This window comes from Rhodococcus sp. AD45-ID (assembly GCF_003023755.1).
Lineage (GTDB): Bacteria > Actinomycetota > Actinomycetes > Mycobacteriales > Mycobacteriaceae > Rhodococcus_F > Rhodococcus_F globerula.
The window spans coordinates 1-57671 of the sequence record NZ_PYHL01000002.1 but is presented as its reverse complement, the minus strand read 5'-3'; the positions used below and the strand labels follow the sequence as shown (position 1 = coordinate 57671).

General features: G+C 60.6%; 39 protein-coding genes, 1 rRNA gene and 1 riboswitch (1 of these 41 running past the window's edge). Of the genes, 7 read left to right on the top strand and 33 right to left on the bottom strand.

Annotation, left to right across the window (positions count from 1 at the left end; translation table 11 throughout):
* The 7 genes from C7T36_RS16385 to C7T36_RS16355 form a co-directional block, all read right to left on the bottom strand.
* A protein-coding gene (locus tag C7T36_RS16385; protein ID WP_045071456.1) for a TerD family protein crosses the window boundary here: on the bottom strand, window positions 1-469 show its beginning. It extends 1382 nt beyond the left edge of the window; 469 of the gene's 1851 nt are visible here — the first part of the coding sequence; the start codon lies at window positions 467-469; its stop codon lies off the left edge, out of view.
* Between the two features lie 62 nt (window positions 470-531).
* Window positions 532-1023, bottom strand: coding sequence for a hypothetical protein (locus C7T36_RS16380; protein WP_045071457.1), 492 nt, complete (start codon window positions 1021-1023; stop codon window positions 532-534).
* A complete protein-coding gene (locus C7T36_RS16375) occupies window positions 1020-1874 on the bottom strand; it encodes a ParA family protein (protein WP_045071458.1) in 855 nt (284 codons plus the stop codon). The genes C7T36_RS16380 and C7T36_RS16375 overlap by 4 nt, the downstream gene beginning before the upstream one ends.
* A gap of 33 nt (window positions 1875-1907) precedes the next feature.
* On the bottom strand, window positions 1908-4832 hold the full coding sequence (locus tag C7T36_RS16370; protein WP_045071459.1) for a Z1 domain-containing protein: 2925 nt from the start codon (window positions 4830-4832) through the stop codon (window positions 1908-1910).
* Entirely contained in the window at window positions 4829-6340 is a 1512-nt protein-coding gene (locus C7T36_RS16365; protein WP_045071461.1) for an ATP-binding protein, read from the bottom strand. The genes C7T36_RS16370 and C7T36_RS16365 overlap by 4 nt, the downstream gene beginning before the upstream one ends.
* Window positions 6333-8426: a hypothetical protein gene (locus tag C7T36_RS16360; protein WP_239654825.1), complete on the bottom strand. Its 2094-nt coding sequence runs from the start codon at window positions 8424-8426 to the stop codon at window positions 6333-6335. The genes C7T36_RS16365 and C7T36_RS16360 overlap by 8 nt, the downstream gene beginning before the upstream one ends.
* 98 nt (window positions 8427-8524) lie before the next feature.
* A complete protein-coding gene (locus C7T36_RS16355) occupies window positions 8525-9625 on the bottom strand; it encodes an LLM class flavin-dependent oxidoreductase (protein ID WP_033236008.1) in 1101 nt (366 codons plus the stop codon).
* 300 nt (window positions 9626-9925) lie between these two features.
* On the opposite strand from C7T36_RS16355, the gene C7T36_RS16350 reads away from it, so the two are divergent.
* Complete coding sequence (locus C7T36_RS16350) at window positions 9926-10927, top strand: MBL fold metallo-hydrolase (protein WP_033236007.1); 1002 nt, start codon at window positions 9926-9928, stop codon at window positions 10925-10927.
* 88 nt (window positions 10928-11015) lie between these two features.
* Entirely contained in the window at window positions 11016-11870 is an 855-nt protein-coding gene (locus C7T36_RS16345) for a hypothetical protein (RefSeq protein ID WP_045071464.1), read from the top strand.
* 51 nt (window positions 11871-11921) lie between these two features.
* Here C7T36_RS16345 and C7T36_RS16340 read toward each other — a convergent pair whose 3' ends face one another.
* From C7T36_RS16340 to C7T36_RS16320, 5 genes are read right to left on the bottom strand one after another with little or no spacing between them, the layout of a single operon-like run.
* A complete protein-coding gene (locus C7T36_RS16340) occupies window positions 11922-12896 on the bottom strand; it encodes a TauD/TfdA family dioxygenase (RefSeq protein ID WP_045071467.1) in 975 nt (324 codons plus the stop codon).
* A 54-nt stretch (window positions 12897-12950) separates the two neighbouring features.
* Window positions 12951-14651, bottom strand: a complete 1701-nt coding sequence (locus C7T36_RS16335; protein ID WP_045071468.1) for an ABC transporter ATP-binding protein — start codon at window positions 14649-14651, stop codon at window positions 12951-12953.
* A gap of 33 nt (window positions 14652-14684) precedes the next feature.
* On the bottom strand, window positions 14685-15539 hold the full coding sequence (locus C7T36_RS16330) for an ABC transporter permease (RefSeq protein WP_045071471.1): 855 nt from the start codon (window positions 15537-15539) through the stop codon (window positions 14685-14687).
* On the bottom strand, window positions 15539-16495 hold the full coding sequence (locus C7T36_RS16325) for an ABC transporter permease (protein ID WP_045071473.1): 957 nt from the start codon (window positions 16493-16495) through the stop codon (window positions 15539-15541). The genes C7T36_RS16330 and C7T36_RS16325 overlap by 1 nt, the downstream gene beginning before the upstream one ends.
* Before the next feature lie 8 nt (window positions 16496-16503).
* Window positions 16504-18108: an ABC transporter substrate-binding protein gene (locus C7T36_RS16320; RefSeq protein ID WP_045071475.1), complete on the bottom strand. Its 1605-nt coding sequence runs from the start codon at window positions 18106-18108 to the stop codon at window positions 16504-16506.
* Between the two features lie 378 nt (window positions 18109-18486).
* Between C7T36_RS16320 and C7T36_RS16315 the strand changes: the two genes are divergently transcribed.
* Window positions 18487-18912 (top strand): nuclear transport factor 2 family protein, encoded by a 426-nt coding sequence (locus C7T36_RS16315; protein WP_045071477.1) that lies wholly within the window; start codon window positions 18487-18489, stop codon window positions 18910-18912.
* 3 nt (window positions 18913-18915) lie between these two features.
* Here C7T36_RS16315 and C7T36_RS16310 read toward each other — a convergent pair whose 3' ends face one another.
* From C7T36_RS16310 to C7T36_RS16235, 16 genes are all read right to left on the bottom strand, one after another.
* Complete coding sequence (locus tag C7T36_RS16310) at window positions 18916-19161, bottom strand: hypothetical protein (RefSeq protein WP_045071479.1); 246 nt, start codon at window positions 19159-19161, stop codon at window positions 18916-18918.
* Between the two features lie 80 nt (window positions 19162-19241).
* Window positions 19242-20609, bottom strand: a complete 1368-nt coding sequence (locus tag C7T36_RS16305) for an NtaA/DmoA family FMN-dependent monooxygenase (protein WP_045071480.1) — start codon at window positions 20607-20609, stop codon at window positions 19242-19244.
* Window positions 20610-20628: 19 nt separating this feature from the next.
* Window positions 20629-21855, bottom strand: a complete 1227-nt coding sequence (locus C7T36_RS16300; RefSeq protein ID WP_045071481.1) for an LLM class flavin-dependent oxidoreductase — start codon at window positions 21853-21855, stop codon at window positions 20629-20631.
* An 89-nt stretch (window positions 21856-21944) separates the two neighbouring features.
* A riboswitch (SAM riboswitch) is annotated at window positions 21945-22058 on the bottom strand.
* A gap of 164 nt (window positions 22059-22222) precedes the next feature.
* Window positions 22223-23776, bottom strand: a complete 1554-nt coding sequence (locus tag C7T36_RS16295; RefSeq protein ID WP_033235996.1) for a hypothetical protein — start codon at window positions 23774-23776, stop codon at window positions 22223-22225.
* A gap of 27 nt (window positions 23777-23803) precedes the next feature.
* On the bottom strand, window positions 23804-24388 hold the full coding sequence (locus C7T36_RS16290; protein WP_033235995.1) for a hypothetical protein: 585 nt from the start codon (window positions 24386-24388) through the stop codon (window positions 23804-23806).
* Window positions 24385-26007 (bottom strand): DUF4407 domain-containing protein, encoded by a 1623-nt coding sequence (locus tag C7T36_RS16285; RefSeq protein ID WP_045071485.1) that lies wholly within the window; start codon window positions 26005-26007, stop codon window positions 24385-24387. Before C7T36_RS16285 ends, C7T36_RS16290 begins: the two co-directional genes overlap by 4 nt.
* Before the next feature lie 37 nt (window positions 26008-26044).
* Window positions 26045-26659: a hypothetical protein gene (locus C7T36_RS16280; protein ID WP_033235993.1), complete on the bottom strand. Its 615-nt coding sequence runs from the start codon at window positions 26657-26659 to the stop codon at window positions 26045-26047.
* The gene (locus C7T36_RS16275) at window positions 26656-28014 is read right to left on the bottom strand and encodes a TerD family protein (protein ID WP_080711817.1); all 1359 of its coding nucleotides are present in this window, start codon (window positions 28012-28014) and stop codon (window positions 26656-26658) included. The genes C7T36_RS16280 and C7T36_RS16275 overlap by 4 nt, the downstream gene beginning before the upstream one ends.
* Window positions 28015-28018: 4 nt before the next feature.
* Window positions 28019-29188 carry a hypothetical protein gene (locus C7T36_RS16270; protein ID WP_033235991.1) on the bottom strand — a complete coding sequence of 390 codons (1170 nt, stop codon included), beginning with the start codon at window positions 29186-29188 and terminating at the stop codon, window positions 28019-28021.
* Window positions 29185-30189: a hypothetical protein gene (locus C7T36_RS16265; RefSeq protein WP_045071489.1), complete on the bottom strand. Its 1005-nt coding sequence runs from the start codon at window positions 30187-30189 to the stop codon at window positions 29185-29187. Before C7T36_RS16265 ends, C7T36_RS16270 begins: the two co-directional genes overlap by 4 nt.
* The gene (locus C7T36_RS16260) at window positions 30189-33095 is read right to left on the bottom strand and encodes a hypothetical protein (protein WP_051730664.1); all 2907 of its coding nucleotides are present in this window, start codon (window positions 33093-33095) and stop codon (window positions 30189-30191) included. The genes C7T36_RS16265 and C7T36_RS16260 overlap by 1 nt, the downstream gene beginning before the upstream one ends.
* Window positions 33092-35077, bottom strand: coding sequence for a hypothetical protein (locus C7T36_RS16255; protein ID WP_033235989.1), 1986 nt, complete (start codon window positions 35075-35077; stop codon window positions 33092-33094). The genes C7T36_RS16260 and C7T36_RS16255 overlap by 4 nt, the downstream gene beginning before the upstream one ends.
* Before the next feature lie 15 nt (window positions 35078-35092).
* Window positions 35093-37828: a hypothetical protein gene (locus tag C7T36_RS16250; RefSeq protein ID WP_033235988.1), complete on the bottom strand. Its 2736-nt coding sequence runs from the start codon at window positions 37826-37828 to the stop codon at window positions 35093-35095.
* A gap of 1 nt (window position 37829) precedes the next feature.
* A complete protein-coding gene (locus tag C7T36_RS16245) occupies window positions 37830-41402 on the bottom strand; it encodes a tubulin-like doman-containing protein (protein WP_033235987.1) in 3573 nt (1190 codons plus the stop codon).
* Window positions 41403-41439: 37 nt separating this feature from the next.
* Window positions 41440-44178: a vWA domain-containing protein gene (locus tag C7T36_RS16240; protein WP_230590318.1), complete on the bottom strand. Its 2739-nt coding sequence runs from the start codon at window positions 44176-44178 to the stop codon at window positions 41440-41442.
* A 5-nt stretch (window positions 44179-44183) separates the two neighbouring features.
* The gene (locus C7T36_RS16235) at window positions 44184-44543 is read right to left on the bottom strand and encodes a hypothetical protein (RefSeq protein WP_051730663.1); all 360 of its coding nucleotides are present in this window, start codon (window positions 44541-44543) and stop codon (window positions 44184-44186) included.
* Window positions 44544-45234: 691 nt separating this feature from the next.
* On the opposite strand from C7T36_RS16235, the gene C7T36_RS16230 reads away from it, so the two are divergent.
* On the top strand, window positions 45235-46650 hold the full coding sequence (locus tag C7T36_RS16230; RefSeq protein WP_045071533.1) for a stealth family protein: 1416 nt from the start codon (window positions 45235-45237) through the stop codon (window positions 46648-46650).
* 6 nt (window positions 46651-46656) lie between these two features.
* Here the strand turns inward: C7T36_RS16230 and C7T36_RS16225 are convergent, their stop codons facing one another.
* Window positions 46657-47574, bottom strand: coding sequence for a phosphodiesterase (locus C7T36_RS16225; protein WP_033235986.1), 918 nt, complete (start codon window positions 47572-47574; stop codon window positions 46657-46659).
* 319 nt (window positions 47575-47893) lie between these two features.
* Here C7T36_RS16225 and C7T36_RS16220 point away from each other — a divergent pair, with 319 nt between their 5' ends.
* Window positions 47894-49264: a dicarboxylate/amino acid:cation symporter gene (locus C7T36_RS16220; RefSeq protein WP_033236112.1), complete on the top strand. Its 1371-nt coding sequence runs from the start codon at window positions 47894-47896 to the stop codon at window positions 49262-49264.
* 58 nt (window positions 49265-49322) lie between these two features.
* On the opposite strand, the gene C7T36_RS16215 is transcribed toward C7T36_RS16220, so the two are convergent.
* Together C7T36_RS16215 and C7T36_RS16210 are read right to left on the bottom strand one after the other, a co-directional pair.
* On the bottom strand, window positions 49323-50417 hold the full coding sequence (locus C7T36_RS16215; RefSeq protein ID WP_052683660.1) for an alpha/beta hydrolase family protein: 1095 nt from the start codon (window positions 50415-50417) through the stop codon (window positions 49323-49325).
* 120 nt (window positions 50418-50537) lie between these two features.
* The gene (locus C7T36_RS16210) at window positions 50538-51632 is read right to left on the bottom strand and encodes an alpha/beta hydrolase family protein (protein WP_045071494.1); all 1095 of its coding nucleotides are present in this window, start codon (window positions 51630-51632) and stop codon (window positions 50538-50540) included.
* Window positions 51633-51742: 110 nt separating this feature from the next.
* Between C7T36_RS16210 and C7T36_RS16205 the strand changes: the two genes are divergently transcribed.
* Window positions 51743-54970, top strand: coding sequence for a DEAD/DEAH box helicase (locus C7T36_RS16205; protein WP_045071496.1), 3228 nt, complete (start codon window positions 51743-51745; stop codon window positions 54968-54970).
* 112 nt (window positions 54971-55082) lie between these two features.
* Entirely contained in the window at window positions 55083-55658 is a 576-nt protein-coding gene (locus tag C7T36_RS16200; protein ID WP_033235982.1) for a TerD family protein, read from the top strand.
* Window positions 55659-55727: 69 nt separating this feature from the next.
* On the opposite strand, the gene C7T36_RS16195 is transcribed toward C7T36_RS16200, so the two are convergent.
* Together C7T36_RS16195 and rrf are read right to left on the bottom strand one after the other, a co-directional pair.
* Entirely contained in the window at window positions 55728-57062 is a 1335-nt protein-coding gene (locus C7T36_RS16195) for a plasmid pRiA4b ORF-3 family protein (RefSeq protein ID WP_239654826.1), read from the bottom strand.
* A 304-nt stretch (window positions 57063-57366) separates the two neighbouring features.
* Window positions 57367-57483: ribosomal RNA gene (gene rrf / locus C7T36_RS16190) — 5S ribosomal RNA — on the bottom strand.
* Window positions 57484-57671: the final 188 nt, after the last annotated feature.

Genomic DNA, 57671 nt, shown 5'->3' with positions numbered 1-57671 from the left:
GTTCGATCTTCCAGTACTCTGCCAAGGTTTCGAGGCGATGGTTCGGTACATCCAGCTCCAATCGACGCGCCAGAGCAAGCGTGCACAGACGCTGATCGACCGGGGCTCCGGAGCCGACACGCTGGAACTCTGCGTCGAGGAAGCCATAATCGAACGACGCATTGTGCGCCACCATGGTTCGACCGGACAACAACTCAGCGAACTCGTCGGCGATGTCCTCAAATCGTGGGGCGCCAGCCAAACGATCAGGCGTCAGGTTGTGGATGTGGACGGGTCCCGGATCGCACCCCGGATTGAGCAGCGTCGAGAACTGCTGTTCAACAGTGCCATCTTCTCGAAGAACCAATGCAGCGATGCTGAGCACGCGATGCGACGCTGCCCGCAGGCCTGACGTCTCGACATCGACAACCACCCAGCGGTGATCACCCGGCAGCCGGTAGCTCTCTGCTTGGCGAAGCGTGCTGGTCATTGAAATACCTCCATCAGACAACAGTGAAAACAGACGAGCCAGTTGCACATCAGGTCCCTGACCTACCGGAACGCACTGCCCTTCGAGGTCAGTGCCTTCACTCGCTCGACGGTCCAGACTGCAAGCACATCCACTTTGCGCTTGCGGCCCGTCTCCTTGTGGGTATCCATTTCCTGTTCCGCGATGATGTCCTTGATCCCGTCGGCATCGAGGGACGAAAGACGCTCCAAGAGAGCCTCTTCCCCATCGAGCTTGAAGACCTCGAACGGGTCGAAAGCCCCCGGCTCCCGTTTCACCTTCGGGGCAGCAGCACGACGACGCGGCGCCGGCGCAGCAGCAGGCAACGCAACCGTCGCTCCATCCGATGGAACCGCAAAAGCCTCTTCGATTGCCTTCGCAAAACGCGGAGTGCGGGCGGCTTCCTCCGCCACGACCTGAACGAGCTTGGCCAGTAACACCGATGCTGAGGCGTTGGTTGCTCCCAGTTTCAGGAGCGCTGCACCGGTTTCCTGCACCTGCACCCGACGACGCGCTTCATCGATACCCGCACTCATAGCTTCGCCTGCGCTTCCGTGAGAATGTTCTGCGTAATTGCACGCATCTGATCGAACTGACCTGCGTTGCCGTACTTCACTTTCAAGGTGCCGTACGGGTGAAACTCAGCTGACGCGGCAATCTGATTCGACTCCGCGAGATACTCCGGCAGGACGTGTGGGACGTTGGGGTCGCGTCGGAGATTCCTGACGGTGGTCCGGTGCACGGCGGAATTGGACTTGTACTTGGTGATCACCAACCCCAACTCGAAGAGCTCACGGCCGATCTCCTTGCCGAACTTGGCGATGTGCGTCTGGATCTGCGGAATGCCGTAAGTGGAAAGCACATCCGGGATCGTGGGAATGACATAGCCGTCGGCCATCGCCAACCCGTTGAGCGTGATCGGGCCCAGATTGGGTGGGCAGTCGATCAAGACGTAGTCGTAGTAATCCATCACGGGAGCCACGGCATCGCGTAACAACTCAACCGGCTTGGTGGAACTGCGGTCAGCCACCCGAAGGGCACTGATCTCCTCCTGCAGCTCGATCAAGTCCAGCGACGAGGGCAGCAGATCTACGCCAGTCACGTGTTTGACCGGCGAGACCGACTTCTGAATTGTCCCCTGCAGATCGAAGTTCGACGTACCTTCAACCGCGTCACGGAAGATGGTCGCGCTGGTGAGCCCCTTCTTGTTCAGCTCGAGCCAGTGATCCTCACTGATCATCATGGTGGTGAGATTGATCTGGGCATCCAGGTCGATCAGCAACACACGCTGGCCGAATTCGAGCGACATGAACTCCGCCAACCCCGCCGTGATCGTCGTCTTACCGACGCCACCCTTGAGATTGATTGTCGCAATGGTCTTTGCCATCAGAATCCGTCCCTGTCCTTCACCGCTACACACCTAGCTTGCATCGACTATCGCACCTGTCCCTGATTGTTTGACCCGAAAACCGATCCGCCCCAACGGTTCCGCAGCTTGCGGCAGGGCGTACGAAAACAGCGTCGCGAAGTCACGCGAATCCACCGGACCAGCCTGTGCCCGCTTCAACTGACGTGGACCCGGATCATTGGCAAAAACCAGAATCAACGCGCCGCGAGTCTTACGGTGCAGTGCCCCGGCCAGGGGCCCACCGTTCTTCTTCGGGCTGCCGGCAATGTGCTCGATGGCATCACGCTCGCGAACGGCGGTACCGGTGAAACCTGTTCGATACTCACGCTCTTGACGCTTGCGATTGACGATCGGAAGTTTCTCGTGCCAGCCCTTGATCTCGATGGGCTCGCGTGTCTTCGGTTGTGGCAGAAGAACGGCAAAATCCTCGAGCAACCCGGATTCGATTGCCGCCGAGAGTGCTTCACGGTGCGGCCCGAAGTTCCAGCCCGTCGCCCACTCGAATTGATCGACTGCATCCAGAACAACGGGAGCGGGGACGATTCCGTACCGTGCGGTGAAGGACCGCACAACATCGTCCTTGTCCACAAAGTTGAAGGTCCCGGAATCGCCGAGCGACTTCAACACCGGACCGACGGCAGCAAAATGTCGGGCATTGATCGAGCCGTCACCGCGCGGCGGCTGCATCGTGAAACTGAAACTCTCGCCGCCCATACCGCGATAAGCCAGCTCGGCGTTGAACATCTTGTTCCGCGCAGTGGGCTTGAGCCACGGAAGCTGCTGGAACACCATTGGCGGCACATCGCGCGGGGTGACCCACGGTTCGCCATTCTCGTTCACACCGCTGAACCTGGTGAGCTCACGCCGGAACTCTTCCTCGTCCCGCACGATGGCCTCGAACGCCTTGTACATGTCGTACTCGGCACCGGCTGGCCCGCCGACCGTACGACCGATGAACAGCCGCACCAGGTCTCGGTAGCCTGGACGAAAACCGAACCATCGACCCATCTGCATCAGCGTGTCGGCTTGGCCGGTTCTGCGGGTGTAGTACGTGATGGTGAGTCCCTCGACCGTGAAGCCTCGACTCAGCTTCGTACCGCCGACGAGAATCTTCCAGACGCTGCGTTCCTGGAAGTCGAGGGAATCCTGCTTGTAGTCCTTCTCGGCCGCACCATTGACCACGATAACGGGGCTGGTTCCCTCGGAAATCTTGTCGTAGGCAGCGCCGATGAATTCCTCCAACTCGGCAAACGAACCAGGATTTTCCAGTTCACTGCCCCGAGCCGCACTCACCACTGCGAAGTCTTCGGCCCAGAGCTTGTCCAGCCGGGAAAGACTTTTGGCCTGGCTGTATCCGGCCGATTGCCACAGGGCCTTGAAGTCGTCGGCTACGGCGTCATGCTCGGCCTGCTTCACCGATTCGTGCACCAGCATCGTGTGATGCCGATACGACTTGGCGCCCTTTGATTCCCGGAATAGTTTGATTGCCCCGGTCAGGACAAACGAGTCGAGCGCTCGCAACTGCTCGGCTGAGCGATCCTCGTCGCACTCGGCTCGAAGATCCCGTACGTATGCCTTCTCGTTCGAATTGGCCGGCGTCTTGTCATCGTCATCCACATCGTCGAGATCGTGAAAGTCCGCACCACCCATGTACGGGCCGGGCCGCTCGAGGCTGACGATGAAGTCCGAAGGGAAGACGTTGACACTGTCTTCCGGATCGACAAACACATTGGCGAAGGGTGTTGCGGTGTAACCGATGTATTGAGCCCGCTTGAGAAGACCGAGGATCTCGGCAATCTGACCGTTGATCGCAGTCCGCTCGATCTGCTCGGTTTCCATTTTCTTCGGATCGATCGTGTTCACCGACGCCTGATCGGCCTCGTCGTCGATGATCAGAGCCGGGATCTGCTCGAGTTCGGTGGGGACTTTCTTCAGATCCGCGACCAGCTTCTTGAGACTGGAGACGTTCTTCTTGACAACAGCGATCCGAATATTGCTGGGGTACAGATTCTTCGGATCATTGAGCGGAAGTGAGTGATCGACGGTCTCGAAGTGCAACGCGCTCAAGCCCGCAAGCAGGCTCTTGTAATCGAACGTCGACGTGGTGAGTCGACGGATTGCCGGAATCTCGTTTGTCTTGTTGGGATCGATTTCGTGCTCGAGAAAGTTCCCCGCGCGCCAATCTTCGTCATTGGTGTAGTCGTCGTCGACGCCGGCGCTGATGTTCTGACGGCCGACCAGTTCCATGTCGAGACGTCGCTGAGTCTGGCTCCGCAGAATCTCGATCGTGCCGGTCAAGACGATGACCAATCGGTAGCCGGCGTCGATCGCCTTGGCCACTACTCCACTGAAATTCGCCGTTTTTCCACTCTGGACGTACCCGACCACCAGCCCCTTGGACTGATACGGCTCCGGCCGGGTTGGGTCGGCGAGCCGGTGAACGACCTCAGTGGTGGCTACATCCAGTTTGCCGATCGTCGCGTCGTCCCAATTCTTGTCCGCCAGAACACGCTTGTACGCACGCCAGTAGAAGTCATGCTCGCGTCGTCGCTCGGCGGTGTACCAGGGATCCCACGGCTGCTGAGCCGCAATGACCACTGGTCCACCGTCGCGGGGAAACCTCGCACTGAGGTCGTCGTGCACCTGAGCGGGCAGTCCGAGCAATTCGTAGATCAGAGTTCGACGCTCGTCGCTCTGCGCGGCGGTGGCTCCTACCCACGTTTCGACGCTCTCGGCATCCCACTGACGCAATCGTGACCGCAGAGCGGTACGCACGGCAACAGCGCTGTCGTCCAGGAAGACGTCAACGATGTCGGCGATGGTCAACCCGTCGGGAAAGCTGGCCCGCAACCGCGCATTGACCGGGTACAGAACGTTTTCAGGTGGAAACCCGTCGCCCAGTTCGCGTGCCACGGCACGGAAGACTTCCTCGCTCACTGCGCTACCTGCTCTCGATGTGCCGCCATTGCAGAGATCAGGACTTCCTGCCACGCCTGCATCTTTTCCTTCTGCCGCGCGCTGATCCTGACACCCTCGAACATTTCACCGACCAGCAGATAGATGAGCGACTTCAGCACCGGTGCGTCCGTGTTGTCGAGACTTCGGCGCCCTAGCAGGTCGCGCCGAAAACGCGCATTGATCCACAAGGTGCGGGTTTTGAGATCTACTTCGAAGAATTGATCCCGTGCCAATGCTCGCCATCCAATGGCAACAGGGTCGGCGCCAACAGTGAATTCGAATGCGTCGCTGAAAGAATCGAGCACATCCTCGGGAAGACCGGAAGAAGGTTCTACGACGCTGATGGGCCGGGGCTGATGGCTGCGCGCTGCGCGGACGGAGTTTTCGGCGTCATCGAGATAGGAACGGAAGTTCGCCGTTCCATCGGCGAATACTCCGCCGTCGATGGCAGCCGTTGCAGTGGCGTCAAGAGTGACTCCCGACTTTTCGGGGTTGATCGTGATGTGCTGCAACACATTGTCGTCGAGGTCGATCGAGACGCGGGCCAATCCGTAATCGGGACGACCGCGAACAATCCCGTTCCAGCCACCGATCTGCAAGAGTCGGTCATGTCGATAGAAGTACAAACCTTGCTGATCCCTGCCTGGTGCACCGTGCAGCCGAAACTCCGGCGCATTGCTCCGCGCCGGCCAGATGTGGGCGTGAGCAACTGGAGTCGATCCGTTGATCGACACAGTCAGTTGTCGAGGGTAATTCGGCGAACCAGTGCGCGGATAGGCAAACGGATCAACTGCGCCAACCGAGCGCAACGCCCCTGCCCGCCCAGCCGCGACATCGAAGACATCTACAGTCAACGCAACTCGGCCGGATTCGATCAATCGATGAAACACCACACCGAGGTGGCTGCGCACATCGTTGATGGTTTGCTCGAGCCAACTGGTCTGCTCGTCCGCGTTCGCAGACATCAGAAAGGTTGTGATCCCGCGCCATTCGACGATAGTGCCGGCCTCGAACGGAAAACGAGGTGTGACGGCGTCGAAGAAAGCAACTGCCTCCCCCTCGTCGATTACCGAAACCGCCTGGCGTCCCTGCCCAGAGTCGATCTCACGGCCCTGGGTGGAGTTACCCGAGCGCCTCGACCACACCCGCAGCACTCTCGCCTGACTCAACGATGCGGCCTTCATACCAACGCCGAAATGACCCAAATCTGCTGCGCCGTAATCGCGTCGGCGCCCGTATGTCATCGCTGCATCGATGGTGACGGCATCCATTCCACAGCCGTCGTCGATCAGCAGCATCGAGACGATTCGAGTCCCGTCCTGCACAAAGCGAATCAACACGTGCGCAGCACCGGCGTCGAGGCTGTTGTCCACCAGGTCGGCGAGGGCCGTGGTGATGGTGTGGTGCAATCCCACTGCACCGGCGAGGGATTCGTCAGCCGTCAGCGCCTGGGTTCCGACGATCGAGACTTCGGAGATGTCAGGCATCGCCGATCTCCGAATCCGCCGATACGTCGGAGTGGACCCAGGCCGCTTCCAACAAATCGAGGATTGTGTCCTCACCTCGATCTTCATAGGCTCGCAGCAGCTTTCGCGGCCGATCTTCCCCGGGAAGACTCACCGCCTCGGCAAGAATACGCACGACGTGCCGATCAGCGGTGCGCAACGGTTCGCGGTTTCCGATTTCGGCAAGTGCCTGCCGCAACGGATCGACATCGGCATGCACAACAACCGGACGCACCACCCGGAACGTCCCGTCCTGCCACAATTCGAGCAAGATGTCCTCGCCCACAACAGCAGACAACTCACGCAGGAACCGGCGGATCGTGCCGAAGGTCGGCTGAGCACCACTCCACCGAACAGCCTGCACACCAAGATGACTCTCGAGCTCCACGCTCTCGCCGCGCGCACAACCAGCTGCGACCGCCAGGCCGGCGGGCACCGCAAAGCTCGAACCTCGCAAGTGCTCGGCCGTGACCGCCGTACGGTATCGCCAGACATTGCCGGAGCGGTACAGGCGACGCGTCTGCTCCGGCGGTTTAGCGGTATCCCGTGTGCGCTTACGTCGCACAATGCCGTCGCCGTCGACGTTGAACTCGCTCTGCTCCGGAACAGGCTCTTCCACAATGGAATCCGCACTACCCCACGCCTGAAGGTGCCATAAACCGGCGTCGAGGACGGCGCGATCATCCGATTCGAGGGCCCGCTCGATCGACCGTTCGGTGCGATCCGTCTTCAGCAGCGCAGCCAACTCGGGAACGGTCTTCGGCGTCCCTAGTGCCTCCAGCGCACCAACTGCCAGGTCGGAGATTCGACGCGCCCTCGTCAACGCGGACCCGGAAACAACGGTGATTCCGCACCAGGTGAGCCATTTCTCGAGTTCGCCGGCAGACATCGACACCGTATCGGCAACGTCGCCGAGAGCAACTACGCCGTTGGGTGATTCGAAGTCCTCGAGCAATGTCTGCGTACGCTTCTTTGCTGCCGCAACGCCGGGCGCGGCGGCCCAACCATCGGTGACCTCGAAGTAGTCGTCGATTCGATCGAGAACCAACCACAGTGGAACGCCATACCCGGGCACTTCGGCAGCAATGCTCGGATGCAGCTCCAGAAGGCGCTCGAGCAACGCGACCGGCTGAATCTCGACCCGCAAGCTGGCAAGCAGATTTCCGACGGCAGTTCCGAACCCGCAGGCGTCGTTGATCTTGGCTTTCACCTCAGCCTCGATCTGCCCTACCCGTCCCGAACCCACACCAAGCTTCGCGCCAACCGCTCCGCGTCGCTGCGGCACCGGCGCCACAATGCGCTCCCGCAACACTATCGACTCGCGTTCGTCGAGTTGCGAGAAAAGGTTGTCGATCTCGTCCATCGCGTCGGTACGATCCGTGGCAGGTAGATCGTTGGGTGTCAACGCAGAAATCCGGGCAGCCAGCTCCTGGATGGGTTCCGGCGACTCGTCATCGATCTCGACAGTGACGAGCGGGCGCGCATCCTGTCCGCGGACCCGTCGCCACATCGCCAGCTGCTCGAGATCGTCGAGCAAGGCCGTGATCGCGGGCGGGGCGGCTCCGTCGTCCGGCGTCTCGATGCGCGAGCGCGGATCTGTCATCACCGCACACACCAGCAAGCTCAGAACCACATCGTGAACTGTCTGCTCGCTGGTGCCGCGAACACCAAAAATCTCAGCGGTGGCGTGAGTCAGCAGGTCACCGACGTTCCCTTGTGAGGCCAAACGGGCCAGCGACGTCACAGCCCGTGTATCGAGCGCGAGGGCACTGATCGGCACAGTCGGATCGAGGAGCGGGAAACTCTCCTTCAGAACCGCCGACGAGTGGTGGGAAATGTACAGCGACGCCAACTCGGACAGCAGTTTTTCGAGATCGACCTCGAGAACGGTGAACGACGGCGACTCACTGAACCACCAGTCCGGGGACGGTGCCAACGGTTCGAGCAAGGCGGCACGGTCAGACACGTAGTCGTCCAGCCACGGGAGAATATCGACCCAGAGCGTGTCCGACAGTTCTGTCGCGGGTAGCGAGTTCACACCCAACGTCAACGCACTACTCCCACTCACAGAACTTTCATTGCAGTGTAAAACCGACCACGATGTCGGTAATAAGCTACTGCAGGCTGTGACTCGTCGCAGCGTCGGACCTGACTACGCTCACCTGCTCAGTCGACTGCGGTGAAACCCTTCGCCCGATCCTCGTCGCCGACGCTCCACAGGTTGGTCGACACTTCCGCTTTCACGAGGGGAATCACTTCTTCGGCAAAACGGCGCAACGTATCCTTCTGCTGCTCGAAGTCGAGGACGTGATTGACGGATACGGATTGGAAGTCGTGACCGTAACTCTCGTAGTAGTCCAGGATCTTCTCGGCGACGCGCTCCGAGGAGCCCACCAAAGCGGGGCCACGGTCGACGGCTTCCTCGATGGTCCGGAAGCTCGTGGACTTACCGACCGCTTTGGGGTCGTGCTTACGCTTGTCAGCCTGCGCGACAGCACCCTCGTAGATGGGACGGAATTCCTCGACGGCTTGTTCGGTCGTGTCAGCGAGGAACAGCCCACCCGAGCCGGAGCCGACGTACGCACGGGAGGGATCGTGGCCGTGAGCGAGATACTGCTCTCGATAGTGGTCGATGAGCACCTTGTAGTTCTCGCGGGGCTGGAGCGCATTGGCCGTAACGATGGGATCTCCCCACTTCGCTGCAAGTTCCACTGCCTCGAAGGAGGTCGCGGACCCGTGCCAGATGCGGAAAGGCCCGTCGTACGGACGCGGTAGCGTCGTTGCGTCCTCGAGGGAGGGCCGGTGGGTACCCACCCACTTGACGTTTTCCTCGCTGATCAGCAGTTTGAGGAGTTCGTAGTTCTCGGTCAGGTATTCGTACTGCTTGGAGATATCGAGTCCGAGCAGCGGGTACTGCAGCACCTCGTTTCCCTTGCCGATCACGATTTCGAGGCGCCCGCGGCTGAGCTGGTCGATGGTTCCGAAGTCCTCGGCCACCCGAATCGGGTCCAGCAAAGACAGGACGGTGACGCCTGTCGAGAGCAGAATTCGATCTGTGGCCTGCGCAATTGCACCCAAGATAACCGTCGGCGCAGAGGACAGCACCGGGCCGGCGTGACGCTCCCCCACCGAGAAGGAGTCGATGCCCAGCTCTTCGGCGAGAACGGCGAGTTCGACCACGCGATTGAGTCGGTCAGAGGGTGCTACTTCCTCTCCGGTCACTGGATGGGGTGGGTTGAAGATGATGTCCAGAACCTGAAAACGCATGACCCGTCTTTCTCGAGACCGCCGCACGGCGCCTGTCCCTCGACACGCTAGTTCGCTTGCCTCCAGCGAACCGCCGTGGCAGCGCAACCCTCAAGCCGGAAGAACAACGAAACATGCACTGCTTCAACAGTTCTCCACAAACGCCGACAAGTAGGAAGGTTAAACTCTCGCCGATCCGAAATGCACTCCGACGGTCACACATTCCCGCCAGGTAGGACCTGCGTCACGGGCTAATCGAGCGCACGGTAAACATGAAGGACATAGAAACAGATTCCTTAATCGGTAAACGAGGTACTACAGATGAACGGTGCAGCTGCCATCGGCGATGGCATATTCCAGATTCCGGTGCCCATCACCGACAACCCACTCGGTGCAACGCTGGTGTACGCGATGGAGTCCCCGAACGGCCTGATCCTGGTTGATGCGGGTTGGGACGACGACAACGGCTGGCAGGGCCTCAATGCCGGGTTGGCGGAGATCGGTCATTCGGTCACCGATATCGAAGGCGTTGTTGTGACCCATTTCCATCCGGATCACACCGGGTTGTGTGGTCGCGTGCGTGAGGCGTCGGGTGCCTGGATCGCGATGCATGAGGACGATCACGACCTGTTCAACAAGATGGCCAGCAGCAAGGGCGAAGAGTGGATGGCCTACCAGCTGTCCAATATGGCCAAGGCCGGAGCCCCTGAGGCCGATCGCGAAGCATTCCGGCAGGCAGCCGACGGAAACCCACCGACGAGCGCGGACTCCGCTCCCGACAGGATCCTCTCGGACAACGAGATCATCAGCCTCACCGGCCGCGGACTCCGCGTTGTCTACACACCAGGCCATACCCCCGGGCATGTCTGCTTCTATCTCGACGACGCAAACGTCATGTTCACCGGCGACCACGTCCTGCAGAAGACAACGCCGCACGTCGGCAACTTCACGTACCCCCTCGAGGAACGCGACGCCCTGGCCGATTTCTTCGCGTCTCTACGACGCGTCCAGACCATGGACATCACGCGTGGACTCGGCGCACACGGCATCCCCATCGACAGCGTGGGTGGCCGCGCGGGTGAGCTGATCGAGCACCACGAGGAGCGCCTGGATCACCTACTCGAGGCATTCGGCGATCAGAAGCTGACGGTGTGGGATGTTGCGGCACATATGAAGTGGTACAAGCCGTGGTCGGATATCTCTCCGCTGGGCAAGACCATGGCACTGTCCGAGGGTGCCGCACATTTACGTCATCTGGTTGCGCGCGAGCAGGTTACGCAGGTTTCCGATACGGAACCGGCGTTGTTCGCCCGTACGTACTGAAATGACCGGTCAGGGCCGACAGCACAGCCGGCCCTGACCAGTGTCTCGATAGCCGAGCCCTGTCGGCACCCCCTGCAATACTTCGCAGATGATTACGCGCAGCGCAGGTCAGCACGTATTTATCGCTCTCGGTACACCCTGGCTCGACGCCGTGGTGGCATTTCTCGAACCCAAGGCCAAAGTCGATCCGTGGAGCTTTCACGGCGATATGGCGGCCGGCGACGTCCTGATCACCGTCTTGGACGCCGATCCCCGAACTGTCCTTTGCGCGGAAACCCTGACAGCGCCGTTCGCCGACGGCATGGCTCGCCTGGAAGTGAGCGAAAACTACGACACTTTCTCTCGACTTCCGCTGGTTCCGGACATCGAAAAGGCAATGTCAATCCAATTCCCCAGCGAGACAGGTCAAATCGACGACGCACTCGGTGACCGCATCCTGTGGGCGCTCCACTCCGCCGTCGGTCTCGATTCCTTCGAAATCGACACCACGGACCCAACGTCAACCGCTGCGCACGCCCGCACCCTACTCGGCAGCTACGGCTCATGCACCGCTTGTGATGCGCCGCTACGTTTGAATAAGTTCACAGCCGGGGATTCGATGCATTTTCACTCGGCGCCGCGCAGCTTCAGACAATTCGAGCCCGGAGACGACTGTCCGGCCGTTCTGTGCCGAAAATGCGCGGGCAGAATTGCGTCATCCGCTTACACGAACCTTGTCGAATACATGGTCTCGACACACCCGCCATGCCCGCAGTGCCGGGCTCGCTGGACCTCGCGCTGTTCCCCGGGAATGCCGGCCTACCTCCACAACGAAAGACCCTGGATCTCGGTCACCGGTTGCGTCGTAGGCCCGAACACTCCCCAATGGAGTTGCCTTAAGTGCCACCACTCGTGGGGAAAGATGTTCGAGCTGCCCCCTGAACTCGACGAGCGCGTTTGGTGACCGCACAATCGGCCACCAAACGCGCTTCGTTGTCAGACGCTCTACATCAGATCAGTTCGCGGCAAACCCGGGGAGCCGCTCGATGTCCGCGACGATCGAGAACTCGGACGCGTCGCCCTTGATGATGCGGCTGGATTCACCGTGGACGTCCACCGGGACGTCGCCGGCCAACGTCACCCGGTGCACGCTGCGCGCCTGGGTTCCGTAATCGGAGACGCCGTAGTGCTGGGTGGCCTGGTTGTCCCAGATCGCCAGATCTCCCGCCTCCCAGGCCCAACGAACTGTGTTTTCCAACTTGATAACTCGTGCCTGCAGCAGCTGGAACAGCGCAACCGACTCAGACGGCTTGAGTCCGACGAACTCCTTCACGAAGTGGCCCAGAAGCAGGGTCTTCTCCCCCGTCGCCGGGTGGATACGAACCACCGGATGTTCCGTTTCGTAAATCTCGCGAGTGAACTCTCCGTAGTTGGTGACCCGCTGCGAACTACCTTGCTTCACTTTGTCGACTACCTCGGCGTAGTCGTACGCATTGGTGTGCACCGCACGCAGATTCTCGACCAGAACCTTCAGCGAATGCGGCAACTGGTTGTACGCGGCCGTCGTGGAAGCCCAGGTCGTTGCTCCGCCGTACTCGGGAATTGTGGTGGGGCGCAGGATCGATGCCTTCGGGATACGGTCGATGAATGTGACGTCGGTGTGCCAGCTGCTGGCCGCACCGTCGAGAACCAGCAGCTTGTTGTCAGCAGACTTCAGCGTCGGGTGGGTGGTGGTCTGCGTGCCAAGTGTGCCGGCAAATTCATACTGCGACACGTCATCGAGATGCTGCTGACCGCGGAAGAATACAACCTTGTGGGCGGCGAGTGCGTAGTTGATTGCGTACGCGGTCTCCGCGGACAGGTCACCCGAAAGGTGAACGCCGTCGATGCGTGCGCCAATCAGCTCACCCACCTTGTGGACGGTGATTCCGCCTGCGGCGTAGATCTCTTCAGGGGTGAGTGCGACGCGTTCGAGTTCGGTGATAGACATGAAATTCTCCTGTGAAGTGAGAGTGAAAGGTTGTGTGTCGTGCGAGCGGATCGGTCAGACAGCAACAGTCAGGCTTGGCTCCACTCGAGTAGTTCCCCGTCCTTCGCGCTGGCGCAGCGGGTCCGGAAGCGGCACCGCTGCAACCAATCTCCTGGTGTAGTCCTGGCGCGGTGAGCTGAATACCTCCGCGGCGGGGCCCTCTTCGACCAATTCCCCGCTGCGCAGCACCGCTACCCGGTCGGCCACCTGATGGACGACGGCCAAGTCGTGGCTGATGAACAGGCATGCGAACTTGTATTCCTCTCGTAGGTCGGCAAATAGTGAAAGAACGTCGGCTTGGACTGAAACGTCGAGCGCACTGGTCGGCTCGTCGGCAACCAACAGTCGTGGTCCGAGTGCGAGTGCTCGCGCCAGCGCCACCCGCTGGCGCTGACCACCGGACAGCTCTCCCGGTGCCCGGTGAGCAAATGACTTGGGGAGACGAACGGCTTCGAGCAACTCCTCGACCTTGTTCCGAAGCAGGGCCCCGGTAGCAAAGCGGTGGACTTCGAGGGGTTCACCGATGCTCTGCCCGACGGTCCGCCGGGGATCGAGTGACGCCGCCGGATCCTGATGGACAAGTGCCATACCCTTACGCAGACCTCGAAGATTCGCTGCGGATATCGTGCCCAGGTCGGTTCCGTCGAAACTCACGGTGCCACTGCTAGCCCGAATGACACCCAGCGCGCTGCGCCCGAGAGTTGTTTTCCCCGAGCCCGACTCACCGACCAGACCCACTACTTCACCAGGCCGCACACTCAGGCTCACCTGATCAACAGCCCGAAACGCCTTGTTACCCAGACGGGCCGGGTACACGATCGAGACGTCGTCGAACCGGAGAATGGGCTCGGTGAGCGCGCGCTCGACATCATCGACCAGCGCAACTGCTGGTTTGGCGTGCTCGGCTTCCGGCAGCCGAGGCACCGCTGCCAGCAGAGCCTGCGTGTAGCTCGCCCGCGGTGACGCAAACAGATCGAAAACCGACTGCTGTTCCACCACCTGACCGGATTTCATCACCAGCACGCGATCGGCGATATCCGCAACGACTCCCATGTTGTGTGTGATCAGCAGAATCGCCGTCCCCGACCGATCGCGCAGATCCCGCAGCAACTGCAGAATCTCGGCCTGCACCGTCACATCGAGTGCAGTCGTCGGCTCATCTGCGATCAGCAGATCCGGCGAGCCCGACAGAGCCAGCGCAATAACTACTCGCTGCTTCTGACCGCCCGACAGCTGATGTGGATACCAATCGACCCGACGCTCCGGTTCCGGAATCTCCACCATCCGCAGCAGTTCGACGGCACGGGCCCGAGCGTCGGCCCGGGATATCTTGCCGTGCGCCCGCAGAACCTGAGCAATCTGCCACCCCACCTTCTGGACCGGGTTGAGTGCGGTCTGGGGTTCTTGAAACACCATTGCGGCGCGGGTGCCGCGCACCTTGTTCAAGGTTGCCTCGTCAGCTCCGAGAACCTGCTGACCACCGAGTTCGATCGAGCCGCTTGCCTGAGCCCCTTCCGGCAGCAAGCCGAGGACTGCGCGTGCTGTGAGCGACTTACCCGATCCGGATTCTCCGACCAGTGCCAGAATTTCACCCTGTGCCACTTCGAGATTCACCTGATCGACAACGGTGGTTGATTCACGTCGGGTATCCGCGGTACCGAACCGGATCACCAGATCCTCGATGGCGAGGACCGCCTGCTGCTTTACTGCGTTCATGCTTGTGTCCTTGAAGTGGTCGTTTAGGCGGCGTCAGATGCGACGGGCTTTGCCGAGCGCCTGGGCGATCAGGAGGAAACTCAAGACCAAGGCGGAGACGATGATCAGCGGTCCGACGGCGTAAGCGGGATTGACGTCGAGATTGGGGATGGCTCCGGAGATGATGGACCCCAGTGACGGATCCGGCGGTCGCACGCCGATACCCAGGAAGCTCATCGCACTTTCGGCAAATACGGCCACCGACATCGACAGGGCGATCTGCACGCTCAATGGTTCGACCACGTTGGGCAGCACATGTTTACGCAGTACCCACCAACGGCCGGCCCCGATCACTTCGGCCGATTCCACGAACGGTAGCTCGCGAACTTTGAGCACACTGGTACGTACAAGGCGCCCGAACATAGGGATCTCGGCGGCCACGATCACCGCGACCACCGGAAAAATACCGGGTCCGGTAATCGCTACCAGCGTGATCGCGAGAATGAGCAGCGGAAAAGCAAGGATCACATCGAAGATTCGTTGAGCGATGACATCGGCAACCGGATTGATGCTAGAGATCAAGCCTGCAAGCGAGCCGATGATCGCACCCAACGGCACCGCGACAAGCACAATGACCAGGTTGATGCGGATGCCGTACAGCGAGCGAGTGAAGACGTCGCGGTTCACCTGATCAGTGCCGAACCAGTGTTGTGCGCTGGCGCCCAACAGGTTTGCGCCCTCGATCTGTTCGTTGGGTCCGTAGTTCGTCAACAGCGGTGCCGCGATGCCCGCCGCTGCGATGACCAGCACGATCAGGACACCCGCAAGTCCCTGGCCGTGAGTCAGCGCGTCACGAACCGGGTGCGAACGTCGAGTCTGCGTGTCCTGGCGTTGATCAACGACAGTCATTACTGTCCTCCAATGCGGATACGCGGATCGAGGTAGGCGTGCACGATGTCTGTCAGCAACTGAATCAGCACGAAGATCGTGACCGAGAGCAGCAGAAGCACCTGCACCACGGGGTAGTCGCGCCGACCGATTCCCTGCTGAATCAGTTGACCGATTCCCGGCCAGGCAAAGATGGCCTCGACCAGCACGGCTCCACCAAGGAGATGCCCGGTCTGAATTCCGAGGACAGTCAACATGGTCGGCAGCGCGTTGCGTAAAGCGCTGCGGGTCACCAGGTTCCAGCGCGTGACTCCCGCAGCCTGAGCGGTGATCACATACTGCTGCGCCATCTCGGTGCGCAGGGCCTCCGAGAGAAATCTGGTCAGAGCGGCTGTGACCGGCAAGGCCAAGCACAGTGCCGGAAGCACCAAATACTGCAGCGTGATGTCGGGGCGAGCCAGGTACCCGCCCGGAGGAACACCACCGGAAGGCAGCACCGGGATCAGCACCGCAAACACCAGGACCAGTAGAACACCCGTTACAAAATTGGGCAGCGCGACAGAGAGCGTGTTGAGCACGTTCACCACACTGGTCAGCCACTTCTTCGGCCAGACCACCACGGCCACACTGAGAATCAGGCTCAACGTTACCGCTAACAGCAATGCGCTGCCGGCAAGCACCGCCGTATTGCCCAACCCGGCCAGCACTAGATCCGAGATCTGACCACCGAGGACAAACGACCGACCCAGATCCAACGTCAGAACATCGCCGATCCACGACAGGTACTGAGCGGGGACCGACTTGTCGAGACCCAGCGAATGACGAATCGCCTCAATCGCTTCCGGCGTGGCATCGGGACCGGCCAGCGCCAAGGCCGGATCACCGGGAACCAGTCGCATAACCGAGAAAATCAACAACGATGCAAGAAAGAGAACCACTACCGCCGACGGTAGTCGGCCGACAACATAGCGAATCATGTTCTCCCCTAGGCCAGGAAGGTGTTGGCGAACTGCGGCTGACGGCTCTTGGTCCACGCAAGATCATGCACGGTGGAAGCAGCCGATACCTGCGGAACCACCACACCGATCTCGATCAGGAACAGCTCTTCCAACAGTTGGGTGCCGAGGTCCGCGTACAGCTTCTTTGCAGCGTCGCTCGAGCCGTCGGGCACCTGCCACGCTGAGTCGGCGGCCGCGGAGTATGCCGGCGAACTGAACTTCGACGCATTGTGCGCGGCATTGAAAGGGTAGGCGCTGACGGTCAGCGTCGACGGAACATACTGCGCAAAGGTGTGACTGGTCAGCCACAGCCCCTTGAACTCTGCGCCGATCAACTGCTTGAAGAAGATAGTCGCCTCGACTGGGTCCAACTCGACGCGAATTCCCGCTTCAGCAAGATTGGCCTGCACGATCTGAGCTGCCGCTTCGAAGTCCGGGCTGGCACCCGTGTACGTCAACGGAATGGTCGGCAGTGTTCCCACCTCACTCACCAGTGACCGAGCCTTGGCAACGTCACGCGTATACGTGGAGTTCTTGGCCGCGTCGTATGCGGGCGACGACTTCGGCCACGGCAGGTTCACGGCGTAGCCTGCGTCGCGGTACACCTCACTCATGATGCGATCCCGATCGATGGCATACGCCACGGCTTTCCGGGTTCGTACATCGGTCAATCCCTCAGCCGTGACGTTGGCGCCCAGATACGTCTGCAGTTCCGCCCCGTCGAGAGCTGAAGTTGCGAAACCACTTGTCTTGCCAACTGTCTGAGAATCACGGAAGGTCAACGATCCCGGGGCGACGAGCGCAACCTGGCCTGATTTGAGAGACGTCAGACGGGCTTGTGAATCGGGGACGATACGAGCCTCGACGCGGTCGAGGAAGGGACGCTCAGCAACCCAGTAGTTCGGATTGCGATCGAAGGAGATCGAGCTGTTCGGGGTGCGCGAGGCGAAGACGAACGGTCCTGTCCCGATGAAGGATTCACCGCTGACCGCCTTGTCGAAGGTCTCCGAGTCGAAGATCGGCGCCAGATCCAGGAGGTCGAAGATGTTTCCGGTTCGGTGCGCGAGCGTCAGCACCAGTTTTTTCGGATCCGAGGAGTCGTAGCCGGTGATGGCGGCTGCTGTGCTGCGCAGCTGCGCGGAGAACTTGGGATCGGCGTACGTACGCAGCGAAAACTCCGCATCCGCAGAGGTGAACGGGCGGCCGGTGTGGAAGGTGACGTCGTCGCGCAGATTCAGTGTCAACGTCAGACCGTCGTCCGAGAGCTTCCAGTCCTTGGCGAGAAGAGGTTGCGGCACTACGGAATCGATCGGGTAGCGGGTCAATGTCTCGAAGACAAGCCCGGAGATGGTAGTGCCGGCAATTGTTGTGCTGGTCAAAAGAGCAGATGGGCTGACATCGTCCGGAATTGCCAGGGTGAGCGTGCCGCCGCGCACTGGTTCCACCGATTCACTTGCATCCGAACGCTGTTCACCAACAGCCGAGGAGCACGCGGCCAGTGAGCCGGTACCAAGAATTGCGAATGCGGCAATAGCGCTGCCACGGAAAAAGGCACGGCGATCAAGCCCGGCCGTCGGAAATGACGAGTTCACGGAGGTGTGGTCCTTCGTATGAGGGTGCGCAGCGACGCGCGCTGAGCGCGGCACGCAAAAGGGAAAGTGGTCGTCCTGGTGGCCTCGAAGAACCCGAACCGTGAAGTTCAGTGGGCAATGAGGGCTACACCAGCCGGTGTGGCGCTGAAGAAGTCAGCGCAGACATCGCAGAGGGACGGACACGGTAAACCTTCCGGTCAGATTCAAGGCACTTGCCTTCGTGAACACACTTAATCATTTCCCCTTATGTTGGGGAAATAGTTGGACTCACGGTGATTCGAACTCACGAATAATAGGCCCGCTCAACGAGACCGGGCCCACTATTCCCAGCTCATCGCGGTAGCGTCCGGAAGGTCCGCCCTAATACCAAGGAGACAGATGCAGCCCGAAAGCCCAGCCGAGCAGATCCGAACCACACTCGCGCGGATCGCCCACCTCGCCGATACGGGAGCAGTCGACGATTACGTCGAACAATTCACTCAGCAGGCCGAGTGGACAATGCCGGCCAACCCCGACCGCGGGTTGCCGCTCCAGGTACGACGCGGCCGCGAGGAAATCGCTGCCGGTGTGCGCGAACGCCGTGCTGCGGGAATTCAGGGACCGGGAACCTTCACCCGCCACGTGACCACCGCAGTCGCCGTCGAGGTCACGTCGGACACCACGGCCCGCGCCGAAGCGGTGTGGACGTTTTACGTCGACACCGCCACGGCGCCTCGCCTCAGTGGCGTCGGAAGTTACGCAGACGAGTTCGAGCTGGAGGACGGCCGCTGGCGACTCTCACGACGCGTCATAGCGCGCGGCTGACGGTCAGTCCTCTTCACCGGTGATCGACTCGCACCAGTCTTCGACCTGGTCGATCCCCTCCTCCGTCCACTCCGGGCTCTGATCCTCCAAGGCGTCGAAGACGCTCTCGCAGGTCAGCGAGTCTGGCAGGCTATCCGAGCCCGGAGCCACTGAGCCTTCCGCGGATGCTTGGGCAGACGTTTGGGCAAGGGGACCGGCAACCAGGGCAACTGCCACTGCGCCGGCTCCGACCAGGCTTTTCACACGCATGGTCTTCCTCCTCCAGGACTGTCGACGTTAGGTGCCGACGTTTTCGGAGTACCCCAATCCCCACGCGCTATTCGCCCATGTCATCGCGGCGCCACAAGAGCACGATCAGCCGGAATTGCCAGACCAAGGTTGTCTCGTAGCGTCGTTCCTTCGTAGTCGGCGCGCAGAACGCCACGATCCTGCAGCAGCGGTACTACGTCGTCGACAAACTCGTCCAATCCTGTTGGTACAAGGTGCGAACCGAGGATGAATCCATCCGAACCGTCGTTCTGCACAAACGAATCGATCTTTTCGGCAATCTGTTGCGCAGTACCGACTATCGGCCCGCGCTCGAACTGATCGATCACGACCTCACGCAGATTCAGCTTCTTGTTCTCGGCCACAGCGCGCAACTTCGCGACGGTCTCGAATCGGTCCTGATGGATGAATGCCCGTCCTTGAATGATCGGGGGCGCTTCGGGATCCGGTGCGATATCAGGTAGCGGTCCTTCCGGGTCGTAACCCGAAAGATCGAGATTCCAGATCTGCTCGAGCAGGATCAACGCAGTCTGGCCTGTTACTTGCTGATCGCGAATGTCACGGTACTTCTCGATAGCATCAGCCTCGGACGTGCCGAGCACAAAGCTCGCCGACGGCAGAATCTTGATGTCACCCGGATCACGCCCGGCTGCAACAGCACGGGCCTTGATGTCCCGATAGAAGTCCGACGCCTCAGGCAGCTGCCCGTACGGCGAGAAGATCGCGTCGGCATTGCCGGCCGCAAAATCCCGCCCCTGCGGCGAGACACCAGCTTGAAGAATGACCGGGCGACCCTGCGGACTGCGCGGAACAGTGAACCGACCGTTCACATCGAATTGTGATCCGTGGAAAGCGAATTCACCAGCCTCTGCTCGCGCGAGGAAACGACCGGAATCCTTGTCTGCGACGATGTCGTCACTTCGCCACGAATCCCAGATTTCACGGACGAGTGCGACGGTTTCCTCGGCGCGCTCGTACCGCTGCGCGCGATCGAGGTAACCGCCGCGACGGAAGTTCTGCCCGGTGAAGGCATCGAACGACGTCACGACGTTCCAGGCCGCGCGGCCACCGGACAGTTGATCAAGTGTCGCGAACTGTCTGGCCAACTCGTACGGTTCGTTGAACGTCGAGTTGATGGTGCCGGCCAATCCGAGGTGTTCGGTTACTGCCGCCAATGAGGCGAGCACCGTGAAGGTATCCGGCCTGCCGATGATGTCCTGATCGAAGATCTGTCCCGCGCGTTCGCGAAGTGCCAGTCCTTCTGCCAGGAAGAAGAAGTCGAATTTTCCGCGCTCGGCGGTTCTAGCGGTGTGTTCGAAGGAGTCGAATTCGATCTGGCTGCCCGCCTGCGGATCCCACCACGCCGTGTGATGGTTGACGCCGCCCAGGTAGGCACCCAAGATGACCTGCTTACGCTGCTGAGAACTCATGAAAGTATTCCTCGTCTGTTCAGGCAGCCGGAGTGCCGGCGGCGTAGCGGTTGGGGACGTCGATCGGCAATCCGAGAAGTCCGCGGAGATTCGTATCTGGATACGCTGTACGGAATACGTTGCGCTTCTGCAGTTCTGGTACCAGGTCATTCACAATCGTGTCAAGATCGTCCACGGCAACACCGGGTCGCAAACGAAAGCCCTCGATCCCCAACTGCTGCCAGCGGAGAAGGTGATCGGCCAATTCAGCCGGCGTGCCGGTGAAGATCAGTGCATCAGAGCGGTACGGGGTACCCGACGCATTGTCCAGGCGGTCGAGTCGTTCTCGACCCGATTCCCCTGCCGCATCGAAGAACACAACAATGTCGCCGTAAACCCGGAGCGGTTCACCCGAGCGCTCAACCCGTTCCTGCGCCGCACGCACTTCGGCGAGAATCGAGGGCACCTGACCATCGTCGAGAGGAGTCACAAAAACCAGATCGGCTGTTCGAGCAGCCAGCTCGTACGGAACGCGCTGATGCGCCAACGCTGCGATGATGGGCTGCCCCTGCGGCGGCCGCGGAGTGACCGACGGTCCACGCACGGATAGGTACTTGCCCTCGAAGTCGATGTAATGCAACTTGTCTCGATCGATGAACCGGCGCCGCTCCACATCACGAATTTCGGCGTCATTCTCCCAACTGTCCCAGAGGCGCCGAACCACATCGACGGCCTCAGCCGACTCTTCGAACAGATCCCGTACGAAATCGGGAAGGTTGCCTGATACCAGCAATGCCCGATCATCTTCGGTCAACGCGGGGATATCGCGCCGCCCGAAATGGGTGGCCTCCGCTTCGGACGCTGAGACTTTCACCTGCCACCCCGCGCGACCTCGCGACGTGTAGTCGAGCGTTGCAACAGCTTTGGAGACATGGAACGGCTCGGTATGCGTCGTGGTGATCGTCGGAACCAATCCGATATTGCGCGTCACCGGTGCCAGCCTGGCCGCCACGAGATGCGCGTCCAGTCGAGCGCGCACACGATCGACCGCGTCACCGACGGGCTCGAATGGGTTGCCCGGCACGGAGAGGCTGTCCTCGATACTCACGAAGTTGAGCAGACCGCGTTCGGCTGTAGTCACGAGATCTGTCCAGTACGACGCGGTGAACAGCTCACTCGGACGCGAATGGGGTTCTCGCCAGGCCGCCGGGTGCCAGCCGGCGCCGTCAAGCGCTACGGCGAGGTGGATGGGAAGGGTGGAGGTCATCGGCTTCTACTCCTGTTCGAGGACTACTCGGGAGCGCACAGTGCCGGCCGCAGAACCGTCAGCCCTCTTTCACTGACGGGTAGTGCCGCAACTGCCGCTTGCGACACACACCACGCGTGTCGCCAGGTGTGATCCCGGGGCACCCCATCGGCATGAAGGGTTGCCGTCCAGCTAGCCGGTCCTTGTCGCTGGAACTCTGCACCTACCGTGACGGTATCGGTTCCGCAGCCCGCCCACGATCGACCCGAATTGCCACCAGAGGGCAGAAACCATGAACCACCTGCCACAACACCCCGCCGAATCTTTTCATTCTCAAAGATTCAAAAACCTAGATCGGGACATACAAGGGACGTCTACCTCGACACAGCTACGACTCGTCGGAGCGGCGCTTCGAGCTACTCCGACGAGTTCGCGATCGACGAAGGCCGCTGGTAACCCGATCGGTGCGCAATCGCACGCGGGAAACTAGCAATCCGGCCCTGTCCACGATGTTCCCGCGGCCGAGCGCTCCCTGACGTACCTCGGCATCGGCCGCCCGCATCGTATCGTTGATAATCGATGTCAGCGCCGTCCAATCAATTTGGTGCAGTGGCACACCCGGGGAATCGAACTGCGGAAGCTCCAGTAGCGGTGGCAACTCCGGCGATGCAATTGCGTCGAAACTGCCATACAGCCAATTGAACTCGGGTCCTTGCACCACTCGGTCGGACAGCACCGTCGAATCAAGACCGGTCATAGCCTGCGCAACCCCGCCCAACTCGGGAACCTCGACGAAACGCACAGCGGGAGGATCGAAGGCATACACGATGTCGCTGGGCCGCTCGGTAGTTCCACTCGGATTAGACGCGATCAAACGGAACTGCCCGGACTGTTTCAACGTCACTCTGTACCTCGACGCACTGATGTCGAGTTCTTGAACCTCGCCCCACGGCGTTTCGAGGTTCAGCCTGCGGTGTCCCTGGACGTTCCAGGTGAATTCGATGGATTGATTTCGAATCCCGTGTTCAGGAACCGCACCGAACATCTCGATCACCGGCGGAGCCGAATGCGCGATGGTCTCCGAGTACAGATACGCGTACCACTCGACGGCCGACGGGCGCGCTCCCGGATCCGACCCCAGCCCCCGCTCGAACATCTCGATTCCACGGTGGTCAACGCGTCCGACCAAACCCGCCAACGACGAAATCTCCGACGCCTTCGCCGGCGCCGCACCGAGTACGTCGCGAAATATCAACGCCAGTTTGAAGAGATCAGTGCCGACGTCTTGAACTCTCGCCTCGTCAACACATTCCGGTGGTGTCATCCCGTGCGAATGCACTCCGGGTCCACGCCACGGAGACTCGGCGGCGTGCATGAACTCGGAACCGATCATCACAACGTCGATGGGTGAATCGCTCGTGACCACGCGCAAGGGCCCGATATCGCCGAACACGACGCCTCGAGAATGGAGGAACGCCGTCGCGCGCGCGATCTGAGCACAGTAAGCCGAGCGCACGATAATGTCATCCGGTTCGACAATCACCGATGCACCCACATCCCTTGCGTGCGCGGGATTGTTCAGCCAGTCCAAAGTTCGAGCTACCGTCACGACCCCCGAATGGGGTGTCTGCACTCGCTCCTCGAATCGCGCCGGAACCACACCGGTCAAATATCCCACGGCGACGCCGTCCGACTCGACAAGTTCGAGCGGCCACAGAAATGACGCGTCGAGCGTCGAGCGATCCTCAGGAGTCAGATGCGCACGAAAATCGATCAGCCAGCGCACATTTGCGGCAACAACGTCGCTCGCGTCCTCGAACGTGCGGAAGAGAGAGCGGAAGCCACGTCCGACGCCCTTCGGAGACTTCACCTCGAAGGCCGGAAGACCTTCTGGTGATTCAACATCGCGGAGAATGCTCAGGGCAGTGACATCAACGCTCATGTCCGCCCCACCAGGAATTGCACACCGTTACGACACCGCATATCCCACACCTCGCATCGCTGCGCTCACGCCTACACTTCCGACTAATTCGCCGCACCATTCCCCCGGGCGTTCGAGTACTCCTCGCACGACCGTCTGACAGGTAGTGAGAAAGAGCTCCGGCGTCAGCGAGCTGTCAGCGACCGTCCTACGACCTCTCGGCCCCATCCGATCGTGCACCTTCAGCAACGCTGACGTCGCATCATCCCCGATCAGCCACACCAACATCGCAGGTGCCGTGGAGATTTCAGTGCTGCCTGGTTGAGCGAGGATGGCCGCAGCCGAACCGACAACCACCGACACCACGGTTCGAGAAGGTCGCTCCAGGAACGGCCGACCCACTTTGCCGTGGGCACAGTCGACCAGGCTGTTGAAGGACACATGTCCACCGACGTGAGTGACGCTGGCAGCAAACATGTCCGAGAGGATCGGGCGCCGTGCACATTCGTCGGCTATCCACTGCGTCAGCTGTTCGAGAAGATCCCGAGCCAGCTCCTTCGCGTCGTCGTCGACCACAACACGAACGTCGATGTGCGAGCGAACAATCCGCTCGATCTCGAGCTCGGTGCTCATTGCTGCATCGACTCCGGTGGCTGCAGGTGTGAAGCCGGCCCGTCGGCCCAGGTCGTCTCGGACATCCAATGCGGCAACGGGCCGGCGGGCGCGCTGCCTGTGGCCGGACTCTGCGGATACCCTCCGCCGATATACGGAGCCGTCACCGGGTTTCGCGGCTTGTCCAATACCACACCAGGCGCTGACGACCTTGACGTCGGTACCGGCTCCGGTCGACGGGTCTCCACGTCCCTCGCCCCGCTGTCGGGACTTACGCGGGCCTCAGCGATCAGACCACGTTCCCATTCACGTAGACGTTCGGTCGACACACGTTTTGCATGCCGACTCCATTGCTCGAGTGCTTCGTCGACTACCTCGGATTGGTGCGCAACCACAGTCTCATTGACCTTGAGTACTGTTTCCTGCTGCTTGCTGATGCGGTCCTGCTCGGCGTCGAACTCGGCATCTCGGCGGAACTCCGACACCCGTTTGCGGGTATCGATTTCCTCCGTCGCATCTCGCTTCTCTTCCTCCTCGAAGGCTTCGACCAGCTCGTCGTACGGCGTGCGGGTGCCCGCGTTGGCCATCACCTTGAAGAGGACCGGAAGGAGTTCCATCAGCATGAACAGAACGGAAACCGCCAGGTGGGCCATGCCCGCTGTCCCGTCGCCCTCCGTGAGGTCGTTGAGCGCCTTGAGTCGCGCGATGATTCCCTTGTTGGCCTGCTCTAGCGCGTACGACCCGTTCTGGGCGCCGTCAACTTGGGCGCGCAATGTCTCGACATTCTGCTCGACGGCAGGCAAATCACGTTCCGCGTCGGCGACGGCTTTCTCACTCTCCTGCAGCAGAACGTCCTTGAGTGTGGCTACGACAGTCGCCTTTTCGGCTTCCTTCGCCCTGATCTGCTCGAGCGTTCCCTGCCATAGTTTCTCTGCCTCGCCTGCAAGCCGCTTCTTCTCGACACACAGCGCAGCACAGCCCGGCACGCCGGTACCGGCCGTGCCTTCCTCTTCCTCGAGCGCCCTGGTCATTGCGGCGTCGTAATCAGCTTTTTGTTTCGCTGCCGTCGCCTCGAGCTTTTCGATCTCGGTCTGGACCAGTCCAACTTCCGGGTTGGCTGCCGGGTCTGCTGTGGGGCCGGCGTTGATCAACGCACGCATCTGAGCCAACTCGGTTTCCGCCTCGGTGAGGTCGGAACTCAACGTCGAGTCCTTGAGGTCGGTCCTCAACTGCTCTTGCGATGCAAGGATATTGCGGTTGAGCTGTGTCTCGATTTCACTCTCGAAAACCTTGAGCATCAACGGCGTCGATATGACGAATCCGATGACAATCGCCAAGAACACTCGCGGCAACGCCATCATTACACTGCGTCGAATACTCTTTTCGCCGGAGAGTCCGATCACCAACAACCTGTCGAGGTTGAGAATCGCGAGACCCCACACCAGACCACCGGCGATGGCGGCCCAGCCTGTTGCAATCCCTGTGATCGACAATGCGTAGGCGGCCGAGGTTGTAGCAAAACCAGCCGTCGTCAGCAGAACCGAACCCATTGCCGTCTGCTTGGCGACCGAGCCTGGAAGTCTCTCCAGAACATCGACGCGTGAGCCCGCCAGGCGCGCAAGATAATACTTCTTCGTCATACCGATCCATTTCAATGCCTTCGAGGGAAGTCGAAGGCTATTTGTTCAACCGACCGAATCTGGCCAGGGTGAGGGGAAAGAGGATGTAAATCATGGTGAGAGAACACAACATCGGTAACGCGGTGGGCATCTGCCACATCCGCAGGTACCCCACTGCCGAGTAACACGAGTTCGCTACGGTGGGTCCGGTCCATCCTTGAACGAACTGGCATGGCGCGTACGACGGCCACGAGGGTGTGGATCCGAAGATCGCTTCCGGCGCCGTCGCCCCTTGCCAACCGTCCGTCATTTCCGCCACCACCGTCGGAGCGGCCATCGCCGCGAGATCACCTCGAAAGAAGACTTGTACGACGGGGATAGACAGCATCGCGGAGAAAAGAACGATCACGAGATAGGTTGTAGCGCGGTATATCCGACTATTCGGCACCCCCGAACTGATGCCTCGCAATCCAGATCCGATCCAGCGGTGCAATCTCTGCACGTAGAAGAGTGAGGCAACCGCGACGACGTACCCGAGCGGACGCCACAGGATCGACCCGAACGCTATCGCCGAAAGGACCGGCATCATCGTCACCACCAACAACGACGCAGCGTAAGGATCGGTCAGGTGACCTCGTACATCGACGATGCGGCGGCTAGCAAGATCGATCACCCTGGGCCGTCCACGACAACGCCGTACGACGTCGCCAACTCCGCGAGGCCGCCGTCGTATCCTTGCCAAACTGATCGCGCTCGCCAACGACCTGCCCGCATGTAGAACTCGCCCACGATCATCGCCTGTTCAGTGGTGCCGTGCGTACAGATCGAATCGGCGATCGGAACTTCATTGTCGGTCAGGACCATTCGCAGAGGATTCAGCTGACTGAACGACCCGGGCCCCGTGATGACGACCCCCAAGGCAACGCGGTGATACCGCGCGGCCAACCCACCGAAATCGATGTCGACGCGCTGCGCCTCAGGTGTCAGCACGGACAGCGCAACCGCGCCTGCGCCTCCCACCGCGGAGTTGTAGAAGACAAAATCCTCGTCGGTGCTGACTGTGCGGTTCTCATCGAGCAGGAAGGCCACAAGATCAACCTCCAACTGATTCGACATCGGCTGCGTCCACGACACAGAGCATCCCAATCGCACAGTGTCGGGGGAAAGATCTGCCGCTTCACCCATCAGCAAGGTTCGAATTTCCGGCTGAGCCACAACAGGATTCGGGGTGGGGGCCTGCGCTGGTTCCGGCAATCGGATCAACGGATCTGGGACGTGTAGGGCAGGCTCAGGGGCAGGACCCGCAGTCAAGCGATCACGCCACTCTACAGCCGCGTCGCGGCCGCAACCGCCCGCGACAGTACCGACGGCAAGGTTGAACAGTTCGCCCTGCTCGACCAGCTCCCAGGGTGAGTGCTCTCGGATAACCTCTGCGGCCGTGCTCATCGATTCGTGCATGTCCGGCCTAGACGCCACTGTCATCGCCAAGGGCCACAACCGATGCAGCGTTCCGGTCGCAAATTTCTTGTCTATCGACTCCTGCAGTTCGAATGCCGCGAGCGCTGTCGCAGAGTCAACGAGTACCGCCTCAGCCAGGAGCGACCAGTGCGTGACAGCGACCGACGTCCCTCGCTCGCTCTGATGCGGGTCGACCGACATCTCCCCCAGACTGCAGTTGTCGTCCTCTCCGATCACCACACCACCGGATCCAGCCCACAAGTACAGATTTGCCATGGACACCGTGATCAGGTGTGCGCCCTCGCGAACCTGTTCGCGGCCTTCCGCGTGCTGGTACCGGATTACTTCCGAGCCGCTGGGTGCGCACAGCATCGACACTGCGCCGAACCATAGCCGCCCCACGCGCTCGTCAGCTACTCCGAGGACAACAACAGGACCGCCATCGATCGCCGCACCTACCCCATCGAGGAGCAGACTGAGCAATCCTGTTCGCCAGGTGCCTGATTCGAGCAGGAAATCGAGGATCTCCGCCCGCGCTTCCATACCCGCCCCCGGAACCGAGTGAGTCATGACGTCACTGCCAGTGCCACACGCTACGGGTTGCGAGCACCCAACGAACCGGATCGAGACATCTGAAGGGCGTGATCCCACTGGCGTGCAGGCGATCCCCTACCGGGGATTCACCCAACGCCGATACCGCGAAGTATCGGTTGGGCAGTGGGCGTCCGGTATGCGGCTGGTCCACCGACATCACCATCGGAGTTGCGTCCAGCTTCTTGAGGAGACTACGGACTTCTTGGTTGAGAAGCTGACCATCACCGTCGTGATAGGGCGCCGATCGCAAGCTGAAATCCCGGGAGAACGCGGCGCCGGGGTTCGACATGATCCGACTCCAATCGCTTCCTTCGACGCTCTGAAGTGACTGCAGTGCATCAAATTTGGACAAGATTATGGCGAGGTTGGGTGTTCCCAACCCGATGATGCCGAGGACCGTGCGCAGCACTGTTCGGGGATCTCCGCCGACCCGTTCCTGCGTCGGCACCAAATCGTGTAGTTGGTTGGTGACCGATTCGACTTTCAACGGATCGAACATGAAGAGCACGCCGTCCGCGTGCGCAAAGAACTGCAACCAGGGAGCCCGCGCGTTTTCCGGGTTCTCCAAGTCCTCACCCGCGACGTCACGGATCACGAGAATCTGCGAGACGTTGTTCCAATGACCAAGGCTGAAGATCAGGGGTTCGCGTTGATAGGGATTACCGGTGTGCGCAGCGGGCGTCGCCTCGAGAATTCCTCGGGCCTCGTACAGCGGGGTCTCGTAATGGTCGCGGTATGTCGCCTCAGTGGTGCTGTCGAAGGGTTCGACAACGGCACCCCAACTCTCACCCAGCAATTGCAACTGCTTGATCAACACCGCGATGTACACGGTCTTACCCGTGGCCCGCGCTCCCGCCATAGCGATGCAGGTGACCTGTGCGTTGCGCCAACCGTCCACAAGGACGTAATGGCAGGTCGGGCACACTTCGCGAACAGGTCCACCCAGCTCGAGTTCTGCGTGTTGCGGCGGCGGTGCCCAGCCAGCGTGTGCATCCACCGGTCGGCGCAACTCGATGATCTTGCGCGAGAGCACCTGACCACCGTGATACGCGCTTGCAACAGGATCGGCCTCGGTTGTCGTACCCGACGCTTGTGTCCAGGCAAAATGATCAGAGGTCAGGCTGACGAAACAGCGCGGGCACTTACTCACGAGAAACCACCGGTGGTCGAGTCGGACACAACAGGAGACAGTAACTGCGAAACGATCCGAGACAGTTCACTCGAGTCGGCCTCGAGATTCGCCACCGAGCGCGGAGAGATGACAGCGCAGTACGTACCCGCCGGAATTGATGCCGGTGCCACATCCGACAGCACTACCAACTGGCGAATAGTCGACGAATTCGATACCCCCGCAACAAAATCAGCCGGTACCGCGTCAGTGATCGTGTAATTGATGTGCCTCGACGTGGCGGCCGCGGGCATGGACGGCACAGACTGAAAGCCCACACCCATCGAGGCTGAGTCCAGAACGCCCTGAACCACACGCTTCAGATCCCGCAGCGCGCACTCAGGTACCGGAGTCGATCGGGCGCCGAGCACCGACACAGTCGGTGCAGCGTCGCCGAGCACCGTGGACACCCCCGCCAACAGATCCACGACTGTTGCAACGCTCGAGTCATCGAATCGATGCACCATCGACATGGAACTGTCGATATCGATGCCGACCGAGTAGCAATCTGCGTCGCGAAGCCGATCGGTGCGCAGAATTCCGCGGGCACTCGACCGAGCAACTGATGCCAGCTCGCCGAGCGCGACGTCAACTTCTGTTCTGCGCGCAGCGATCTCGAGCGACTGGGCACCAGGGGTGATCGTCGCCAAATCGGCACGGTGCAGTCCCGACACGTCCATCGGGCGAAGCTCCGCTCGATCCGGGTCGAGATCGTTCTGACTGTCGACCCCGATCGTGACTCGCAGGACCGTTCCCTGAGGAAACGCGATCTGCCCATTGGCAGGCCTTGCCGACACAGTGGTCACGTCCGCGATCCGAGGAAGAATCATCAGACCCGGACGTGGATGCACAGCGCCCGTCGACTCACCGTGCTGCGCAGTCGCGGACAGCTCGACGCCCACTCCACCGGCGTCGGCGCTGACGGCCAACGGTCGGCGCGGAAGATCTACTCTCCCAGCTCCATCGAGCACATAAGCGGGCATCAGCGCTTCCTCTTTCCCAAATTGAACAACTTTTGATATTCCTTCGATGCACGTGTTGCCACCGCGAGATGATCGAACCAACTCCAGGCGTGCGGCCGATACTGATCGATCACGGCCTGTGAATCCACGATGCGCCGACGCCGCACTTCGTCGCGGAACATGTCGGCGATCGGAGACGGACCCTCTCGGTCGAAGCCCCGGAGATCCGACAGCGATTCCCGTGCCAGTGATTCGAGAAGACCGTTCCCGTTGTCGGCACCGAGACCTACGCGGGTCAGCACATCAGCTTTGAGCCGCTTACTTCGCGGCGCGCCGCTCGTCATGAGCATGACTGTCGCCAGGAGCCATTCACGATCGATGATCCGCGAGGTGATCAGTTCAGTGATATTGACACCGACATAGTCGCTCGATCCGAGGACCGACCGTCTCAAAGCATCCGCCTGAGCGGCACCTACAAACGGAACAAATGGCGCAGCGTATCTGTCCCGAGCCCATCGGGAAGCGAAGAGCAACAACATCATTCGATCGACCATGTCGCCGGTCAGCGCAGCGATCTCCGCAGCGCTCATTCGGCAAAAGTCGACGAGAGCGGGTCGCATCCGAGTTACCTCGAACTGCAACTCTGCACCGAACTCTGCCCACCGGCCGCTAGAGCGCAACCGTGCCCACGCCACGGCACAGTCATCCTTGCGCTGATTGGGAGGCGTCACAATCACGCTGCCGTCGCGGCGCGTATCGGCTTGGGTCGTCAGCAAATGAGCCGCAGACCGAGCAAGATCGACCGAACCTTGATCACCAGTGTGTGACAGAACTATTCGTTGAAGAAATCTCGGCGGGATGATGCCGGGAAAGCGCCAAGCCAATTCTTCGAGATCTTCTTCCGGTATGTGCGTCGAGGTGAGAAGCTTGCTGGCATCACCGACCACAAATCCGCCGTTGTGCGCCTCCCACAGAACCCGCCACAACGCCTGCGGCACAAACTGTCCCCACCCGTTCAGCTCATGCTCATCAGAATTGTCGAGCATCCGAATCACCAGATCAGAAGCCAGTGCCACACTGGACTCTGCCACTACCTCTGCGTTCTCCCGGATACTCCCGTCGGTGGGAAGGTCGTCGACTGGCAGCATCCATTCAATGACCGCCTTGGGCACACGACTACCCAGCGGGCGACTGACTAAGTACGCCGCACCCGTGCCATCGGTAAGGCAGCTCCGGAGCAGCGCCCTCAGCGGAGCCTCGACCGACAAAACATCGCGCACGAACCGCGGTGCCACGGAATCGTCCAAGAGAAGCGGCACTACCGCCAGGTCGACAAGTTTCTGGACGACGTTGACGATCGCGTCATCCACGCGGCCGGAGTGCATGATCAGATCTGCAAACCGAAGTATTTCGACCTCGACGAGGAATGGTGTATCCGAATCGGCCGGTGAATCCTTGCCCTCGAGGCGGTCGAAGAAATCTTCCGCTGTCTTCTGAACATTCGCCAAAAGCCGCCGTGAGGGGTGCGATTCGAAGTTGCCGAACAACTTGAGTTGGGTGCCGGATCCCATCGACCAGCCCGGATTGTTACGGACGAAGTGCAGGAACGCAGTCCACCGCGCGTCGATCTCGGCAGGAGTGGAGATCGGCATCGCAAGAATATTGTGCAGATTCGGTTCTCCCGACTCCGTCGCTCCAGGTACATGCCCGGGTGCGCGAGCAACGGATACTGCTAGCGCCGCCGCCGGTTCCGGCAGCTGAATCCGTCGCAGCGGCTTGGGGGCACCGTCGAGCACTCTTCGCGCTTCGACGTGTGCATCACTGAAACTGTTGTTCTCGGACACGAGCGCAGCAAGAGGCCAAGCGATTTCGGCGCCGCGAACGGGATCGGTTTTCGCAATCTCGTCGAGCTGCCCCAACGCACCGAGTGCGGTCTCAGCATCGAGGAGAACCGTCTGAGCCAGAACCGACCATTCCGATACCTGAACCTCGGCGTTGCGCTCGGTTCGATGCGATTCGTGATTCGATCCGTCGGCGGCGCCCAGTTCGCCGAGGGACGGAGTTTCGACTTCGCTGAGTACAACCGTGTTCTCCGGCAGTTCCAAGTCGGCCAGATCCTCGATCGGCACACACACCACATGCGCATTCAGGGCGTCGATATCCTCCGCGCTGGGTCTGCGTTCGTAGGTAGAGAAGTAGAAGTGGGATGCCGCCGACGATGACATCAGCGCACTCACCGCGCCGATCCACTGTGCGCCGCGGTCAGGACCTTCAACCCCGAGAATCACCGTGCCGCCGTGGTGCATTGCGTGATTGACCGCATCGAGCAGAACACACAACACACCGATCCTCCAGACCTCGGGATCGAGGACGAAGTTCACGATCTGCGACAGCGCCACCGATTTGCCCTCGGGGAAATCCGCAGTAGCGCCCAATGTCGAACCGGCAACCACATCGGCCCCGTACGGCGTCAGCCACCCGGTCGAGTGCCACAGGGAAATCGGTCGACGCAGTGGCGGAAGATCCGGCGTTCGATCTACGAGTGCGTGGACGAACACATTGCCGGGGCGACCCGAAGCATCGGAACCGGCCGGTGCGGAATGCCAATACGCAACGGCACCTGCCGGCAAAGGTCCGTAGTGCAACCGGCGCGGCCGTGAATCGATCTGTTCTTGCGTTGGAAACTGTGGGGGCGCAACAACTGGCTCGAGTCGAGTGTTGACGCCCGCGCGCACGGCCTCCTGCTCGTTTTCGTCCAGATCGCCTGCGAGATCTTTCACCTGCCAGCCGCCGAGCACCTGCCCGCGGCCGACGCTTGGCCGGTCGAACGACGTGTACGTCAACTGGCCATACCGAGGTGCGGCAATGTCCGCGCGTGCGATGACTACCGTCGGAAAATCGCTCCCGGAGAAGAAGTCACTACTCATCCCGCCTGCCCGGCGGACGGATCTCTGTTGTCGACCCAGAGCTTCTCGACAGACGGATCGATCAGGGCGAAGGTGCTTCGATGGCTCGGACGGAGGTCGGCGAACAGGCGGATGTATCCACAGAGCCCCCGTACATCAGCACTCCACGTCGCTGCTCGATCTGCTCGACTGAGTTGGTGAGGCTGAAACTGCTTCGAACGCCCGTTGGCTTCGGATCCAGCCGACCATACATCCACCGCAATTCCGTCCGTCGAGCTCAGAGGCAGACGATGTGCGTTGTACACCAACACAAACGGCGGGGAACCGTTCGTATCACGTTCCGGCGCAAGAGTTATGTCGACGGTGGAACCAGCATCACGCAGCGCCACGTCGTACTGAACGCGCAACAATCCCGGATAATCCACGACACTCGGAGCACCGAGCACCTTGGCTCCTGCGGTGTACGACACGGGGACCACATGCACCGAGCAACCGATAGCCGGCAACTGCGCCGGGAAATGCAGCCCACCGTCCCGCTCGTACTTGCTCCTCGAAATCTCGTGCCCCGCAGGCTGAGCCAATGCACTCGCCGAATCCATGTCGCGGGTGCTGACATATACCTCGATGGCAGCTGCGCCGTCGGGCCAGGCGAACGTGAGAAGTTGTTCTGCGCATCGCTCTACAACACGCAGATGCCGAACCGCACCCAACGGACGGGTAGCCGATACCGTCTTCCCGACCTGAACCGTATTGTCGAGCGTCGTCACCGGCGTGAAGTAGGCGCGTGTCCACCCTCGTGGCCACGACACCCCGGCCATCAGGCAGTTCCCGGTCTGAGCGCCCTTGATCGGATGAATCAGGCGGGCATCATTCGGCAGTCCGCCGGACGCTTCCAACGCGCCTTCTGCCAGAACCGACTCCTCGATACCGGGTTTCGGTCCGCTTTCTGTCCGGTAGATGACAACCTTACCGACCGGTGGACTAGTCCACCGCAGGTCGAATCGTGGCTCATCGGCGTCACCGTAGGTATCAACCGACAGATCGTGCACAGGAGACAATACGACTGAGACTTGCACTACTTCTTCGACGGGTGGCGAGAGTTCGGTTCCATTGCCTACTGGCACCTCGCAGATCGCGCGATAGAGATAGCGCTGACCACGCTCCGCGCTCGAATCCACGAAACCGCCGAGATTGTCATCGTCGGGATGGATTCGAACCTGACCACCGGCACCTGGACCACCCGCAATCGCCAACCGCATCACGCGGACGACCTTGACTCCTGGCCAGGTGTCCCAACGGCCGATGACGGTGCCCTCGTCCTCCGAGATAGCCAAATCGACTACAGGACTAATGATCTGAGCGGTACCGAGGAGAATTGGCTGTTCAGAAGCCGCATCGTCGATTGTTCGCCCGACGTGGCACCACACCTGAACGAATCGCACCGCCGAACTCGGCCCACGGAGATCAGTCAACGACGTATCCGTCGTGACGCCGAGTAGCTCACCCACCTCCGGCTTGTATGCCGGATGTTCCTCGCTTGAGACGACGCGATAGAGGACAACAGCGCCGGAGCCGGCAGCGTGTGCTTCCCACTCGATGCGGTGTCCACCCTGCGACTTCTTCGCCGTCAGCTTGGTGTCGCTGTTTCCGTCCGTCGAATAGTCGAACTCGCAGAAATCGTCGGTGCTCAGATCTACCAAATTTGCCGCAACCGGTGACTGTGAGACCGCAACGTCCTCGACAATCGCCGCGTCGGCCGGAGTTGTTCTCGGCGCGGCCGGATCCGAAGCCTTCTCACCCAGTCCGGCAATGACATTCGCAATGTGCCCGGCCATCGGCCTGGCTGTGCGCGGCAGCATCGATTCGATTTCTGCGCTCGTTCTACGATTTGATCGCGCAATCTGCGTGAGATGCGCATCCTTGATCACGCCGATCTGCAGTTGGTCGGCGGCAATCGCGCCCGATCGCCATTGCTGAAGTGCCTCGAGTACCTGTGCGCTCATCGCTCAACGTCTCTTTCAGAAGTTCATGCCGTCGATGGACGGCGCACGGAATGGATCGGAAACGGGTGCCACCGAGGACTGTTTTCCGAAACCACCGAGGGCGCCGGCGTCCGGCGATACCGGAATTTCGAACGAATGCTCGTCCACGATCGCCGACGTTTCACCGCCGAACTGAAGTTCCTCGCGGGCAAGGCCTTCGCTGAACTGGGTGGTCACCGACAGCAACCCCAGTCCGAGGCGGACCTGATCCGCTCGGCCTCCACACACAGCCGCACGTCCACTGGTCACTGCGAGATCGGTCAACAGAGTCCTGTCGAAGTGCCCGCTCTGCGCAATCTCACCCGCAGCACCGACGCCTGCCATGAATCCGTCGAGAGTCAGCACACGCGACTGTCCCAGATCCCGAACCTCGACCGAAGACACCAATTCCGTGAGCAACGAAACCTTGGATCCTCCTAGCTCCGCGAGAGCCCTCTCCCAGACAACGTCGGCGCCGTCGAGAGCGATTTCTCCGTCAGCCAGCTTGTCCGACCACACGTCGAGCGCCGAGCCAGATCCCCACCCTTGCTTGGTGTAGAGCAACTCTGGACTCTGCCGCACGTCCAGTCCCAAAGCCCCTAGATGATCGCCTGCGGCACGCGTCAATTCGTCCCAAGGTGACGACATCCAGCCCACCGTGAACAATTCGCTGCGCAGCCGTTCCGCAACCTCGAGAATCCGGCCCGGCTCCGGACGTGCCGATCCGATGGCAGCCGAACGCGGAAGCCCCCATTCGACCTGGCGAGTGGAACCCGAGCGCTGAGGTGCCTTTCCGAGCGGCTCCGCCAAGAACGTCCCCAACGCCGCACTCCACGAGACATGCTGACGGTACGCCGCAGACAACCTATCCAGATCGCGCAGTGCCGTCCTCAGATTCGCCTGATCGGCTTCCAATTCACCGGCGGCTCTTCGCTGCCGGTTGATCAGCTGGAACAACTCTTGCTGACTTCGGGTGAACAGGATGAACAAACTCACGAACCACACCGCGATCGCCACAACGACGATCACGGCGCAATGCCACCACACCATAATGTCGCGGTATGTCAGGTAGCCAGCAGCTCCGATGATCAGCACTGCCAGGAGAGTGATGATCTGAGCCCACCGCGCCAGCCCCCGCTGACGGTTCCGAATACCCTCCGACTGATCTTCGAACCCCGAATGAGCACGTAACTTCCCAAGCAGCGCACTCACTTCGGAGCGTGTCGAATGCATTCCTTCGGCGAGAAGCTGGCCGAACGCAAATCCGTAGGAACGACGAATGGTCTGCCCCCAGGCGTCCACCGCGCCCACAGTGCGACGCGCTTCCAGTCCTAGGACCTGGTCTTGTTCGAGTTCACGCAACTGAGCCCGAAAATCGGAAATCGCAAGAACATCATGTGCATCGAGCCCGGACACGCCCGTACTGGCGGCAATGATTCCCGGGACGTCCGTGAACCGCTGAGCCTTGCCTGGAACGATGTCACCGGCGATCCGAATCACCGCTCGATTTGCACCGACCTGAACCGGAGGTAGACCCTGTGAACGCTCCCCTGCATCTGCCAAAGTGAGTGCGCCGGCTGAGTAATCGCTCCACAGTCGGGACAGATCGGTGGACGCGGCGTGATGGCGGCTCTCGGTTCCCGAATCCAATGCCGTCATCATCTGATGCGACGCGGCCGTGAATTCTGACCACTTCACCGAACGCCCGTCCGGTCCGACTCCGTTGACGACGATTGTGTACGCCGAAGAATCAGTGCCGAAAACCGCGGCGTTGAGAGTCGACGCCACAGCGCCCGAGACACCCCTCGATACCCGGTTGTAGAACGCCATCGGGGCATTGCGGAGAGCGGAACCGATGAAGCTGAAGAACATCACCAGCGCCCGCCATAGGCCAATCGCTTGCGAACCCCCAACCGCCGGCATCGGCACTCGCGACCCGATCAGCATTCCACGGTGCTTGCCCCACAGGTTCTGGGCCATGGTTCCGGTAGCAAGTGGAACGTCTTCGACGTAGACCACACTTCCGCCGGCATCGAGCGGCAAGGGAAGCGGTCCACCGATATCGAGAACCTGCTCACGCAGATCATGCTCCGCCCCGGATGTTTCGAGCCGACGATAGAAGGAACGCACTAGTCGAATCGCGTCACCGGGAACTACGTGCAGATCGTCAAAAGGTGTGTGCGCAGCATGCGACCACAGTCCGACAACACCGGCCACGACCGGCGCCGCGTTTCGCCCGATCACGACAGCATCGGTGGTGGCAGCGAGCGAAACATGGCCCATACCCGGACCGTTGGAATCTTCCGGTGCAATCAAGAGATTGTGCCAGCCCGCCAATGCCGGAACTGCCGACGCCGGTGCCGTAGACCCACCCCGAGTCAGGATCGTCCGGAGCCGGACGAGCTGTGCGCTACCCGAATTTGCGACGAGCATATCCGCGATCGCTCGTTCGGATTCGACGCGAACTGACTGAGCCCCCTCGATAAACGGGACCAGAACACAGAGCCGCACGCGAGTGACCCGGGTCGAAGCCAACACGTTCTGCAGTGCGACAGTGGATACTTCGCCGCCATCGACGGCGGTAGCGCTCACAGCCGACAGGCCCGAGGCCACGTCACGCTCGTCGATCCACAGGAATGGGTCGAGTAGCCCAGCCGAGGAAAGGTCGGTCAGGACGTCCCGCACACCGTCTGCCGGTCCGGGAGCCGCGAGGAAAACCGTCAACACACTCATGTCAGAACTGTCCTAGGTCGGGAATCACGATGTCGTTGTCTCCGAATCCAGCTGAAGGCATTGTGGGGAAGCTACTTTGCACGGGGCGCAGAGCGGTTTCCTCGCATTCCTTGACCATCACCGACAGCTCGGCAGTGGCCCAGAACACGTCAGGTGCAAGGTCACGGAATATCGGCGTCTTGGATGCCTGCCCTCGCGAGGTAATCTGCGAGAAGGTTCCGCCACCTGACGCTCCATCCTGACCTGGAGCCAGGTAGTGATGGCCCACAAACGTATTCAAACGTTCCAGCCACTCTACGGTCTTGGCGCTGCGCTCCTCGATGGTGGACACACCGTCCGAATCCGGAATGGCTGACGGCCATCCGGTTTGCGTGTCACCGGTGCGCAACCACTCGGTCAACGCCGACTTCGCCGAGATCTCATTGATTCCACGTGCCGGATCTTCCAGTGTCGCATCGTAAATCGAGCGGAGCGCTCGGTACGGATGCATCGAGGACATGACCGGCTGTTGATGAGACTGAGCCATCGCCAGCAGAACCGATTCGAGCACTGCAGGCAACCAGTCGTTGTTGGCACCGAAGCGACCAGGCGGAGTAAGCAACGGATTCGGGAAATCAAGCCACGCGCTCTCTGCCGCCGACCAGACTCGCACCGGTTCCAGGAACGGCGGGGCTGGAATCCGAATCCGTCCGAGTACCAGTCCGAGGAACCACCCGGCCGTCATGGCGCGACGCTCGTTCTCGTGCATAGGTAGCGACGCAGCGAGTGGGCGCGACCGTCGCATCGACCAGAATGCCTCCTGCTGTGACGGAGTGGAATCCGCCCATTGCTTCGCAGCGGGTTTGAGCACGGAATCGTAGGCGAGCGGCGAATAGTTCGGATACGAACCGAAGATGTCCAGGCGTTTGAGTCCGCCCTCGTCGGTGAGCAGTCGCCCGAAACCGTCACCGGTCTCACGATCGATCTTGGGATTGTGGCTGATCGACTGTGCCAGAAGTTCCGATACCGGAAGATTCAGGAAAGGCACCGCCGAGAACTTGTATCGGTATGCGATCTGCTGACCCGGATGCAATGCCTCCATCGCCTGCTGATTGACACTCGCGAGTGGGCGAGCTAGCGACAACGCCTCGCCGAACTTCGAGAGCAGCAGCGAAGTACGCTGTTGCAGTTCGTATTCTGGAGCTCCCGACGCCACGATGTAATCCCTCAACGTCACCTTGCAGAACCGGTCGAAAGACTCACCGGTTCGTGAGACGTACGCCCTGGCACGGTCAAGCAATTCACCCGCGCGCAGATGAACGTCGTAACGAGCAGCCGACGGGATCAGTGCCTCGTTGGTCGAGGGGTTGACCGGAAATGCCTTCGACCGCCACGTCGCCGTTCGTTCGATCAGTGGCACGACCTGTCCCGGCGCGCGTGATCCGTCGGTTGTGGGCCAGAGACCTGTGACAACTCGTTGTGATGCGATCTGCACGGCCGAATCGAATGGCGGAGGCACGGACGAATCCTCCGCTACTGCCATCGGCAGATCACTGCGATACTGCGCGAGGAACTCCGCTGACGGTGTCAGCATCACCTCGTTGTTGGCCTCCGCGAAACGCTGCGGAACGCGTTCTGCCCCATCCGACGGCCAGGCTGCATACTGGTCTGTCTCCAACCGCGCCAAACCGACGTCGATTGCGGGCGTCTTGCTGGCAATCCGAAGAACGGTCTGAGATTCGTTGAGCGCAGCCAACAACGGCGTCAAGATTTCCGGCACCAAGGCAGCGACGATGTCGCGCACCTTGCCCGAAAGGGTCGAGTAGATCTGCCGATTGATGTTGTTCTGGTACTCGGCCACAACCGAGTCGATGACGGCACCGCTCATCGGAATCGTTCCGTTGAGGCTGGCCAACGTTCCGGTGACGCCAGGTGTCGGCGCCGTAATATCTGCAGGCGCCAACTTCGCCAGGTCCTCTGCCGCCGGACGGATGACATCCCGCAGATATGCCGATAAGCGATTGACAATTGCTGTGGCATAAGGCAACCCGAGGCTGGCTACAGCTTCGGCCACCATCGACTCGATGTTGTATACGATGCGATCCTGCCAACCGAAAGCGTGCAGGAGAGCTGCGCTGTCCGACGCGCCACGCAGGGCGGGGCCACGACCGCGGATCGCTTGTTGGACATCAGGAACCCACTGTTTCGCGTTCATTCCGTCGCCGGACGGGATATACGGACGGAGCTGTGTCTCGACGATCTGACGCGACATACGCCCGATCTCGTCCCATGGCAGAACCGTTCCGGTGATCCACCCGCCGACATTAGCCGGTAAAGCTCCACCCGCGGCATTGCGATCAGCCAGGCCGACCCGCGCCAGAATCGACGGCCACTGGCTGTCGAGAATGGCATTGACCTGTTCTTCATCCGAAGCCGGATTTCCGCGCTGCAGGTGACCGCCAAGCAGACGGTCGACGCTACTACGAGCCAATCGCTGGGCAGCGTACTCCGCATAGCGGTCACGACCCATACTCAGGCTCGAGAATCCGAAAGTGCCCCAGGGCAGGCTGTCCCAGGCGCCTGCGCCCCAACCGATGTGTTCGCGTAGACCCGCCAGACCGCCACCGTTGGTGAGGTCGTACTGAACGAATTGGCGAGTTGCAGCGCCACTCATCATCAAGCCCGACAGCCCACGCCCCAGCCCGCGATAGATCGCGTTCTGCGACCCGTCACCGAACGGCGCACCCTCGGTACCCACACGGCGTCCAACCGGGAATACGCGTGCGAACGGCACTTCTGCCCCTTCGCCATTCTGCTGTCCCAGCGCCTTCAGGATGGTGACGTCGTGTTCACGCGCCGAACCCATCTGACTTGCGACGATCTCACCCAGCATCGCCAGTGCGTTGGCGCTGACACCAGTGGTAGCGCTCTTACCCAATCCATCGAAAATATCGGGCGCAACCATGAACACGCCCATCATCTTCGGATCCAAACGCGGTATGAGAGTGAGTAATCGGCAGATGTCCAACGCCATCGACGCACCGGCGCCCCCGGCCATCGAAGACACCACCAGAACTATCGGCGCTTCCCCCGGATCGAAGGAACCACCGCCGGGAATGTCGAGTGACCGCATCTCGGTCTCGGTCGCGACGGTGAACAATTCGTCCCAAGCCCGTTGCAGCACTTCACTGATACCGGCCGTCTTACTCAGTGTGATCATCCGTCCGAGTGCACGGAACTGACCGGCCCCCGAACCAATCGGCACAGGTACGTTCCGCGGATCTCGCGGCGCCCAGGTGGCGATCGAGCTCAACTGCTGTCGAGCTGCGAGTTGATTGGAGAGCGCGTTGTCGAGTACTGCGTACGAATCACCCTGCGGCCCACTGCCGAAGTACGTACCACCCTGATCACGAACGTTGTTCAGTCCGTCCGGCCCGGTCTCGGGCGCGGTCGGAACATCGAGACTCACAAATTGCCAGCCGGACGGGATCTTCTCGACGCCGGCTGCCGCGAGGTCCGATCGCAGCTGGTCCATCATGTAGGACAACGTGACAGCGCCCGAGCCGCCGCAACCAACTACCAGAAAACGCCTCATGCCGGTCCTCTCCAAATAACGATGCCTACGCTGAAAGTCATTGCCTGCCTCGGCTGTCCGGTGGCCCGAACGGATCGAATCCGCTCGGAGGCGCAAACGGATCCGCGGTGCCTGCGGAAGTCCCCGGCGGCGCCCAGGCCGATCCTTCTGCCGGGTAACCACCTGACTGAGCACCTACCTGTGAGTTACCGAAGGGGTCGACTATCGGTGAACCAGGAGGCGTGCCAGAATCACTTGGCCCACTTGCACCCGACGTGTCGACGGCTCGCCCGCGCAGCTGGGACACCGCGTTAGCCACGTTGCGCCGGGCATCGTCGAGCACCCGCTCCACCCGATTTTTGTCCGCATCCGTACTGATCAGCAGCAATAAGGTCGCGACCTCCGGCGAACCGTTCGGATCATGGAACACGGCCCACGAGTTGTGCACCGCCAACGGAAGCTGTGCGTCACCGGCCTTGTCCGTCGCCGGATTCGAACCCGACGCCCCCAGCATCCCCGGCAGACGCGCGCTCACGTATCCGGCTCCAACGGGCGAAAGTCCTACATGAGTTCGTAATTCGACGCCGGCTGCGTCGAGGATCCGGGTAGCTTCATGCATTCCCCGCACCGAATCGACAAGATCGCGGTCGCGCAATCCGAAGGGGCGCCCGTCGCGGAGAATCTCACCATTTCGGATCTCGATGGGAAATTGCTGAGCCTTGAGCCCACCCGGCGGAATCTTGGCGGTCAACCACTTACCGACATACAGAAGCAAGAGCGGGATGCCCGGACCGAGCAACAGCGCCACGATCAGCGTCAACCAGAACGTGCCGGTGTCGACAGGCTTCTGGACGTCCGCGGTGAACTGCACCGGAACCGAAATCTCGCGATCACTCTCACCAACCGGCGACACGAGCAGCGACATCGTTCCGCTGACCGTTCCGTTGACGGCATTTTCGATGTCGATCGACACCGGGAGAGTCCCACCCGATTCGAGACACTGAGCCTCTTCAGCCGGACCAGTCAGGGCCACCGATCCGATTCCGTCCGGCGAACCGGTGAATGACACCGACTGACCCGAGTCCAATCGAACACATCCTGCCCCGGTGACATCTAGATCGCGCTCGAAAATACCGGCGCCTTCGAGAGTCCCGAAATCGACGCGAGCGGGAAGCGAGGGGTAACCGATCGGCGGCGCAATCGGCAGCGCGATGTCGACCGACTGAGCTGTCAGCGCGGTTCCCGGCTCGACACCACCGTCGACACGCGTCGCGTCCGCGGTAGTGACATCCAGGGTCAGGCGCAGCGTCGCATCTCCCGGCGGCACGTCAGTGAGATCGAGTTCAACCGACTCGCCGATTCGATCCTTGGGCAACGGAGCTGCCACGTCGTGAACTGTCCCCGACGAGTCCACGACTGAGACGGAGAGCACGGCCGTACCCAGCAACGACGCTGGATCGATGGGCGCACGATCTGCACCCACAATTCCGAGTTCGATGGCACTGGTCTTCTCCCCCGTGTGAACCGCGGTTGTTTTCTGGCCGAGCCATGCGGGGAACAAATTGCCTGAGATGTGGATGTTCGACTTCGATCGCGCTTGTGCTGCGGCTCCTGTCGGATCGACGAATGCCAGCGCCCACACACCCTGCCACTGATCCGAGCCGGCATCCGACATCGAGAACGACACCGAATTCGGTGACTCCCAGCGGTAGTTGATCTCGATACCGGCGAGCTGTCCGCGAGAATCCGTTCGCAGAGCGGTCAAGGGCAACGCCAATTGCGCACCGTTCGGGGCGACCACAGTCGGTACCAGACCTTCGGCGTCGGCAAACGCGAGCACGTTTACGGCACTGATCGAACGGTCCAGCACAAACCGATGCTTACCTTCTTCACACACCTGTTGGACGCAGACACCACTCTCGCGTTCGAGCGGCGCTTGCCCCGGGGTACTGAAGGAATCGAACGCGAACAACAAATCGTCGATGTTCTGAGCGAGAAAGAACTCCCCAGGGGATGGCGCCTGTACTGCGCCACACGACGCGCCATCACCAGATGCACCGGAGGTAATCGCATGCATCAGATCGAAGTCGGCGGCAGCGGCGGTTCCGGACGCAAGACCGATGCCGAACATCTTGATTCCTGCACTTCTGACCTGATCTGCAATGCCAGCCGGTCTGCAAATCGACTCTGTGGCAGCTGCGACGACCTGCTTGACACCTTCCGGCGAGCCCAAGTCGATCCCCGGCGCGTATGGCTTGCTGGCGTCGCGTTCGGTGAAGTCCAATTTCCCGTCGGAGAACCATGCAATTGCCTGGCACCGACTGGATCCGTCGGCGTTCTGCGGGCGGTCTCTCAAATCGTTCTGGGCACCGTTCATCGCACCCCAGTAGTCGGTGTCGACGCCAGTTGTCCGACCACGGAACTGTTCGATCGAGCTCTTGAGGGTGGGCACGCTCCCAGAATCCAGAGCAATCCACTCGGTATGTACGGTGTAGTCGCTCGAGAATCCCGCGATCGCGACATTGAGGTCGACTGCTGCCGATTCACCAAAAGCAGCAAGGCGATCCAGCAGGAAATTCGCCGCGGACACTCGCGCCGCGTCCGGGTCGGAGGTCTGCAAACTCGAGGACTCGTCAATGAGGAGAAGAAGATCTCCCGTCTGCTGCGACGCCAGGCACGAACCGAAGTCACTAACGGCAGAACCCGCATTCGCGGCCGTCTGTGCGGTGGCCACGCTTAATCCGCCGACCGCATTGAGCATCAGAATTCCGAAAACGAAGAGCGCACCGATGCGCATTCTGCTCACAGTCGTCCAATCCAATCAGCAATGTTCCATGCACTGATCAGCACTGCAATGCATGAAATAGCGAGTACGACACGGGTCACCGACGACACCCACAGCGGCTCCGTATAGAACGCACTGGCACGCGCCTGTGTGTCGCGATACGTAAAGAGCGCAAGCAACCCAATTGCCACTGGGCCACCGAGAATCCAGGCGACTACTGCGACCGGACCCGAATCGAGTACTACAAAGGCAACAACGGCCACGATCAATCCGATCGTCGCGACCGCGCCTGCGGCGGCGAGCCATGCGGTCGGTGCAGTGCGTACCTGAACGACAGTGCTGGCGCCTGCCCCGCTGAACGAATCACCGGTCGGCATTCCCGGATGCTGATTCGGTGCCGGCGGCGTATTGAATCCGCCTGAAGACCGGGTGAAATCCCCGACTCCCGGATCAGGTGGACCGCCATGTCCGGGCTGCGGGCGCGAATAGTCACTGAAGTCGAATGGGTCGGGTGGTCGTACCAAGGAACGCTCCTTGCAATGGGATGTAAAACGGTAACCAGAACTCGGAGTGCACTTAATTGTGTATTTCGGTCGATCATGGGTCTTTGCTACATATGCAATTAGGACTGATGGATCTTCCCCGCCCCGACTTGCACGAACACATATCACCACATGAGTCGGACAATTTCGTCGTTGGCCCTCAAAATGGGCCAAGTCGACATAACGGAGTTAGCCTATTTCGCCACCGATAGCACACACTGACCCATCATTCAAGACCCGCTAAAGCACCTCCCCCGTTGCCTCGAGTACTGATCTGCAAAACGACGCGACGCCCCGACTAGACTGGCACGACACCGCCTCCGCGCGCCCTGTCATCGAAAGGCACGTCATCACACAATCTCCCGCTCCGCACGACATCTACTTCGTACCCCCGGAGCAGGACACCACTGACACAGTGAAACCCGTCTCGTCCTCCGTGCGCGCTCGATTGGAGGACCGCCCGGAAACTGTGCGGTTCAAGAATCGGTTTGCCCTCCCTATCGTCACCACAACCCCGCTCGAAGCGATGATCGAGGACCTGCTGTTCATCCGCGATATTCTCGACGCGGCCGGTGTCGAATACCTCCTCGTACGCGGCAACGACGAACGAGCAGTCATCGCGGTCAATTGGGCCAACCGAAAGAAATTGCGCCGCGCGCTGATCGACGGATGTCAGAACACACCCTTCTATTCGAAGACTCTCGACGCGAAGAAGAGTCCAGCGCTCTTGATAGCCGACGGCGCACTGTCCTCCACACCAAAAGCCCGCATCTTTCGACTGTTTCGGCCGCGCGTTCATCTGGCGAGTGGCCTGAACTACGGCGCGAATATCGGACTTCAGATCGAACTGTGGTCGATGTCCGACACCGAGATCGTTCTGCCCATCGAAAATTCACTGACCCGGCGGACGGTGCGTCCGGAAGAAGCAGTTCGTGGAACGGTGGAGCGTTTCGGCCGTGTGTGGCCGACGATCGAGAACATGTTTGCCGCCCATGCCTCCGACATCAATTTCGACATCGACCTCGTCTTTTCCTGGGTGGACGGTTCTTCCGAGGAATTTCAGGCGCAACGCGCACTTCGGATGCAGAACTACATTGTCGGTGAAGGTGACGAATCCGCAGCACGATTCCGTCAAATCGACGAATTGAAGTACGCACTACGGTCCGTGCACATGTATGCGCCGTGGATCCGAAGAATCTTTGTCGCCACCGATTCCGATCGTCCGGCCTGGCTGGCCGACGATCCTCGGGTCACTTTCATGCCCAGCGAAAAGTTCTTTGCCGACCCGTCTGTACTGCCCACTCACAATTCTCAAGCGGTCGAATGCCAACTGCATCACATACCCGGACTCTCCGAACATTTCCTCTATTCGAACGACGACATGTTCTTCGGCAGATCCGTCGGCCCCGACATGTTCTTCTCGCCCGGTGGAATCAGCATGTTCATCGAGGCGGATACGCGAATAGGTTTGGGACACAACGACGACGATCGCAGCGGATTCGAGAATGCGGCTCGGGTCAATCGACGTCTACTACAAGAGCGATTCGGATTGATGACAACTCGGCACCTCGAGCATGCCGCCACCCCGCTACGCAAAAGTGTCATGGCGGAAATGGAACGCGAATTCGCGGACGATTTTGCGGCCACCGCTGCGAGTACCTTCCGCGCAAGCACCAACATTTCGGTCACCAATTCGCTGTACCACTACTACGCGCTGATGAGCGGCCGCTCCGTCGTACAGAAGTCGGCTACCGTCAAATACGTCGACACCACTGTCAAAGCCGGTTTGCGACAGATGAATTCACTACTCAAAGACCGTTCGATGGATTTCTTCTGCCTCAACGACGGTAGTGAACCGGAAATCGATCTCGAACTACGTACCCGTAAGGTCACCGAATTCCTCGAGAACTACTATCCCGTCAAAGCGCCGTGGGAGGCCTGACGGATACTACTGCGCGACGGCAATATCGTTGTGCTCACCGATGCGAATGCCTGCGTCCGCCAGACGCGCCGCAGCGTCGCGGGCGCTGACGGCCTCACCCACCGTATCGTCGCGGACAACGTCGTCGCGCTCGAGCGGCACTACCGAATGAACAATCGTGTCGGCGTACACGTGGACGAGATTGCAGCCTTGTGCGCTGTCTCGGCCACGCTGTCCGCCGACCGCTACGTTGAGGTCCTGGGTGTAGCAGGCCGACGATGCGACAGACACGGGAATTCCCGCGAACGTCGCCGTCGTCGAGTAATGCAGGTGGCCCGCGAGAATTGCCCGCACGTCACTTCCCCGGAGCACTTCGGCCAACCGCGGCTGATCTCGTAGTTCGACCAGCACAGCCAGATCCTGGATACAGGGAATCGGCGGGTGGTGAAGGGCGAGAATCGTTCCGTCGGGCGCTGAAGTCGCTAATTGTGTTCGCAGCCAATCCAACTGGGCGTCGCTGATCGATCCGTAGTGGTGGCCGGGAACAGTGGAGTCGAGCGTGATGATGCGGAGGCCGTCGATGTCGTAGACCCGATCGACCGACCGGGTCGACGGTGACTCGTTCAACAACCGCGTCCGGAAGTGTTCCCGATCGTCGTGGTTACCCATCACCCAGATGACCTCGGCACCAAGTCTGCCTGCCACCGGTTCCACGATCGATTTCAGCGTCTCGTACGCGTCCGACTCCCCTTTGTCGGTGAGATCGCCGGTGAACACCAACGCCCGCGGACGCGCCCCTGACGCCTCGACGCCGGCAAGAATCTGCCGCAGTCGAGCTGTCGCGTCGACGGCGCCGTACAGGTCCCCACCCTCGACGAGGTGCGTGTCGCTTATATGCACCAGGAAGTGCTTCGGACGTGGATATTCGGCATGTCGAACGCTCATCGGTCTCTCGCTTCCGCTAGCCGACGCGCAGGTACCGGTGCACCTACCGAACCTCGACAGTAGTCATCGAGTCTCCGGCCCTCGTTCACGCACACCCATGGACCGCCCGGAATCATCGGTAGTTGAAGCTGCGAGTAGAGTCTTCGCAGTGTTGTTCCTGACCTCTCGACGCTACGTCGACCTTCGCCTGCAGGCGAGCGCAATGTGTCCGCGCTCGGCCTGATAGACGCGTACCAGGAAACATTTTCACGAAACCCCGCCTGAACTTCTTCACGGCGTGCCGCGTTTCGCTCTCTTCAATTTTTTGAAAGGCATTGTCATGCCCAGCTCCACCTCTACCGGCGTGCCGGAATCAAAAACCCGGTTCCCCTCGTGGGCAACGTCATTCGGACCTCAGATTGTTGCCGGTCTGGTTATCGGTGTCATTCTCGGTCTGGTTGCCCGCGCGATGCCTGACGCCGCCGACGGCAATGTGAACTGGCTCGTCGGAACTGTCCAGACCATCGGCAGCAGCTACGTCAAACTGCTGACGGTCGCGGTCATTCCGCTGGTGTTCACCGCCATCGTCAGTTCCATCGCAAACCTGCGTCAGGTTGCCAATGCCGCTCGATTGGCTGTGCAGACTCTGTTGTGGTTCGCGATCACGGCATTCATCGCGGTCATCATCGGCATCGTCGTCGGCCTGATCACCGATCCCGGTTCACGTACCGACGTTGCCGTCGAATCTGCCAAGGAACCGAAGAGCTCCGGATCGTGGTGGGCGTTCATCACGGGCCTGGTGCCGAACAACTTCCTCGGTCTGGGTGCCAAGACGTCAGTCACCGAAGGTGTCGCGACAACCTCGCTGAGCTTCAATGTTCTGCAACTGCTTGTCATCGCAGCGGCAATCGGAATCGCGGCGCTCAAGGTCGGCGCCAAGGCAGAGAAGTTCCTCGAGTTCAACGCTTCCCTCCTGGCAATCATCCAGAAGGTGCTGTGGTGGATCATTCGTCTCGCGCCGATCGGCACCGCCGGCCTGATCGCCACCGCCGTCGCAACCTACGGCTGGGACGCCATCGGATCGCTCGGTGTATTCACCGCCGCGGTCTACATCGGTCTGGCGATCGTGTTCTTTGTCGTCTACCCGGCTCTCATTGCTGCACACGGCCTCTCGGTTCGGAACTTCTTCTCCGGCGTCTGGCCTGCCACTCAACTCGGCTTCGTTTCCCGCTCGTCGATCGGCACACTCCCACTGACCGAACGCGTCACCGAGCGCAATCTCGGCGTGCCGCGCGAGTACGCGTCGTTTGCCGTGCCGCTGGGTGCCACCACGAAAATGGACGGTTGCGCCGCAATCTATCCCGCAATCGCCGCCATCTTTGTTGCCGGCTTCTACGACGTTCCGCTCAACTTCACCGACTACCTCTTGATCGTTGTCGTGTCGGTTATCGGTTCGGCCGCGACCGCTGGAACTACCGGCGCAACAGTCATGCTCACCCTGACGCTCTCGACACTCGGACTGCCGCTTGCCGGCGTGGGCCTGCTGCTTGCCGTCGAACCGATCGTCGACATGGGCCGTACGGCCGTCAACGTCACCGGGCAGGCACTCGTCCCGGTGATCGTGGCCAAGCGCGAAGGCATCCTCGACACGGCCCGCTTCAACGCGCCTCGCAACGGTAATCCGTTTGCCGAAGAACTCGTCGACGCATAATTCGGCCACACCAAAAGATGTCCCCGCACCGCGATCGGTGTGGGGACATTTTTTCTGGTCAGATACCGAGCGCCTTGGCCAAAGTTGGCCACGCTTTGGGGAAACGCTCACGCCAGTACGGCCACGAGTGCGTGCCGGTCGGTTCGTAGTCGATCGTGGCATCGATACCGAGTGCGGTGAGACGCTGGTCGAAAGCCTTGGTACACATGTGTGCAACCGCCTCGATACTGCCACCGACGACCAGACGATCGGCCAAGTCAGGCGTCTGCAAATTTTCGTTCTCGCCCGCCACGCCCGTCGCGACGGACAAGTAGATTTCCGTTCCGCGGAGTTGCTCGGCATTGAGGAGCGAATCGTGCGCTTCCCATTCCGGCCCGCCTGGAATCCCCCACATGTTGTCGGTGTTTCCGCCGCGCGACGTGACCGTCGATTGGATGCTGGCGCGCCCCCAGGTGTCCGTGGTCGAGTAGCACCCACTGAAACCCGCCACACCTTTGTACAGGCCCGGATTTCGGTGGGCGAGCATCATCGCACCCTGCGCGCCCATCGAAATGCCCGCAATTGCATTGACGCCGTTGGTGTTCAATCTCGCGTTCAGGAGCGAGGGCAACTCTTTCGCAATGAACGTTTCCCACTTGTGCAGTCCAAGTGCCGGATCCTCGTTCTCCCAATCCGTGTACATGCCGGCCTTGCCGCCGTTGATCATCACGACGTTGACGTTCTTGTCGGCAAAGAAATCCGGCGCGACGCCGTACCGCACCCACCCACTGGACTTCTCCTGAGCGTCGGCACCATCCAGGAGATAAAGGGTAGGTCTCGGCGCAGAGTTGTCCGCGGGAAGGATAACTTCGACGCCGACGTCACGTCGCAAGGCGGGAGATGCCACCGTCAGCCGAACGGACTGCGGTCCAGTCACGTTCTCTCCGACAATTGCGGGGGCCGTAATGCCGTCCAACAGTTGTGCTGGTGCCCCTGGGTCGCCCTGCATGGACCCGGGCACAGTCGAACCGTATTCCAACGTCTCGAGACTGTCGGAGATCGGCGTCGCGCCTACCGAAGTGATACCGAGCACCTGCAGTCCGAACACACACGCAGTGGTTACAACGATTCCCGCCCGCCTCACGGGGGTGAGCGGGGTCAGGCACTTCGACATCAGGCTCCCAAACAATTAAATACAGTCATTTGAAAGATACCGTGTAATTCGGACACACTCACCCGCTGGCCCATCGCACCACGCCTGATCAGCGGCGAAACGACAGCTGCGCATGTATCGTCAAACACCCAGAGCCTTCGACAGCGTCGGCCACGCCTTCGGCAAGCGCTCACGCCAGTACGCCCACGCATGGGTGCCGTTGGGCTCGTAGTCCACGGTGGCGTCGATATCAAGTGAACGCAATCGCTGATCGAACAACTTGGTGCACACCTTTGCGGCAGCCTCGATCCCGCCGCCGACAACCAGCCGCTCGAGCAGTTCCGGCGTCTGCAGCGTTTCATCCGCCCCGGGGGCGCCGTTGGCAGTGGAGATGTAGATCTCCTTGCCGCGCAGGCTTTCTGCGTTCAACACGGAATCATGTGCTTCCCACTCGGGCCCACCGAGCTCTCCCCACATATTGGCCGGATCACCGCCGCGCGAGGTAATCGTCGCCTGCACGCTGGTTCGGCCCCAGGTATCCATCGTCGAATAGCAACCGCTGAACACCGCGACGCCGCGATACAGATCCGGATACCGATGAGCGAGCATCATCGCGCCCTGCGCACCCATCGACGTCCCGGCGATTGCATTGACGCCGTTGGTCCCGAAGTGAGCGTCGATCAACGGTGGCAACTCCTTCGCGATGAAGGTTTCCCACTTGTGCAATCCGAGCGCCGGATCCTCGTTCTCCCAATCCGAGAACAAGCTCGCTGATCCCCCGTTGATCATGACGACATGGGCATTCTTGTCAGCAAAAAACGCGGGGGCGCCGCCCATGGTCACCCAGCCGTTCGAGCCCTCACCACCGTCGACGCCCTGCAGCATGTAGAGCGTCGGGCGCGGAACCGAGTTGTCGGCCGGAAGTAGCACCTCGACACCCACCTCGCGCTTCAAGGCCGGCGACGCAACAGTCAGGCGCGACGCCTGCGCTCCGGTGTGCACTTCACCCACAATTGCCGGTGCCACTATGTCGTCGCGCAGAACTGGAAGCGGTCCGGGATCATCCCGAAATATCTCGGGAACGCTCGATCCGAAATCGAAACTTCCGATACTGCCGGTGCTCTGCTGCGCGTTGGCCGTACCGGCACCGACCAGCGGCGCGGTCGCGACACACGCCGCGATCAGCGCGGCCCCGAGCTTCCCAATCCGGGCACGCGTGTTCACATGGACATTCATCCAGACTCCCAATTTCTAATCCGACAAAGTGAACATACCGTCCAGTTTAAAATCGGCGGTCATTACCGCTGTTTCACAGCGGTGTCGGACTCGCGGATTAGGGTGGAAAGATGCAGCCGGAATCAGTCCTAGTCCTCGACCTGGACCAAATCCGCGCTGTTGTCGGCACAACCACATTTCAACGCGGACTCGACTATTTCCGACAAGGAGCCGTTCGCGAATTCGAGTGGGACGAGGCGACCCAGACTCTCGAAGGCGAAGTAATCGGCAACGAGGAGTACGTATCTACGGTCTTCCTCAGCCGGCGCACCCATAACAACACCACCAACGTCGCCACGATCCTCCGTGGCATTTGCACGTGCCCGGTGCGCATGAACTGTAAGCACGTCGCTGCCCTGGTCATAGCTGCCGCGGCGAGGTCCTCGCAACCACCGGCGCCCAAGAACTGGGAAGACTCGATCCGGGCGTTACTTCGGCCGAATCCTGTCGAACGAGGCGCCAGTGATCTTGGCATTCAATTCACTCTGCGCGCCAACGGCCCACGAAACCAACTACTGGTCAAACCCGTGCAACCAGGCGCGCGGGGATGGATTTCCGGGGGCCTCGCGTGGAACAAGCTGGGCAGCTTCCACCAACACCCGGCGCAACACATCCGGATACTCAATGACATCCACCTACTGATCAGTGCCAGGACGGCGTACCGCCACTACAACGCCACCGATTTCGATCTGGCGGACTTCCCCAGTCCTGGCCTGTGGGCGTTGCTCGCCGAGGCGCGCAAGGCCGGCATCCCACTCCTCCATGCCAAGCCGAGCCTCGGACCAGTCATGATCGATGACGGAGTGGACGTATGCATCGACGTGACGCATGGTCCGGACAACGGACTTCAAGTCACACCGCGCCCATTTTTCACGAACGACGGCGAGAGAACATCAGAGCCAACCCCACCGATCTGGGGAACAATCGGTAGCACTGTCCACGGCATCTACGCAGTCGACCACGACGGCAGAATCCGGTTGGCACCGCTGAACACCTCCCTCTCCCCCGCCCTCAAGGACTTCATCAACGCAGGCGACGCCATCGACGTGCCGGCAGAACACCGCGAAACCTTCACCTCCCGCTTCGCGGTCAGACTCAGCTCAATTGCCGACATCGTCTCCAGCGACAATTCGTACGCGTCACCCGAGATCAGCGGTCCGGTCCTTCACCTGCGAGCGAAGTACGGCGATGATCATGGTGTTGACCTGACGTGGGAGTGGCAGTACACCATCGGGAACGATCGATTGACCGTAGAAGTGGGTGAACATCCCGGGTCACTCGACGGCCGCTCTCCCGCCAAGGAACAATCCATCCTCGACACCGTGAGCCCCCTGTTCGGCCCCTCCGACACCACTCGGCCACACACGCGAGAACTGGTCCACGGTTCATTGGCGGGTCTGGACACGATGCGATTCACACTCGATGTCCTTCCATTGCTCCGTGACCAACCAGACGCTGACGTCACCATCGACGGGACACCCGCCAACTATCGCGCCACCGATGATTCGCTTGTCATCGGGCTCTCCACCAGCGCTTCGCCGGACAGCGCCGGATCGGACTGGTTCGACCTCGGGGTCACCGTCAACGCAGACGGCCAAGAAGTGCCCTTTGCCGACATCTTTGCCGCCCTCAGCATCGGCGCCACCGAACTGCTGTTGCCCGACGGCGCATACTTCAGCCTCGACAAACCCGAACTCCGTGAACTGCAACGCCTCATCGCGGAAGCACGCTCACTCCTCGACCGCCCAAACGGTCCGCTGCGAATCAGCAAGTTCCAAGCCGGACTCTGGGACGATCTCACGTCGCTCGGAATCGTCGAACATCAAGCAGCGCAGTGGAAAAAGCAGGTCGACGGGTTGCTCACCCATGCCTCCATCGACCACGTGGATGTCCCGTCGACATTGCTGGCCACACTGCGTCCCTATCAGGTCGACGGATTCCGGTGGCTCAATTTCCTTCTGGAACACGGACTCGGCGGAATACTGGCCGACGACATGGGGCTCGGCAAGACGCTTCAAACACTGGCGATGATTGCCCGTGCACGCCAATCCGATCCGGTGGCACCACCTTTTCTGATCGTTGCCCCGACCAGCGTTGTCTCCAACTGGAAATCCGAAATAGCCAGATTCACACCAGAACTCAGTACGGTCATCGTCACCGGGACACTCAAACGACAGAACCTCGATCTCACCGACATCATTATCGGCGCCGACATCGTCATCACGTCGTACGCGTTGCTCCGCCTCGACTCCGACGCCTATTCTGCCAACAGCTGGTCGGGCCTCATCCTCGATGAAGCCCAGTTCGCAAAGAACCACAAATCCAAAGTCCACCAGTGCGCCCGAAAACTCGAGACGCCGTTCAAACTCGCCATCACCGGCACACCTATGGAGAACAACCTTTCTGAACTGTGGTCACTGCTTGCGATCACGGCTCCCGGACTCTTTCCGAATTCCGCCCACTTCACCGAGCTGTACCGTCGGCCGATCGAAAATGGCGGGGACACAGCGCGATTGGAACAACTGCGCCGACGTGTCAAACCGTTGATGATCAGACGCACCAAGGAGCAGGTGGTTCGCGACCTACCGGCAAAGCAAGAACAAGTACTCGAGATCGACCTCTACCCCAAGCATCGCGCGCTCTACGACACGCATCTCCAACGCGAACGCCAGAAGATCCTCGGCTTGCTGTCCGACGTCGACAAGAACCGTTTCACCATCCTCGCGTCACTGACACTACTTCGCCAACTCAGCCTCGACGCCTCGCTGATCGACGACAAGCACGCGACGATCCCGTCAGCCAAAGTCGACGCACTTCTCGAGCAATTGGACGACGTCATCGCCGGCGGACACCGCGCCTTGATCTTCAGTCAGTTCACCGGTTTCCTCAACGCCGTTCGCCGCCGCCTCGACGCCGATAACATCCAGCACTGCTATCTCGACGGCAGCACGCGCGACCGCGGCGACGTGTTGGAAAAGTTCAAAACCGGTGCTGCGCCAGTGTTTTTGATCAGTCTCAAAGCAGGTGGCTTCGGGCTCAACCTCACCGAGGCCGACTACTGTTTCATTCTCGATCCGTGGTGGAACCCCGCCACCGAAGCTCAAGCCGTGGACCGAGCACATCGCATCGGCCAAACCAAGAACGTGATGGTGTACCGCCTCATCGCCAAGGACACGATCGAAGACAAGGTGATGGCTCTCAAAGCCAAGAAATCCGCGCTGTTCGCCAGCGTGATGGACTCCGACGAACTCCTCAGTTCCACTCTGGGCGCCGAAGACATCCGTTCGCTATTCGAGTAAACGCCAGGCTTGTCCCAACCCGTAATCTCGGGGAACGGTATGGTTATTTGTGAACGGACAACACAGAACTCACGAATGCGGATATCACCACATTCGAACGAGAGGAACCTGAATGGGCGTCACACTTGCCAAGGGCGGCAACGTATCTCTGTCGAAAGCAGCACCCAATCTGACCAAAATCGCTGTCGGACTTGGATGGGACGCACGAAGTACCAGTGGCGCTGACTTCGACCTTGATGCCAGTGCGTTGGTCACCGGCCCGGAACGCAAGGTACTTTCCGATCTTCACTTCGTGTTCTACAACAACCTACGGTCCCCTGACGGTGCCATCGAGCACACCGGCGACAACCTCACCGGCGAAGGCGACGGAGACGACGAGGTAATCAACATCGACCTCCCGGCGGTACCGCCCAACGTCACCAACATCTTCTTCCCGGTATCGATCCACGACGCCGACGCGCGCCTCCAATCCTTCGGCCAGGTCACCAATGCCTACATTCGCGTGGTCGACCTCTCCACCGGATCAGAGCTTGCTCGCTACGACCTGTCCGAAGATGCGTCCACAGAGACAGCCATGCTCTTCGGTGAGGTGTACCGGCACAACAACGAGTGGAAGTTCCGGGCAATCGGCCAGGGATACGCGTCAGGCCTAGCGGGCATCGCCCGTGACTACGGCGTCAACATCTGACATCGCGCCACGAACATGGGGTCCGAGCCTGATTCAGGCTCGGACCCCATGTTCGTTCCAGCGGTACTTTTAGCGCTGAAGGGCTGCCCGCGCAAGATACTGCGCCCAGGGCATATCCGACGTCGAGACCATCCCTACCAGGTCGTATCCGATCGCGCCGACCAGATCGAGAACCTCGATCGTGGTGCCGGCAGACTTGCCCGGAATCGCAGGCTCTGCAAACAACACCGGGGACGATCGGATCTGGCCAAGAGTTCCCGCAACAAGGTGATGTCGATCCGACGGCTCCAGCCCCGCGGCAACAGCGAGCAGGACAAGAAGTTCAATCGCCCGCGCAGGTCCCGCCGACGCAACAGGAACCCCGTGGACAATGCAATTCCACAACACGTCTGCATCTGCACTCGCTGAACGCCCACGGCGAGTCAGGACAATCCGGCCCTTCAGCTTCCTGGCCAAACCCCAGCTTCGGAGCAGCACAAACAAACGCTGAGCCTTGGGAAGATTAACCGGGTCGAGTTCCGGCTGGTCCAGCGCCGCATCGACCGTCGACAGAAATGACTCGACATCGATTCCATCGTCACCGATCAACGTCAGCAACATCTGAAGCCGCGCGCCCACAGCAACACGTATCTGCGACGAAGACTCGGACCGATCATCGAGTCGCGCCATCGCAAAGACGTCATGCAACTCAGGTGCGCTGGCCGGCGCGAGCAATTCGAAAAGATTCCAGATATCGAAGGTGCGTGGGAACGACGCGATAGCGGACTCGCGCGCCACCGTTCCGACACAACGAGCCAATCGCTCGTTGACCTCCTCCAGCACAAACTTATTCGGCTCGAAATCGGTTTGTGCCCACTCCAGAGTCCACTCCCGAGAGCGCAATTCCTCGGAAAGCAGCACCCGCAATAGTTGCTCGAATTCTTCAGGTCCCGCACATTCTTCGGGCGGGCACGCACCAACACCTTCGATGCACACCGCTGGTTTGTCCGCGGCCTCGTCGTCAACCGATTCGAGAGTCACAGAATGCCGCCAAGCACCGGCTCGTCCGTACCGGTACTGGATCATGTCACCGGGAGACATCAGAACTTCGTGAACGTGGACCTCGTTCTCGGCGACTGCGCTCTGGCCGCGGCTACGACGATCAGCCACACGATTACGCGGAGTGTATTCCAGAAAATCACCAGGAAACCGTGTGCCGATCTTCCGCCACGAATGTCCATGCATATCGTGCCAACCCATTGCCCGTTGAACTACGGCATGGAAATCGTCGAGCGTGAAATCGGAATCGACAATCAACCGCCGTGATATCTGCGTGGACACCTCTTCAAGCCGAATCGAGATTCGTAGACCTGCCGGCAATGAACGGCGCTGTCCACGCGAGTTCATCGAGGGATGTTCGGGCACAGCGGGAGTCTGCTGTGAAGCAGCGGGTTCTTGCTGATCCAATCCTGTCGGCACAAGTCGCAGGTGCGAGCCACTGGAGTTGCGGAGGCCAACCATAGCTGTTTACTATGCCACGAACTACTGACATCCCATGAGTTTTATCGTCGCTACGTACCCTGTTTGCGGAGTTTTAACCCGCCAGTGATGGTGCGAACAGTACGTTCGGTCGATCCGAGGCGACGGGTGTACCGTTCGCTCGATCCCGGGGGTGTTTCGGGGACACGAAAAAGCCCCCCAACAATGTTGGGGGGCTTTCTCAAGTTGTGTTCGGCGGTGTCCTACTCTCCCACACCCTGTCGAGTGCAGTACCATCGGCGCTGAAGGGCTTAGCTTCCGGGTTCGGAATGGGACCGGGCGTTTCCCCTTCGCTATGACCGCCGTAACTCTATGAAACTGTCACAGTAACCTCACTTTTTCGATCACCATGTGTTTCACCACCCGTCAACACCAATGTTTCTGGTGTTGGGGGATGGAGAAAACAAGGTTCTCTCAAAAGGTATCTGTGTGTTGTTTCAGATACCGCACAGTGGACGCGTAGCTTCTTTGTGGTAAGTCCTCGGCCTATTAGTA

Bases quoted from the DNA above. Each gene is read 5' to 3' on its own strand.
- C7T36_RS16250 (WP_033235988.1), bottom strand. From the start codon at position 37,828: ATGAGTGTGTTGACGGTTTTCCTCGCGGCTCCCGGACCGGCAGACGGT.
- C7T36_RS16200 (WP_033235982.1), top strand. From the start codon at position 55,083: ATGGGCGTCACACTTGCCAAGGGCGGCAACGTATCTCTGTCGAAAGCA.
- C7T36_RS16335 (WP_045071468.1), bottom strand. From the start codon at position 14,651: ATGAACGCAGTAAAGCAGCAGGCGGTCCTCGCCATCGAGGATCTGGTG.
- C7T36_RS16300 (WP_045071481.1), bottom strand. From the start codon at position 21,855: ATGACCTCCACCCTTCCCATCCACCTCGCCGTAGCGCTTGACGGCGCC.
- C7T36_RS16295 (WP_033235996.1), bottom strand. From the start codon at position 23,776: ATGAGCGTTGATGTCACTGCCCTGAGCATTCTCCGCGATGTTGAATCA.
- C7T36_RS16235 (WP_051730663.1), bottom strand. From the start codon at position 44,543: ATGCCGACCGGTGATTCGTTCAGCGGGGCAGGCGCCAGCACTGTCGTT.
- C7T36_RS16380 (WP_045071457.1), bottom strand. From the start codon at position 1,023: ATGAGTGCGGGTATCGATGAAGCGCGTCGTCGGGTGCAGGTGCAGGAA.
- C7T36_RS16315 (WP_045071477.1), top strand. From the start codon at position 18,487: ATGCAGCCCGAAAGCCCAGCCGAGCAGATCCGAACCACACTCGCGCGG.
- C7T36_RS16230 (WP_045071533.1), top strand. From the start codon at position 45,235: ATGATCGAGGACCTGCTGTTCATCCGCGATATTCTCGACGCGGCCGGT.
- C7T36_RS16225 (WP_033235986.1), bottom strand. From the start codon at position 47,574: ATGAGCGTTCGACATGCCGAATATCCACGTCCGAAGCACTTCCTGGTG.
- C7T36_RS16305 (WP_045071480.1), bottom strand. From the start codon at position 20,609: ATGAGTTCTCAGCAGCGTAAGCAGGTCATCTTGGGTGCCTACCTGGGC.
- C7T36_RS16255 (WP_033235989.1), bottom strand. From the start codon at position 35,077: ATGAGCGCACAGGTACTCGAGGCACTTCAGCAATGGCGATCGGGCGCG.
- C7T36_RS16290 (WP_033235995.1), bottom strand. From the start codon at position 24,388: ATGAGCACCGAGCTCGAGATCGAGCGGATTGTTCGCTCGCACATCGAC.
- C7T36_RS16240 (WP_230590318.1), bottom strand. From the start codon at position 44,178: ATGCGCATCGGTGCGCTCTTCGTTTTCGGAATTCTGATGCTCAATGCG.
- C7T36_RS16285 (WP_045071485.1), bottom strand. From the start codon at position 26,007: ATGACGAAGAAGTATTATCTTGCGCGCCTGGCGGGCTCACGCGTCGAT.
- C7T36_RS16205 (WP_045071496.1), top strand. From the start codon at position 51,743: ATGCAGCCGGAATCAGTCCTAGTCCTCGACCTGGACCAAATCCGCGCT.
- C7T36_RS16210 (WP_045071494.1), bottom strand. From the start codon at position 51,632: ATGAATGTCCATGTGAACACGCGTGCCCGGATTGGGAAGCTCGGGGCC.
- C7T36_RS16375 (WP_045071458.1), bottom strand. From the start codon at position 1,874: ATGGCAAAGACCATTGCGACAATCAATCTCAAGGGTGGCGTCGGTAAG.
- C7T36_RS16345 (WP_045071464.1), top strand. From the start codon at position 11,016: ATGATTACGCGCAGCGCAGGTCAGCACGTATTTATCGCTCTCGGTACA.
- C7T36_RS16325 (WP_045071473.1), bottom strand. From the start codon at position 16,495: ATGATTCGCTATGTTGTCGGCCGACTACCGTCGGCGGTAGTGGTTCTC.
- C7T36_RS16245 (WP_033235987.1), bottom strand. From the start codon at position 41,402: ATGAGGCGTTTTCTGGTAGTTGGTTGCGGCGGCTCGGGCGCTGTCACG.
- C7T36_RS16350 (WP_033236007.1), top strand. From the start codon at position 9,926: ATGAACGGTGCAGCTGCCATCGGCGATGGCATATTCCAGATTCCGGTG.
- C7T36_RS16365 (WP_045071461.1), bottom strand. From the start codon at position 6,340: ATGCCTGACATCTCCGAAGTCTCGATCGTCGGAACCCAGGCGCTGACG.
- C7T36_RS16260 (WP_051730664.1), bottom strand. From the start codon at position 33,095: ATGAGTAGTGACTTCTTCTCCGGGAGCGATTTTCCGACGGTAGTCATC.
- C7T36_RS16220 (WP_033236112.1), top strand. From the start codon at position 47,894: ATGCCCAGCTCCACCTCTACCGGCGTGCCGGAATCAAAAACCCGGTTC.
- C7T36_RS16215 (WP_052683660.1), bottom strand. From the start codon at position 50,417: ATGTCGAAGTGCCTGACCCCGCTCACCCCCGTGAGGCGGGCGGGAATC.
- C7T36_RS16310 (WP_045071479.1), bottom strand. From the start codon at position 19,161: ATGCGTGTGAAAAGCCTGGTCGGAGCCGGCGCAGTGGCAGTTGCCCTG.
- C7T36_RS16330 (WP_045071471.1), bottom strand. From the start codon at position 15,539: ATGACTGTCGTTGATCAACGCCAGGACACGCAGACTCGACGTTCGCAC.
- C7T36_RS16275 (WP_080711817.1), bottom strand. From the start codon at position 28,014: ATGACTCACTCGGTTCCGGGGGCGGGTATGGAAGCGCGGGCGGAGATC.
- C7T36_RS16265 (WP_045071489.1), bottom strand. From the start codon at position 30,189: ATGCCCGCTTATGTGCTCGATGGAGCTGGGAGAGTAGATCTTCCGCGC.
- C7T36_RS16355 (WP_033236008.1), bottom strand. From the start codon at position 9,625: ATGCGTTTTCAGGTTCTGGACATCATCTTCAACCCACCCCATCCAGTG.
- C7T36_RS16340 (WP_045071467.1), bottom strand. From the start codon at position 12,896: ATGTCTATCACCGAACTCGAACGCGTCGCACTCACCCCTGAAGAGATC.